The 53617-nt window shown below is 61.3% G+C and carries 52 protein-coding genes and 2 pseudogenes; 36 read left to right on the top strand and 18 right to left on the bottom strand.

Annotated features, from left to right (window positions below; translation table 11 throughout):
• Positions 1-210: 210 nt before the first annotated feature.
• The 6 genes from AC1DRN_RS21835 to AC1DRN_RS21810 all read left to right on the top strand — a co-directional run bounded on the left by AC1DRN_RS21835 (position 211) and on the right by AC1DRN_RS21810 (position 6268).
• The gene (locus tag AC1DRN_RS21835) at positions 211-468 is read left to right on the top strand and encodes a DUF2790 domain-containing protein (protein WP_223463936.1); all 258 of its coding nucleotides are present in this window, start codon (positions 211-213) and stop codon (positions 466-468) included.
• Between the two features lie 84 nt (positions 469-552).
• Complete coding sequence (locus tag AC1DRN_RS21830) at positions 553-1224, top strand: heavy metal response regulator transcription factor (RefSeq protein ID WP_046040381.1); 672 nt, start codon at positions 553-555, stop codon at positions 1222-1224.
• Between the two features lie 8 nt (positions 1225-1232).
• Positions 1233-2663 carry a heavy metal sensor histidine kinase gene (locus AC1DRN_RS21825; protein WP_223463935.1) on the top strand — a complete coding sequence of 477 codons (1431 nt, stop codon included), beginning with the start codon at positions 1233-1235 and terminating at the stop codon, positions 2661-2663.
• 189 nt (positions 2664-2852) lie between these two features.
• Positions 2853-5168, top strand: a complete 2316-nt coding sequence (locus AC1DRN_RS21820; protein ID WP_223463934.1) for a DUF3772 domain-containing protein — start codon at positions 2853-2855, stop codon at positions 5166-5168.
• 113 nt (positions 5169-5281) lie between these two features.
• Positions 5282-5500, top strand: a complete 219-nt coding sequence (locus AC1DRN_RS21815; RefSeq protein ID WP_223463933.1) for a DUF4287 domain-containing protein — start codon at positions 5282-5284, stop codon at positions 5498-5500.
• A gap of 96 nt (positions 5501-5596) precedes the next feature.
• Positions 5597-6268, top strand: coding sequence for a class I SAM-dependent methyltransferase (locus AC1DRN_RS21810; RefSeq protein WP_223463932.1), 672 nt, complete (start codon positions 5597-5599; stop codon positions 6266-6268).
• Between the two features lie 778 nt (positions 6269-7046).
• Here the strand turns inward: AC1DRN_RS21810 and metE are convergent.
• On the bottom strand, positions 7047-9332 hold the full coding sequence (gene metE, locus AC1DRN_RS21805; RefSeq protein ID WP_223463931.1) for a 5-methyltetrahydropteroyltriglutamate--homocysteine S-methyltransferase: 2286 nt from the start codon (positions 9330-9332) through the stop codon (positions 7047-7049).
• A 218-nt stretch (positions 9333-9550) separates the two neighbouring features.
• On the bottom strand, positions 9551-11779 hold the full coding sequence (locus AC1DRN_RS21800) for a TonB-dependent hemoglobin/transferrin/lactoferrin family receptor (RefSeq protein WP_223463930.1): 2229 nt from the start codon (positions 11777-11779) through the stop codon (positions 9551-9553).
• Positions 11780-12023: 244 nt separating this feature from the next.
• Here AC1DRN_RS21800 and AC1DRN_RS21795 point away from each other — a divergent pair, with 244 nt between their 5' ends.
• The 8 genes from AC1DRN_RS21795 to AC1DRN_RS21760 all read left to right on the top strand — a co-directional run bounded on the left by AC1DRN_RS21795 (position 12024) and on the right by AC1DRN_RS21760 (position 18960).
• Entirely contained in the window at positions 12024-12809 is a 786-nt protein-coding gene (locus AC1DRN_RS21795) for an energy transducer TonB (protein WP_457266140.1), read from the top strand.
• Positions 12810-12826: 17 nt separating this feature from the next.
• Positions 12827-13897, top strand: coding sequence for a hemin-degrading factor (locus AC1DRN_RS21790; RefSeq protein ID WP_223463011.1), 1071 nt, complete (start codon positions 12827-12829; stop codon positions 13895-13897).
• Positions 13898-13909: 12 nt separating this feature from the next.
• Positions 13910-14800 carry a heme/hemin ABC transporter substrate-binding protein gene (locus AC1DRN_RS21785; RefSeq protein ID WP_223463012.1) on the top strand — a complete coding sequence of 297 codons (891 nt, stop codon included), beginning with the start codon at positions 13910-13912 and terminating at the stop codon, positions 14798-14800.
• Between the two features lie 50 nt (positions 14801-14850).
• Positions 14851-15834 (top strand): FecCD family ABC transporter permease, encoded by a 984-nt coding sequence (locus AC1DRN_RS21780; protein WP_223463068.1) that lies wholly within the window; start codon positions 14851-14853, stop codon positions 15832-15834.
• Positions 15834-16601, top strand: coding sequence for a heme ABC transporter ATP-binding protein (locus tag AC1DRN_RS21775; protein WP_223463013.1), 768 nt, complete (start codon positions 15834-15836; stop codon positions 16599-16601). The genes AC1DRN_RS21780 and AC1DRN_RS21775 overlap by 1 nt, the downstream gene beginning before the upstream one ends.
• Positions 16602-16652: 51 nt before the next feature.
• On the top strand, positions 16653-17537 hold the full coding sequence (locus AC1DRN_RS21770; protein WP_223463014.1) for a ChaN family lipoprotein: 885 nt from the start codon (positions 16653-16655) through the stop codon (positions 17535-17537).
• Between the two features lie 306 nt (positions 17538-17843).
• Positions 17844-18449 carry an SCO family protein gene (locus tag AC1DRN_RS21765; RefSeq protein WP_223463015.1) on the top strand — a complete coding sequence of 202 codons (606 nt, stop codon included), beginning with the start codon at positions 17844-17846 and terminating at the stop codon, positions 18447-18449.
• A 1-nt stretch (position 18450) separates the two neighbouring features.
• Entirely contained in the window at positions 18451-18960 is a 510-nt protein-coding gene (locus AC1DRN_RS21760; RefSeq protein WP_223463016.1) for a copper chaperone PCu(A)C, read from the top strand.
• Between the two features lie 244 nt (positions 18961-19204).
• Here AC1DRN_RS21760 and AC1DRN_RS21755 read toward each other — a convergent pair whose 3' ends face one another.
• Both AC1DRN_RS21755 and AC1DRN_RS21750 read right to left on the bottom strand, forming a co-directional pair.
• Positions 19205-19621, bottom strand: coding sequence for an organic hydroperoxide resistance protein (locus AC1DRN_RS21755; RefSeq protein ID WP_223463017.1), 417 nt, complete (start codon positions 19619-19621; stop codon positions 19205-19207).
• A 124-nt stretch (positions 19622-19745) separates the two neighbouring features.
• Positions 19746-20075, bottom strand: coding sequence for a hypothetical protein (locus AC1DRN_RS21750; protein ID WP_223463018.1), 330 nt, complete (start codon positions 20073-20075; stop codon positions 19746-19748).
• Between the two features lie 183 nt (positions 20076-20258).
• Between AC1DRN_RS21750 and potE the strand changes: the two genes are divergently transcribed.
• The 7 genes from potE (at position 20259) to AC1DRN_RS21715 (ending at position 28945) form a co-directional block, all read left to right on the top strand.
• Positions 20259-21668, top strand: coding sequence for a putrescine-ornithine antiporter (gene potE, locus AC1DRN_RS21745; protein ID WP_223463019.1), 1410 nt, complete (start codon positions 20259-20261; stop codon positions 21666-21668).
• Complete coding sequence (locus AC1DRN_RS21740) at positions 21665-23950, top strand: Orn/Lys/Arg family decarboxylase (protein WP_223463020.1); 2286 nt, start codon at positions 21665-21667, stop codon at positions 23948-23950. Before potE ends, AC1DRN_RS21740 begins: the two co-directional genes overlap by 4 nt.
• Positions 23951-24129: 179 nt before the next feature.
• A complete protein-coding gene (locus tag AC1DRN_RS21735; protein ID WP_223463021.1) occupies positions 24130-24531 on the top strand; it encodes a hypothetical protein in 402 nt (133 codons plus the stop codon).
• A complete protein-coding gene (locus AC1DRN_RS21730) occupies positions 24531-25070 on the top strand; it encodes an HD domain-containing protein (RefSeq protein WP_223463022.1) in 540 nt (179 codons plus the stop codon). Before AC1DRN_RS21735 ends, AC1DRN_RS21730 begins: the two co-directional genes overlap by 1 nt.
• 199 nt (positions 25071-25269) lie before the next feature.
• Complete coding sequence (locus AC1DRN_RS21725; protein WP_223463023.1) at positions 25270-26883, top strand: arylsulfatase; 1614 nt, start codon at positions 25270-25272, stop codon at positions 26881-26883.
• Positions 26884-26951: 68 nt separating this feature from the next.
• Positions 26952-28220, top strand: coding sequence for an OmpP1/FadL family transporter (locus AC1DRN_RS21720; RefSeq protein WP_223463024.1), 1269 nt, complete (start codon positions 26952-26954; stop codon positions 28218-28220).
• 50 nt (positions 28221-28270) lie between these two features.
• Positions 28271-28945, top strand: coding sequence for a DUF3313 domain-containing protein (locus AC1DRN_RS21715; RefSeq protein WP_223463025.1), 675 nt, complete (start codon positions 28271-28273; stop codon positions 28943-28945).
• Positions 28946-29011: 66 nt separating this feature from the next.
• On the opposite strand, the pseudogene ligD reads toward AC1DRN_RS21715, so the two are convergent.
• Positions 29012-29140: pseudogene (ligD, locus tag AC1DRN_RS21710) on the bottom strand (non-homologous end-joining DNA ligase LigD); the annotation flags it as partial.
• Positions 29141-29424: 284 nt separating this feature from the next.
• Between ligD and pcsA the strand changes: the two are divergent.
• Complete coding sequence (gene pcsA, locus AC1DRN_RS21705; protein WP_223463026.1) at positions 29425-30147, top strand: phosphatidylcholine synthase; 723 nt, start codon at positions 29425-29427, stop codon at positions 30145-30147.
• A gap of 2 nt (positions 30148-30149) precedes the next feature.
• Positions 30150-30536, top strand: a complete 387-nt coding sequence (locus AC1DRN_RS21700; protein ID WP_223463027.1) for a DUF488 domain-containing protein — start codon at positions 30150-30152, stop codon at positions 30534-30536.
• Positions 30537-30606: 70 nt separating this feature from the next.
• On the opposite strand, the pseudogene AC1DRN_RS21695 reads toward AC1DRN_RS21700, so the two are convergent.
• Positions 30607-30740: pseudogene (locus AC1DRN_RS21695) on the bottom strand (SAM-dependent methyltransferase); the annotation flags it as partial.
• A gap of 80 nt (positions 30741-30820) precedes the next feature.
• A complete protein-coding gene (locus AC1DRN_RS21690) occupies positions 30821-31090 on the bottom strand; it encodes a DUF4242 domain-containing protein (RefSeq protein WP_223463028.1) in 270 nt (89 codons plus the stop codon).
• 178 nt (positions 31091-31268) lie between these two features.
• Here AC1DRN_RS21690 and AC1DRN_RS21685 point away from each other — a divergent pair, with 178 nt between their 5' ends.
• Together AC1DRN_RS21685 and AC1DRN_RS21680 are read left to right on the top strand one after the other, a co-directional pair.
• Positions 31269-32246, top strand: coding sequence for an AraC family transcriptional regulator (locus AC1DRN_RS21685; RefSeq protein ID WP_223463029.1), 978 nt, complete (start codon positions 31269-31271; stop codon positions 32244-32246).
• A gap of 76 nt (positions 32247-32322) precedes the next feature.
• Positions 32323-32784: a GNAT family N-acetyltransferase gene (locus AC1DRN_RS21680; protein WP_223463030.1), complete on the top strand. Its 462-nt coding sequence runs from the start codon at positions 32323-32325 to the stop codon at positions 32782-32784.
• A gap of 17 nt (positions 32785-32801) precedes the next feature.
• On the opposite strand, the gene AC1DRN_RS21675 is transcribed toward AC1DRN_RS21680, so the two are convergent.
• The 3 genes from AC1DRN_RS21675 to AC1DRN_RS21665 form a co-directional block, all read right to left on the bottom strand.
• Positions 32802-34019: a cytochrome c biogenesis protein DipZ gene (locus AC1DRN_RS21675; protein ID WP_223463031.1), complete on the bottom strand. Its 1218-nt coding sequence runs from the start codon at positions 34017-34019 to the stop codon at positions 32802-32804.
• Positions 34020-34166: 147 nt separating this feature from the next.
• On the bottom strand, positions 34167-34421 hold the full coding sequence (locus AC1DRN_RS21670; RefSeq protein WP_223463032.1) for a hypothetical protein: 255 nt from the start codon (positions 34419-34421) through the stop codon (positions 34167-34169).
• 48 nt (positions 34422-34469) lie between these two features.
• The gene (locus AC1DRN_RS21665; RefSeq protein ID WP_223463033.1) at positions 34470-34733 is read right to left on the bottom strand and encodes a DUF2790 domain-containing protein; all 264 of its coding nucleotides are present in this window, start codon (positions 34731-34733) and stop codon (positions 34470-34472) included.
• 306 nt (positions 34734-35039) lie between these two features.
• Here AC1DRN_RS21665 and AC1DRN_RS21660 point away from each other — a divergent pair, with 306 nt between their 5' ends.
• Together AC1DRN_RS21660 and AC1DRN_RS21655 are read left to right on the top strand one after the other, a co-directional pair.
• On the top strand, positions 35040-35780 hold the full coding sequence (locus tag AC1DRN_RS21660; RefSeq protein ID WP_223463034.1) for a response regulator: 741 nt from the start codon (positions 35040-35042) through the stop codon (positions 35778-35780).
• Positions 35777-37087: an ATP-binding protein gene (locus AC1DRN_RS21655; protein ID WP_223463035.1), complete on the top strand. Its 1311-nt coding sequence runs from the start codon at positions 35777-35779 to the stop codon at positions 37085-37087. The genes AC1DRN_RS21660 and AC1DRN_RS21655 overlap by 4 nt, the downstream gene beginning before the upstream one ends.
• A gap of 315 nt (positions 37088-37402) precedes the next feature.
• Here the strand turns inward: AC1DRN_RS21655 and AC1DRN_RS21650 are convergent, their stop codons facing one another.
• Entirely contained in the window at positions 37403-38158 is a 756-nt protein-coding gene (locus tag AC1DRN_RS21650; protein WP_223463036.1) for an HvfC family RiPP maturation protein, read from the bottom strand.
• A gap of 3 nt (positions 38159-38161) precedes the next feature.
• A complete protein-coding gene (locus AC1DRN_RS21645) occupies positions 38162-38992 on the bottom strand; it encodes an HvfB family MNIO-type RiPP peptide maturase (RefSeq protein WP_223463037.1) in 831 nt (276 codons plus the stop codon).
• Positions 38993-39454: 462 nt separating this feature from the next.
• On the opposite strand from AC1DRN_RS21645, the gene AC1DRN_RS21640 reads away from it, so the two are divergent.
• Positions 39455-40501: a class I SAM-dependent methyltransferase gene (locus AC1DRN_RS21640; protein ID WP_223463038.1), complete on the top strand. Its 1047-nt coding sequence runs from the start codon at positions 39455-39457 to the stop codon at positions 40499-40501.
• Between the two features lie 122 nt (positions 40502-40623).
• Positions 40624-41466: an NAD-dependent protein deacetylase gene (locus tag AC1DRN_RS21635; protein WP_223463039.1), complete on the top strand. Its 843-nt coding sequence runs from the start codon at positions 40624-40626 to the stop codon at positions 41464-41466.
• Between the two features lie 134 nt (positions 41467-41600).
• On the opposite strand, the gene AC1DRN_RS21630 is transcribed toward AC1DRN_RS21635, so the two are convergent.
• A complete protein-coding gene (locus AC1DRN_RS21630) occupies positions 41601-42503 on the bottom strand; it encodes a LysR family transcriptional regulator (RefSeq protein WP_223463040.1) in 903 nt (300 codons plus the stop codon).
• Between the two features lie 175 nt (positions 42504-42678).
• On the opposite strand from AC1DRN_RS21630, the gene AC1DRN_RS21625 reads away from it, so the two are divergent.
• From AC1DRN_RS21625 to AC1DRN_RS21615, 3 genes are read left to right on the top strand one after another with little or no spacing between them, the layout of a single operon-like run.
• Positions 42679-43377, top strand: a complete 699-nt coding sequence (locus AC1DRN_RS21625) for a CoA transferase subunit A (protein WP_008063052.1) — start codon at positions 42679-42681, stop codon at positions 43375-43377.
• Positions 43378-43413: 36 nt separating this feature from the next.
• On the top strand, positions 43414-44079 hold the full coding sequence (locus AC1DRN_RS21620) for a CoA transferase subunit B (protein WP_074875601.1): 666 nt from the start codon (positions 43414-43416) through the stop codon (positions 44077-44079).
• 11 nt (positions 44080-44090) lie between these two features.
• Positions 44091-45272, top strand: coding sequence for an acetyl-CoA C-acetyltransferase (locus AC1DRN_RS21615; RefSeq protein WP_477786795.1), 1182 nt, complete (start codon positions 44091-44093; stop codon positions 45270-45272).
• Between the two features lie 318 nt (positions 45273-45590).
• Here the strand turns inward: AC1DRN_RS21615 and AC1DRN_RS21610 are convergent, their stop codons facing one another.
• A complete protein-coding gene (locus tag AC1DRN_RS21610) occupies positions 45591-46121 on the bottom strand; it encodes a chalcone isomerase family protein (RefSeq protein ID WP_223463042.1) in 531 nt (176 codons plus the stop codon).
• A gap of 164 nt (positions 46122-46285) precedes the next feature.
• Between AC1DRN_RS21610 and AC1DRN_RS21605 the strand changes: the two genes are divergently transcribed.
• Together AC1DRN_RS21605 and AC1DRN_RS21600 are read left to right on the top strand one after the other, a co-directional pair.
• Positions 46286-47080 (top strand): hypothetical protein, encoded by a 795-nt coding sequence (locus AC1DRN_RS21605; protein ID WP_223463043.1) that lies wholly within the window; start codon positions 46286-46288, stop codon positions 47078-47080.
• Between the two features lie 138 nt (positions 47081-47218).
• Positions 47219-47785: a DcrB/PsbP domain-containing protein gene (locus AC1DRN_RS21600; protein ID WP_223463044.1), complete on the top strand. Its 567-nt coding sequence runs from the start codon at positions 47219-47221 to the stop codon at positions 47783-47785.
• A gap of 3 nt (positions 47786-47788) precedes the next feature.
• Here the strand turns inward: AC1DRN_RS21600 and AC1DRN_RS21595 are convergent, their stop codons facing one another.
• From AC1DRN_RS21595 to AC1DRN_RS21585, 3 genes are all read right to left on the bottom strand, one after another.
• Positions 47789-48505: an alpha/beta hydrolase gene (locus AC1DRN_RS21595; RefSeq protein ID WP_223463045.1), complete on the bottom strand. Its 717-nt coding sequence runs from the start codon at positions 48503-48505 to the stop codon at positions 47789-47791.
• A gap of 182 nt (positions 48506-48687) precedes the next feature.
• Positions 48688-49800, bottom strand: coding sequence for a succinylglutamate desuccinylase/aspartoacylase family protein (locus AC1DRN_RS21590; RefSeq protein ID WP_223463046.1), 1113 nt, complete (start codon positions 49798-49800; stop codon positions 48688-48690).
• Positions 49801-50004: 204 nt separating this feature from the next.
• Positions 50005-50784, bottom strand: coding sequence for an ABC transporter substrate-binding protein (locus AC1DRN_RS21585; RefSeq protein WP_223463047.1), 780 nt, complete (start codon positions 50782-50784; stop codon positions 50005-50007).
• A 330-nt stretch (positions 50785-51114) separates the two neighbouring features.
• On the opposite strand from AC1DRN_RS21585, the gene AC1DRN_RS21580 reads away from it, so the two are divergent.
• Entirely contained in the window at positions 51115-51753 is a 639-nt protein-coding gene (locus tag AC1DRN_RS21580) for a type 1 glutamine amidotransferase (RefSeq protein ID WP_457266139.1), read from the top strand.
• 92 nt (positions 51754-51845) lie between these two features.
• Here the strand turns inward: AC1DRN_RS21580 and AC1DRN_RS21575 are convergent, their stop codons facing one another.
• Complete coding sequence (locus tag AC1DRN_RS21575) at positions 51846-52280, bottom strand: rhodanese-like domain-containing protein (protein ID WP_223463049.1); 435 nt, start codon at positions 52278-52280, stop codon at positions 51846-51848.
• A gap of 101 nt (positions 52281-52381) precedes the next feature.
• On the opposite strand from AC1DRN_RS21575, the gene ftrA reads away from it, so the two are divergent.
• The gene (ftrA, locus tag AC1DRN_RS21570; RefSeq protein ID WP_457266138.1) at positions 52382-53356 is read left to right on the top strand and encodes a transcriptional regulator FtrA; all 975 of its coding nucleotides are present in this window, start codon (positions 52382-52384) and stop codon (positions 53354-53356) included.
• The last annotated feature ends 261 nt before the right edge of the window (positions 53357-53617 follow it).

Genomic DNA, 53617 nt, shown 5'->3' with positions numbered 1-53617 from the left:
ATAGCGGAGTGTCAGTCGACATTTTCGGTGTCTGACACACAGCCATCGCGAGCAAGCTCGCTCCCACAGGGACCTGGGTGCTCCCGCCATCCTTTCATTACAACTTTGTCATCAAGCTGTTGGTCGGCTGTCCGGATCGCCTCGTTAACCTGAACTCACTGTCAGGCCAACCACCGGCAGCCACCCTGCCCTTGTAGAGAGAGACTCGTCATGAAAATGTTGATCGCGGGCTTTGTCGCCCTGCTCGCCACCGGTTCGGCGTTTGCCGCTACCCAGCCCACCTCATCGATCATCCACGACAAAGACGGCTTCTATGTCCCGGTGGATGTGGCCAAGGTCCTGTCGATGACCGACCTCAACGGCAAGTGCGGCATCGTCCCGGCGCAGTTCAACTACCTCGACCATCAGGGTCGCGAGCACCAGTTGGACTACCAGGTCCAGGGCGTTGGCTGCATTGGTGAGAACTGAGCGGATGCCTGCCGTCACCGTCGATCGGGCTACACTTGCGCCACTGATGCGCCCCCGTAGCCCGACCGAAACAGGCAGGTCCCGATGAACATCCTCGTAGTCGAAGACGAACCCAAGGCCGGCAATTACCTGCTCAACGGCCTGCAGGAACTCGGATACACGGTGAGCCTGGCGCGGGACGGCGTCGACGGCTTGCACCTGGCCCTGGAACACGACTTCGATGTGATTGTGCTGGACGTCATGATGCCGAAGATGGATGGCTGGGAAGTCCTGCGCCGCCTGCGCAAGGAAGCCGACACGCCGGTGCTGTTCCTCACCGCCCGGGATGACATCGCCGACCGCATCAAAGGCCTGGAACTGGGCGCCGACGATTACCTGATCAAACCGTTTTCCTTCGCCGAACTGGTGGCACGCCTGCGCACCCTGACCCGGCGCGGCCCTACCCGGGAAGAAGAACACCTGCACGTCGACGACCTGCAGATCGACGTGCTCAAGCGTCGCGTCAGCCGCGCCGGCAACCGCATCACCCTGACCAACAAGGAGTTTGCCCTGCTGCACCTGTTCGCCACGCATCAGGGTGAAGTGCTGTCACGTTCGATGATCGCCTCGCGGGTCTGGGACATGAATTTCGACAGCGACACCAATGTCGTCGATGTCGCCGTGCGCCGCCTGCGCCTGAAAATCGATGATCCGTTCCCGCTCAAGCTGATCCACAGCGTGCGCGGCATCGGCTATCGCTTCGACACTCAACCCTGAATGCAACCATGAATGCCATGACGCCGCTGCAATCCGCCTCCCGTCTCAGCCACTCCCTGACCCTGCGTCTGGCGCTGGTGTTCGCCCTGCTGGCGTTTGTTTCGCTGGCACTGCTAGGCGTAGCACTGTATCGCGACCTGGAGCGCGAGTTGATCCATCGCGACGACATTGCCCTGATCACCCGCATCGACCAGTTGCGCACCTTCCTCAATGACAGCAATACCCTGGACCTGATCAAGGCCAAGCCGGCGCTGTTCCAGAACATGATGGGCAACCGCGAGGCCCTGCTGACCATCGGCACCCCTGGCCAACCGCCCTTGCTGGTGGTCAACCCGGGCAACCTGAAAATGCCGGTGCTGACCCCGGTGGCGATGGATCATCGACTGACCCTGAACGACGTGCAGCATTTGCCCAACGTCAATGGCGTGCCGTTTTCCGCCTTGGCGGCGACCATCGACTCCGGTGATCTGGGCAGCCTGCAAGTGGTGACCGGGCGCCTGATGACCGAACGCACCGCCGTGCTCGCCGACTACCGGCTCAATGTGTACCTGTTCGCCAGCGTCGCGGCGATTCTGCTGGCGCTGTCCGGTTATCTGCTGGTGCATCGCGGCCTGTTGCCCGTGCGGCGCCTGGCCCGCCACACCCAGAGCATCGACGTCGGCAACCTCAACGAACGCCTCGACAGCCAGGGCGCGCCGCTGGAACTGTTGCCCATGATCGACGCCTTCAACGCCATGCTCGACCGGCTGGACAAAGGCTTCATCCAGTTGGGCCAGGTATCGACCGACATGGCCCACGAGCTGCGTACACCGATCAACAATCTGCTGGGCGAAACCCAGGTGGCCTTGCAGCAGAACCGCAGCACTGACGCCTATCAGCAACTGTTGGCCTCGAATGTCGAAGAGCTTGAACGCCTGGCGCGCATGCTCGACAACATGCTGTTCCTGGCCCGCACCGATCCGCGCAGTGCCTTGCGTCAGCGCCAGGAGCTGGATGCCGCCGATGAAATGCAACGCATGGCCGACTATTTCGAAGGCCCGGCGACCGACGTTGGCATCTGCATCGATGCCCAAGGCAGCGGTTTGATCTGGGCCGAGCCCATGTTGCTGCGTCGTGCATTGGCCAACCTGTGCGCCAACGCCATCAAGTACGGCGCCCCGCATTCCGAGCTGTGCATCCACGCCAGGCCGACTGCCGACGGCATCCAGGTGCAAGTGCGCAACCACGGCCCGACCATCCCGGCCCAGCATCTGTCACGGCTGTTCGAACGTTTCTACCGGGTCGATGAGTCCCGTGAACGCTCGGCCCAATCCAATGGCCTGGGCCTGTCGATCGTCGCGACGATCATGCAACTGCACAACGGTGCCTGCCACGTCAGCAGTGCCGACGGCATCACCTGCTTCGAACTGTTTTTCCCGGCGCGGCAACAGCATGAGTAATGTCTGGGCAAGAACCAGCCGGGGCACTACCGACAAAACAATGCTCAAGGGTGCGTGTCATGACCTAACCTCATTGGCTAAGTGACTAACAACCCGTCGAGCTCGCCGATGTGCAATGTCTTGAAGTCAATGATCTGCGTCGCCTTCGCGCTTCTGGCGGCCAGCCCGGGATGGCTGTTGGCGGGGGACATGGCCGACGCTCCTGCCCTTGCCCCAGCTCCCGCCCCCGCAGCCCCGATCATCAGCATCGCCGACAGCGAATTGCTGGGGGTGCAAAACCAGCTCAACAGCCTCAAGCAGCAGGTTTCCCAGGCCAGCAATTACACCCAGCTGGAAAGCTCACAGGATCTGGTGCAAGTACTGATTCAGGACATTGAACGCCTGTCCACATCGCTGCTGCCCGGACAGGCGCAGTTGCAGGCGCAACTCAACGTGTTGGGGCCGGTGCCGCTCGACGAGAACGCACTGGTGACGTCTGCCATTACCACCCAGCGAGACGCCCTCGGCGAGCAAAAAAACAAGCTCGATAGCCAGCTCAAAACCCTGGCCGCTCTGAAAACAAGTGCCGCCGAACTGATCACCCAGATTGGCAGTATCCGGCGCAGCCTGCTGGAAGCGGAAGTGACCCAGCAAACCAGCAGTATCCTGAACCCGGGATTCTGGTCGCCATTGTTCGCTCTTCCGATCGAGGACCGCCAGCGTTTCAGCGCCCTCATCGAGCAACTCGAGGCCACGCACCGGGCCGCCTGGCAACCCGGACAACGCGGGATGACCGCCGCCCTGCTGATCCTGGCCCTGGCCATCTGGACCGTGGGACGAAAGCTCGCCGGCCGGGCTCTGGCATGGTTGTGCATCCATCGAATGCCTGAAGGCCGGTTGCGGCGCAGCTCCCTTGCGCTGGCATCGGTAGTGGCGACGGTGCTGACCGCCGGCATCGCCCTGCAACTGCTGCATTTTGCCGGGACCCGCCAACTGCCCTACACCCCACTGCTGGCCGATCTGGCGCAGTACCTGGAAAAGCTGGCCTATACCTGCGTGCTGATCACCGGGTTGAGTCGCGCATTGCTATCGACCAAACATCCTTCATGGCGCCTGCCCGATATCGCCGATCCGGTGGCGCTGGCGATGGAACCCTATCCAAGGTTGCTGGCAAGCCTGCTGCTGGTGCTGGTGACCCTGGTACAAATGAGCAATGTCACCGGCATGAGCGCCGAAGTGGTGTTGTTCGGTCGGGGCATCGTGGCGTTGGTCGCGGCACTGGTGATCGGCGCGCTGCTATTGCGCGTCAGCAAGACGCGCCGAGACCTGATGGTGGCCGGAGAAGCTCCCGAAGGCGTCACCACCTTCGCCGGCCTGATTTATGCGTTTACCGGCTTTGCCGTGGTGGTGTCCCTGTTCGCCCTGGTGATCGGCTACGTGACGATGGCCCGGTTCATCACCTATGAATTGGTCTGGATATTCATCATCTTCGCCGGTTTCTACCTGCTCACACAGGTTTACCAGGACATCTGCGACTACGTTTTTTCGCCCCGGCAACCCGCCGGCAAGGCCATCAAACAGCTGCTGGGCATCGGCAATCCGCGCCTGGAGCAGATCTGCACCGTGTTTTCCGGCGCAGGCCGCGCCATCCTGATACTGATCGGCGTCATCGCGTTGTTTGTCGGTGGGGTCGGTACGACGCTCGGGCAACTGGTCACTGGCACTGTGGCCATACTCGGCGGTGAAGGGCTGCGCAAGCTGAACATCGTCCCGGACAATTTGATGCATGCCCTCCTGACACTGATGATCGGTGTCTACCTGATACGCACGCTGCGCCGCTGGCTGGATAGCGAGTTCCTGCCGAAAACCGAGATGGACCCAGGCATGTGCGCCTCGCTGAGCACCCTGTTCGCCAACATCGGCTACGTGTCCGTCGTCCTGCTCACGCTGGCGTCGCTGGGGATCAAGTGGACCAACCTGGCCTGGATCGTCAGTGCCCTTTCAGTGGGCATCGGCTTCGGCCTTCAGGAGATCGTGAAGAATTTCATCTCCGGCCTGATCCTGCTGACCGAGCGCCCGGTGAAGGTCGGCGACCTGATCAGCATCAGTGGCGTCGAAGGCGATATACGACGGATCAACGTGCGGGCGACGGAAATACAACTGGCCGACCGCTCGATCATGATCGTACCCAACTCCCACCTGATTTCGCAGAACCTGCGCAACGTCACCCTCGGCGGCAGCGCCCAGGGCGTGGTGATACTCGAACTGATGTTCCCGCTGGACATCGACCCTGAGCAAGTGCAAAACCTGCTGCACGACACCTTCACCGAACACGAATCCATTCTCGATAAACCGGTGCCATTTTTGCGTTTCAGTCAGCTGAAACCTGAGGGCATCACCTTGACCATCACCGGTTACGTCGGCAGCCCACGCACCGTCGGCGCGATCAAAAGCGAGCTGCTGTTTGAAATTCTCAAGCGGCTGGGTGCCGCTGGCATTGAACTGGCGAAACCGCCTGCTGCGTGATGCGAGATCACACGGCAGGCAGTTGCTGGATCATGATGGACTCGTTGACGGCAAATAAGTAACGTAACCGGCGCTGCTTTCGAACCTGGAAAATCGAAAAGGGAGTTTGCATCGTGACCGAAGAGACAAAAACCAAAGGACCGGCTTCGTACTTCCCGTCAATCGAAAAAAAGTACGGTCAGCCGATCACCCATTGGCTGGATCTGCTTAAAACCGTCAGCGACAAGAAACACATGGAGATGGTGACTTGGCTCAAAGCCGAACACGGCATGGGTCATGGCCACGCAAACGCGTTGGTTGCCTATCATTTGGCTGCCACCAAAAGCGCCTAGCCACGCGCAGTCGGTGGAGCCGGGTAAAAACCGGCTCCACCGTTAATATTCTGTTGCCCTATCCTTTCATCCAAGCCATCACGCCGGACATCGACCATGTCAGCCCCCGAATCCACCCTCCTCGACAGTTGGCACCACAACGCCCAGGCCTGGATTGACGCCATCCGCAGCGGCACCATCGAAAGCCGCCTCAAGGTCACCGACCAGGCCATTCTGCTGGCGGTGCTGGGTCGTCAGCCCGAGCGTGTACTCGACCTGGGTTGCGGCGAAGGCTGGTTGTTGCGCGCGCTGGCTGAACGGGCCATTGACGCGGTGGGTGTGGATGGCGACGTGACGCTGGTGGAGGCGGCGCGAGCGGCGGGTTCGTCGAAAGTGCATGTGGCGAGTTATGAAGCGTTGGCCGAAGCGAAAGTCGATATCGGCCGCGACTACGACCTGATCTGCGCCAATTTTGCCCTGCTGCATCAGGACATCATCCCCCTGCTCGCCGCCATGAACCTCTTGCTCGCCCCGGGTGGCGCGCTGGTGATCCAGACGTTGCATCCATGGGCAGCTGCGGCAGGCGATTATCAGGATGGCTGGCGGGAAGAGACCTTCGCCGGCTTCAAGGGGCAGTGGCAGCCCATGCCGTGGTATTTCCGTACTCTGTCCAGTTGGTTCAATGCGCTGGACATGGCCGGTTTTACGCTGGTCGGCTTGCAGGAGCCGCAGCACCCGCAAAGCCCTGTGCCGCAGTCGTTGCTGTTGGTGGCCGAGCCGCGGTGCTGAGTGATGCAAATCCTTTGGAAGCTTGCTCGCGATAGCGGTCTGGCTGTCACTTCATCGGCGGCTGTCGAGCCGTCATCGCGAGCAAGCTCGCTCCCACAGGTTTCAGTGGCTGTGCGCAACATCTGAGAACTAACCAAATCATTGTGGGAGCGAGCTTGCTCGCGATGAGGCCGGCACATTCGACATCGATGTCGCCTGACACACCGTCTTCGCGGGCAAGCCCGCTCCCACAGGTTCAGTGGTTGTACGCAAAATCTGCGAACTACCCCAATCATTGTGGGAGCGAGCTTGCTCGCGATGAGGCCGGCACATTCGACATCGATGTCGCCTGACACACCGCCTTCGCGGGCAAGCCCGCTCCCACAGGTTCAGTGGTTGTACGCAAAATCTGGGAACTACCCCAAATCATTGTGGGAGCGAGCTTGCTCGCGATGAGGCCGGCACATTCGACATCGATGTCGCCTGACACACCGCCTTCGCGGGCAAGCCCGCTCCCACAGGTTCAGTGGCTGTGCGCAACATCTGCGAACTAACCAAATCATTGTGGGAGCGAGCTTGCTCGCGATGAGGCCGGCACATTCAGCATGTTCGTTGACTGACACACCGCTTTCGCGAGCAGGTTCAGCGGCTGCACACAAAATCTGCGAGCGACCCAAATCACCTGTGGGAGCGAGCTTGCTCGCGATGAGGCCGGCACATTCAAGATCAATGTCGCCTGACACTCCGTCATCGCGAGCAGGCTCGCTCCTACAGGTTCCGTGGTGCACCTAATACAGCGTCAGGCCCATTCTTTACGCAGTTGACGCGCCGCATTGACCATGTGCACCAGCGCCGCTTCGGTTTCCGGCCAGCCGCGGGTTTTCAGGCCGCAGTCCGGGTTGACCCACAGGCGATCGGCGGGAATGCGCTTGGCAGCCTTGCGCAGCAGGTTGGCCATTTCCGCGGAGTCCGGCACCCGTGGCGAGTGGATGTCGTACACGCCCGGGCCGATTTCGTTGGGGTAAGCGAAGGCTTCGAACGCATCCAGCAGTTCCATGTCCGAGCGCGAGGTTTCGATGGTGATCACGTCCGCATCCATCGCCGCGATGGACTCGATCACATCATTGAATTCGCTGTAGCACATGTGGGTGTGGATCTGGGTTTCGTCACGTACGCCGCAGGCGCACAGGCGGAACACTTCGGTCGCCCAGTCCAGGTAGTGCTGCCACTGCGCCCGACGCAACGGCAAGCCTTCGCGGAACGCGGCTTCGTCGATCTGCACGATCTTGATCCCGGCGGCTTCCAGGTCCACCACTTCGTCGCGAATCGCCAGGGCCAGTTGGCGGGCCTGCACTTCGCGGCTCACGTCTTCACGCGGGAACGACCACATCAGCATGGTCACGGGACCGGTCAGCATGCCCTTCATCACTTTGTCGGTGAGGCCTTGGGCATAGCGGATCCACTCCACGGTCATGGCGTTCGGACGGCTCAGGTCGCCGAAGATCACCGCCGGTTTCACACAGCGCGAACCGTAGCTCTGGACCCAGCCGAAACGGGTGAACACGTAGCCGTCGAGTTGCTCGGCGAAGTACTCGACCATGTCGTTGCGCTCGGCTTCACCGTGCACCAGCACGTCCAGGCCCAGGTGTTCCTGCACTTGCACGGCGTGACGGATCTCGCTGTGCATCGCTTCGGTGTATTCGGCTTCGGTCAGCTTGCCTTGCTTGAACGACTGGCGAGCCAGGCGGATCGACGCGGTTTGCGGGAACGAACCGATGGTGGTGGTCGGGAACAGCGGCAGGTTCAGACCGGCGCGTTGCTTGGCGATACGCTGGGCAAACGGCGAATGACGCTGGCTGTCCTTGGCGGTGATCGCGGCAACACGTGCCTGCACGGCCGGTTTGTGGATGCGCGGCGACGCAGCACGGCTGGCCTGCACGGCACGGCTTCGATTCAGCGCTTCAAGCACTTTCGGCGCTTCCGACTGGTTGACCGCCTGAGCCAGTACCGCCACTTCTTCGCACTTCTGCACGGCAAACGCCAGCCAGCTTTTCAGTTCGGCATCGAGCTTGTCTTCACGCCCCAGGTCAACCGGGCTGTGCAGCAGCGAGCAGGATGGCGCAACCCACAGGCGATCCCCCAGACGCTCGTGAGCATACTGCAACGTGGCCAGGGCGTTTTCCAGGTCGCAGCGCCAGACGTTGCGGCCGTTGACCACGCCCAGCGACAGCACTTTGTAGGCCGGCAGGCGGTCGAGGATGGTCGGGAACTGCTCAGGTGCGCGCACCAGATCGATGTGCAGACCGTCCACCGGCAGGTTGGCGGCCAGGCCCAGGTTCTCTTCCAGACCGCCGAAGTAAGTGGCAACCAGCTTCTTCAGCGGGTCACGCTGAATCAGGTTGTAGGCGCGTTCAAAGGCGTTTTTCCAGTCTTGCGGCAGGTCGAGGACCAGGATCGGCTCGTCGATTTGTACCCACTCGACGCCTTGTGCCGCCAGGCGCTGGAAGATCTGGCCGTACAGCGGCAACAGGCGATCCAGCAGCTCCAGCTTGTCGAATTCGGCGCCCTTGGCCTTGCCCAGCCACAGGTAAGTCAACGGGCCGATGATGACGGGCTTGACGTTGTGCCCCAGTGCGCGGGCTTCTTCGACTTCTTCGAACAGCTGATCCCAACCGAGCTGGAATTGTTGATCGGCGCTGAATTCAGGGACGAGGTAGTGATAGTTGGTATCGAACCACTTGGTCATTTCCTGGGCGTGCGCGCCGCGGCAGTTGTCGCTCACACCGCGCGCCATGCCGAACAGGGTATGCAGGCTGGCCTTGCCGTCGTGCGGGCGGAAACGCTCGGGGATTACACCGAACATCAACGAGTGGGTCAGGACCTGGTCGTACCAGGCGAAGTCGCCGACCGGCAACAGCTCGATCCCGGCCTTTTTCTGCAAATTCCAGTGGGTCTTGCGCAGGTCGCGGCCCACGGCGCGCAGACCGGCTTCGTCGAGCTCGCCCTTCCAGAACGCCTCTTGAGCCTTTTTCAGTTCGCGGTCGCGACCAATGCGCGGAAATCCAAGGGAATGGGCCAATGCCATGACAATAAAAACTCCATCTGGTTAATGGAGCCATTGTCGGTAGTTGGGCCCTGGTGAGACAAACTCATTTTTATCGTGATGATCACGAGTTTCATTCATGGAGATGAGAAAAAGTTTTACACCGCAAAAATATGTGGCGAGGGAACTTGCTCCCTCGCCACGGATCACGCCAGCTTATGAACAACTGCTACCGGCTGTTGCAGATCAGCTCCCGCCCATCAGATTTCCCAGATCAGGTTGACCGCCGCATAACGCCCTGGCTGAGTCAGACGATCAAGCCCTGCCGCGTTCTCGTCGCGGCCCTGCACGTCACCCCAGTTCCAGTACTTTTTGTCGGTCACGTTGAACAGACCGCCATTGACCGACACTTCCTGGGTCACCTGCCACCAGGCCGTCAGGTCGAGCGTGCCGTAGCCCGGGGTTTCGAACTGACGGTTGATCAGAAGGTCGGCATCGCCGCTGTGGTCGACGCGGTCCTTGGCCTGAACCAGAGTCCACATGACCTGGCCGCCGTACACGCCGCTCGGTGCATCGTAGGCCAGGCCCATGACGGCCTTGAGCGGGTCGACACTGTTGAGCGCCTCGCCGGTGTCTTCGTCCTTGCCACGGGCATAGGCAATCGAGCCCAGCGCGCGGGTGCCGGCCGGCATGAAGGCATCCAGCTTGACGTCACCCTTGGCTTCGGCACCACGAATGGTGACCTTGCTCAGGTTGCGCGACTGGAAGGTCAGCGGGATGTCGCTGGTCGGATCAACAAAACTGACAGTGTCGATGAAGTCCTTGTACTTGTTGTAGAACAGCGCAATACCAAAGCTTCCCAGGTCGTAGCGACCACGCAGACCGGTCTCGAAGCTGTCGCTGGTTTCCGCCTTGAGGTTCGGGTTGCCGATTTGCTTGTAGCCGACCTGCGGGTTGCTGAACTCACCGAACATGTTGACCGGGTTAGGTGCGCGGAAACCGGCGGCGTACTGGCCGTACAGGCTTTCGTGCTCGGTCAGCTGATAGGTCACGCCGAATTTCGGCGAGATGTGATCGTCGGTGATGCGCGACGGATCGGTTTCCGACGGCAGGCCATTCAGGAACTCCTGAGTGACGTGCGGGGTCTGGCGGTAGTAGTCGTAGCGCAGGCCCGGCAACAGGGTCCAGCGGCCGATCTCGATGCTGTCCTGCACGAACAGGCCCAGGGATTCGCTGGTCGGATCCGGGAAGTCGCTGACCGGGAAATTCTCCGAGGCCGGTACGGTGGCGCCGGTGTCCAGGCGAACCTCTTTACCGGTACGCAGGTTGCTCGAGTCGATGCGCTTGACTTCACCACCGTAGATCAAATGGTGCCTGGTGTCGGCAATCGCGAACTGTTTGTCGAGCTGGGCATTCAGGCTCCACAAGCGTTCATCGTAAGACGACTGGCGGGTGCGCACGCGGTTGACCCCCGAGGCGGTCTGACGCTGCTGGAAGGTATCCTGGTCGTTGCTGCTTTCCTGATAGTTCAACTGCCATTGCAGTTTGTCGGCCATCGCGCTGTCCAGGCTCAGGGTGTGCGCCAGGCTGTAGCGGGTACGGTCGATGCTGTCTTTGGAAGTGGAGCCGAGAATCGCCGGGCTCATGCCCGTGGCGCGGGGAACGATGTCGCTCAGCAGGTTGCTGTCGGCGTCGTCCTGATAACGCTCGTAAGTGAATTGCAGGCGGTCGCCTTCAGCGTAGTCCCAGCCCAGTTTGGCCAGCACGTTTTCAGTGGTGTAGTCGAGCGGATTGGCTTCTTCACGGTTGACGCCGACACCACCGACGCTGCCAGCGGTATCCGTGGACTGACCGTCACGACGACCCAGGTGCAACAGGCCATCGACAGTCCCGGTACGGCCGGCGAAGGTGGCGCTGCGCTGCCAACTGTCATCGCTGCCGTCATAACCGGTCTTGAAGCGTGCGTAGGCGTCGTCGCCGTCTTCGAGGTAGTCAGCGGCGTCCTTGGTCAGGTAGCTGACCGCACCACCGATGGCGTCGCTGCCGTACAGCGAAGACGCCGGGCCGCGGATGATTTCCACCTGCTTGATGGTATCGAGGTCGACGTAGTTGCTGCGCACGTCCTGGAACGGGCTGAAAGCGTTGCTCTGCGGCACGCGCACGCCGTCGACCTGGGTCAGGACCCGATTGCCGTCGATACCGCGGATGTTCGCCCCGGACAGACCGAAACGGCTACCGGTGCCGCTCACCGAAACACCCGGCTCATAACGCACCAGATCCTTGAGGTCCTTGTCGTTCTGCTGATCGATTTCACGCTCGCTGTGCACCGACACGGTACTCGGCACCTGCAGCAGGGTCTGCTCGGTGCGGGTGGCGGTCACGCTGACGGTATCGAACTGAGTAACGGGTTCGGCGGCAAAAACCAGCGAAGGTGAGAGCAGCAGCAAGGCGAGCCAGGGACGCATGGCGAATGGCGGGCGGATCGACATCTGACTTTTACTCCTGAGAGTCTGACAGCGGTCACGTGCATGCAGGGTGCTGAAGGGGATCTGCATGGGTGACGGCAACTGCCCGGCGTGTGTTTGATTTTTTTGTGAACAAAGCGCTCGGCCCTTTCTCTTGAAGGGATGTATACAAAACGCTTTTCGGCAGCGGCGGCGAAGATAACCAGCTTGACTTGTAAATGCAAATTATTATCATGTGCATTATATTTTAAAGCTGGAACGAGTGTGCATGAAGCACTTCTGGGGTTGTCTGGGGTTATCGATTGCGCTGCATTTGAGCGCCGGATGGCTCGTTCGCGAGATTCAGGCCGCGCCAGAACCTTTGGCCTTTCAGCCGCCGATGGCCATTCAAGTGGTCACCCTGGCGCCGATTGCGGTGCCCGCCCCTGCCCCACCGCAGCCCGTCCGCGCGCCAACGTCAACATCAGCGCCAGCACCAACGCCGGTGAAGGAACCGGCGACAACAAAGGCTGAACCCGCAACGCCCGCGCCAACACCGGTCAAGCCACTGCCGGTCAGCACCCAGCCGTCCATCGTCAAGGCTGCGAGCAAACCGCAACCGGCTCCCAAATCCCAGGCCGATCCACGTCGCGCCGAACCGCTTGAGTTGCCGTTCACCGTGGCGAAAAACCCACCGGCACCGGCAGCGCCCCCCGCCGCCGTACCCGCACAGAACACCCACCCGGCCACGCCGGTCGCTGCTGCCCCGGCCCCCATGCTCTCTCCGGTGGTCAGCCTGCGCCCGACCTTCGTCACCCCGCCCCCCGCGCCTCGCTACCCCACCACTGCACGTCGCCGAAACCAGCAGGGCGTGGTGCGGGTCGAGGTGCGCCTGGATGAACGCGGCCAGCAACTCAAGCTGACGCTGGTGCGTTCTTCCGGGGTGGAAAGCCTTGACCAGGCTGCACTCGAAGCCGTCACCACCTGGCGTTTTCGCCCCGAAATTGTCGACGGCCGGGCCGTGCCCAGCCGCGTAGAGATACCAATAGAATTCGCCCTCACGGCGAACCGTTGACCCTGAAGGAGCTTCACATGACTGCACAAACGTCCGCCCTGCCAACCAGCCCGGCCCTGTACCAGACCTGGCAACAGCTACGCGCCGAACAACCGGGCCTGCGCGCCCGCGACGCCGCCGCCAGACTGGGCGTCAGCGAGGCCGAGCTGACCGCCAGCCGCCTGGGCACCGACACCGTGCGCCTGCGCCCGGAGTGGAAAGAGCTGCTGCCAGCCCTCGGCGAACTGGGCACCATCATGGCCCTGACCCGCAACGAACATTGCGTACACGAACGCAAGGGCGTGTACAGCGAAGTGACGGTGATGGGCAGCGGTCAGATGGGCATGGTGCTGTCGCCGGACATCGACCTGCGCCTGTTCCTCAGCGGTTGGGCCAGCGTGTTCGCCGTCGATGAGACCACCGCGCGCGGTCCGCAGCGCAGCATCCAGGTGTTCGACCGTCAGGGCCTGGCCGTGCACAAGGTCTACCTGACCGCCACCAGCTTCGATGCCGTCTGGGCGCCGTTGGTCCAGCGTTTCCGTGCTGAAGAACAAACGGCCGAACTGAACCTGCAACCGCTGCCGCAAGCCAAGGCACCGCGTGCCGATGACGAAGTCGATGTAGACACCCTGCGTAGCGAATGGTCGCAGCTCAAGGACACCCACGACTTCTTCTTGCTGCTCAAGCGCAATGACGTGGCGCGCACCCAGGCCTTGCGCCTGGCCGGTCACGAGTGGGCCGAACCTCTGGCCACCGTCGAGCTGACCCGCGTCATTGAAGAAGCGGGCAAGCGTGAAGTGCCGATCATGGTGTTCGTGGGCAACAAGCACTGCATCCAGATCCACTCCGGCCCCGTCAGCAACCTGCGCTGGATGGACACCTGGTTCAACGTGCTCGACCCGATGTTCAACCTGCACCTGAAAACCACTGGCGTGACCGAACTGTGGCGTGTGCGCAAGCCAAGCGTCGATGGCATCATCACCAGTTACGAAGGTTTCGATGCCGAAGGAGAGCTGGTCATCCAGTTGTTCGGCGTGCGCAAGCCGGGCATCCCTGAGCGTGACGACTGGCGTGCCCTGGCTGAAACCGCCACCCCTCTGATCGGCTAAGGAATAGTTCCGATGCGTATGAAAACACTGCTGGCCTGTGCCAGCGTGCTCGTCAGCCAGATGGCCGTCGCCGATGCCCTGCCCCAGCGCTGGGTCAGTGCCGGTGGTGCGTTCAGCGAATGGGTGGTTGCCCTGGGCGGCGAAAGCAAACTGGTGGGTGTCGACAGCACCAGCCTGTACCCGCAATCGCTGCGCAGCCTGCCGGGCGTCGGCTACCAGCGTGCGCTGGCGGCCGAAGGGATCCTGGCCCTGAAGCCGGACATTCTGGTGGGCAGCAACGAAATGGGCCCGCCACCGGTACTGGAGCAACTCAAGGCGGCCGGCGTGCGCATTGAATTGCTGTCGGCCAAGGCCGACGTGCCGGCCCTGCAACACAACCTGACCGAGCTGGGGCAACTGCTGGGTAAGGAAACTGAGGCGCAAGCGCTGATGGGCGGTTACCTCAAGCGCCTGCAAACCCAGGCCGATTGGGTCAAGCTGGCGCAGCAACAGCAACAGCAACCGGCTCCCCGGGTGCTGATGCTGCTCAGCCACTCCGGTGGCAACCTGCAAATGGCGGGCAAAAACACCCTGGCCGCCTGGATGATTCAACAGGCCGGAGGCAAAAGCCTGGGTGAGCACAACGGCTACAAACCGGTCTCCAGTGAAGCCATGCTGAGCCTGGACCCGCAAGTAATCATCTTTGCCGGTGGTCGTCTGGAGGGTGATGCGGCGCGTAAAGCCTTGCTGGAACAGAACCCGATCCTGGCGCAAACCCAGGCCGGTCGAAATGGCCGGGTGGTGGTGATCGACCCGACGCTTCTGGTCGGAGGCCTTGGCCCGCGTGTACCGGATGCACTGACGCGTCTTTCCACGGCGTTCTACCCGGACGCCAAAGCGCAGACTGCCGGGACCAACCCATGACGGCCATTTTTCGGCCGCGTCCGACGTTGATCTTTTTGCTGCTGTTGCTGGTGCTGGTGTTCTGGTTGTCCCTGGCCCTCGGGCCGGTCAGCCTGCCCCTGGGCGATACCTTGCTGGCCGGGATGCGCCTGCTGGGGTTGCCGCTTGACGGTGGCGACACGCAGCAGGCGGAGTTGATCCTCGGTCAGATTCGTTTGCCGCGCAGTCTGCTCGGCATCGCCGTCGGTTCAGTACTGGCGCTGTCCGGCGTGGCGATGCAGGGGTTGTTCCGCAACCCCTTGGCGGACCCGGGTCTGGTCGGTGTTTCCGGTGGCGCGGCACTCGGTGCCGCCCTCGCCATCGTCGGCGGCAGTCTGCTCGGTGGCATGCCAGCGGCCATCGAACCTTATCTGCTGTCGGTCAGCGCCTTCGCCGGTGGCTTGATCGTCACGGCGGTGGTGTATCGCTTTGGTCGCCGCAACGGGCAAACCGACGTTGCCACCATGCTCCTGGCGGGTGTGGCAATGACGGCCATGGCCGGTGCCGGGGTTGGTCTGTTCACCTACCTGGCTGATGATGCGACCTTGCGTACCCTGACCTTCTGGAACCTGGGCAGCCTCAATGGCGCCAGCTACCCGCGCTTGTGGCCGTTGCTGATCGTCACCGTGGGCGTGGCATTGTGGTTGCCACGTCGCGCGGCAGCACTCAATGCCATGTTGCTGGGTGAGTCGGAGGCCCGTCACCTTGGCTTCGACATCGAGCGGATCAAGCTGGAGCTGGTGTTGTGCACCGCCCTTGGCGTCGGTGCCGCTGTAGCGGCGGCCGGCCTGATCGGTTTTATCGGTCTGGTGGTGCCGCACCTGATGCGCCTGCTGGTCGGCCCGGATCACCGGGTGTTGCTGCCCGCCTCGTTGCTGGCCGGTGCCAGCCTGCTGTTGCTGGCTGATCTGGCGGCGCGCCTGCTGTTGGCGCCAGCCGAATTGCCCATCGGCATCGTGACCGCACTGATCGGCGCTCCGTTCTTTCTATATCTGTTGGTGCGAGGGCGTTCCTGATGCTGCAGGCAAACAACTTGCTGGTACGTCGTGGCAACCGCACGGTACTGGCAAACATCGATATCGAGTTGCGCCCTGGTGAAGTACTGGGTGTGCTGGGACCGAATGGCGCCGGCAAAAGCACCCTGCTCGCTGCCTTGTGTGGTGAGCTGGCGTCCAGTGAAGGCAGGGTCAGCCTCGACGAGCGTCCGCTCGCCGACTGGCCGGGTCAGGAACGGGCCAAACGCCTGGCGGTGCTGCCGCAGAGTTCGAGCCTGAACTTTGCGTTCTCGGTCAATCAAGTCGTCGGCATGGGTCGCTTGCCTCACGCCAGCGGCCGCGTGCGCGATGACGAAATCGTCGCCGAGGCGCTCAAAGCCGCCGACGCCCTTCATCTTGCCGGACGCAGCTACCTGGCCCTGTCCGGCGGTGAACGCCAGCGCGTGCATCTGGCGCGGGTGCTCGCTCAGCTCTGGCCGGGTGCCGAAGGGCAGACCCTGCTGCTCGATGAGCCGACGTCGATGCTCGATCCGCTGCATCAGCACACCATTTTGCAAGCCGTGCGCGACTTCGCCGAGCGCGGCGCTGCCGTGCTGGTGATCCTGCACGACCTCAACCTGGCCGCACGTTACTGCGATCAACTACTGTTGTTGCAACAGGGTCTGCCCCACGCCTATGGTCCACCGGCAGAGGTGCTGACCGCCGAGGCGCTGGCAGCGGTGTATGGGCTGGAAGTGCTGATTCACCAGCATCCGGAACGCGGTCACCCTTTGATCATCGCGCGCTGATACCACCCCTCCTCCGTCATCGAGGGGGCACCTGTCCAATAAGGAAAACCGATGCGCTTTCTGTTGCTCTGTGCATTCAGCCTGTTGGCTGCCTGCCAAACCCATCAGGCCACACCACTGCCGGCGCCGATCGCTCCGCAAGGGCGTGATCACGCCGACCTCGGGGTCATCCGTGAACTCGCCACGGGCCGTACGCTGACGCCGCAAGAACTGGTCGAACGCCTGGCCCGTGTGCCTCGGGTATTGGTCGGCGAACAGCACGACAACCCTGACCACCACGCCCTGCAATTGTGGCTGCTGCGCGAACTGGCGGCGCAACGTCCGCAAGGTAGTTTGTTGATGGAGATGCTCAATCCCGATCAACAGGCCAGGGTCGATGCCGCGCAAGCCGCGACCCGCGCGGGCCAGCCACCGGCCGATGCGTTCACGACGCTGGCCTGGCAGGCCAATTGGGACTGGAGCGTCTATGGCGCACTGGTCACCTACGCGCTAAGGCAACCGTATCCACTGCTGGCGGCGAACCTGGACCGCGCGCAGATCATGCAGATCTACAAACAGCGCCCGGTACTCACGGGGGCAGCCTCCACCACCAAACAGGTACAGGCGACCTTGCTCGAAGACATCCGCGAATCCCATTGTGGCCTGCTGCCCGAAGCACAGATGCCGGCGATGCTCGCCGTGCAGCAGCAGCGTGACCGGCACATGGCAGAGCGCCTGATGGCTGCACCGACGCCTGCGTTGCTGCTGGCCGGTGCCTTCCACGTACGCAAGGATCTGGGGGTGCCGCTGCACCTGAAGGACCTGGGGGCCGGTGAAGGGAATGCGGTGCTGATCCTGGCCGAAGCGGGCAAGACCGTGACCGCCGAAAGTGCGGATTTTGTGTGGTACACCGCCGCGCAACCGGAAAAGGATCATTGCGCGCAGCTGCGTCGTTAACCCCCCTGTAGGAGCAAGCTTGCTCGCGATGGTCGTTAACGATAACGCGTATTTACTGGCTAAACGCGGCTCTCTTGAGTCCATCGTCGGAACGCCGCCAGGAGCAAGCTCGCTCCTACAGAGGACTACATTCGCTTAAGTGAACAGCATTGCACTCCGGCGCGACACTATGTCACGCCTCTTCGTCGGTCCAATGGTCGTATCCGCCCCTCCGGCACCGGCACAGTTTGTTAACATCCCCACGATTTTTTCGTCTGTACAGTCATCACGCTGTCATTTCAGCCTGTTCAACAGGATGCTTTTTCAATGAGTACTGTGTATACCCGCCGAACGGTCCTGCAAGGCATGGGCCTGTTGAGCCTGGGCCTGCTCGCCGGTTGCGACGACAGCAGCAAGCTGTCGTTCAAGTACGGCAAAGACCTCAGCGACAAGATCATGGGGCGCAACTTCAAGCTCAAGAACGCTCAGGGCGAAACCCGGATGCTGGGCAGCTATCGCGGCTTGATGCCAATGGTGTTCTTCGGTTTCACCCAGTGCCCGGCTGTGTGCCCCACTACGCTGGCCCGCGCGGCACAGGCCAAGAAACTGATGGGGCGCGATGGCGAAAGGCTGCAGGTGGTCTTCATCACCCTGGACCCTGAGCGCGACACGCCAGAGATGATCGATAAATACGTAAAAGCCTTCGACCCGAGTTTCGAGGCGCTGTACGGCACCCTGGAAGAAACCGCCGCCACCGCCAAGGAATTCGGCGTGTTCTTTGAAAAGGTCCCGAGCGGCGATACCTATACCCTCTCCCATACCGCGACCAGCTATGTCTTCGACTCCCGGGGCACTCTGCGCCTGGGACTGTCCACATCCCTGACGGCCCAAGAGTGCGCAGAAGACCTGCTCACCGTGATGGAGATTTGCTGAAATGAATGCCCCGCAGGCTAAAAACCGTTTCGCACAACGTTGCAGGCAACTGGCGCTGGGATTGTCCCTGGTTGGCCTGGCCTTTCAGGCATCGGCACAAACCGAGGTCAATGACGCCTGGGTCCGCGCCACCGTGGCCGGCCAACCGTCGAGCGGTGCCTTCATGACCGTCACCGCGAGCAGCGACAGCAAACTGCTGAGCGTGCAAACGCCGATTGCCGGGCTGGTGCAGATCCATGAAATGAGCATGAAAGACGACGTGATGAAAATGCAGCAGGTGGGCGCCGTCGCGCTGCCCGCCGGTAAAGCGGTGAGCTTCGACCCGCACGGTTACCACATCATGCTCATGAACCTGACGGCCCAGATCAAGGAAGGCGACAGAGTGCCGCTGACCCTGACCGTGGAAGACGCCAAGGGCGAGAAAGAGTCGATTCAGGTTGAAGCCGTTGCCAAGGCGATTGGCACCATGGATCACGGCTCGATGATGCATGATCACAGCAAGATGAACTGATTGCTCCGTCAGTTAAAACACAGAACCTGTGGGAGCGAGCTTGCTCCGGGCGGCGATCCGACGAAGGGGCCGGCACATCCAACAGAGATATTGCTTGACCCACCGCTATCGCGAGCAAGCTCGCTCCCACAGTTTGGATCTTCAGTGAATATGAGTCCCGCGGCCGGCCACAATATTTGTGGCGACGAGCAATTCAGGTCTTGGCGACAACCCATGTCATTCGCCAAGACCTTTTCATGTCAACTCAAACCAGCTTGAGCACGACGTTGATGTTGTTGCGCGTGGCTTTCGAGTACGGGCAGTACTGGTGCCCGGTGTCGACGATTTTTTGTGCGGTTTCACGGTCCAGCCCTGGCAGGCTGACATTGAGCCGCGCCTGGAGCAGGTAGCCGCCTTCATTGGTGCCCAGGTCGATTTCGGCATCGACGGCCACATCCTTGGGCAACGCCACTTTCATTTCCCTGGCCGCAACCTGCATGGCGCCGATAAAACAGGCTGACCATCCGGCAGAGAACAGTTGCTCGGGGTTAGTACCGCCACCGCCCGCACCCGGGGACGACAGCTTCACATCGAGGATTCCGTCGGAGCTGCGGGAGGCGCCGTCACGCCCGCCGGTGGTGTGGGTTTTGGCGGTGTACAACACTTTATCGATCTGGTTCATGGTGACCTCCTGATTGAGTTGTAAGAATCCGGCTTTAACACCCCATCCGGACGCAGGGATGGTCAATCAATATAGACGTCACACGCCCACACCGTGGTCGATCCGACCAGCGCCCGTTTCTTCTTTATTTACGTGCCAACTTGTACCTGACGCAGTCCTCATAAAAGCTCTGCCGTACAGCAGTCGGTTTGAATCGCGACGGACTGTCATAAGTTTGCTCTGTAATGCCAAGTGCCATCATGCGCATCCAGGTTTTGGCGAACTTGTAGACCTGGATTTTCTGGCGCGCGGCATACAGCGAAACGCCCGAGAGCTTGAGTTCCTGTGCCCTTGCAGCGGTGCCCGCACCCCAACTGCACATGTATTTATCATTGCTGGCCAGTTCTTTGGCTTGAGCCGAATTGGCTACACCCGCAACTATCAGCGGGATTAACGCGATCCATATCTTGCGCATCTTGACCTATTTAACTGGCTGAAAATGAACTAATTTTGCTGAGGATTTTTAAACTTGGGGGCCAGCATCGTGCCTTTTTTGCAAATTAAAGCGAAAACGAGATGGGCGATGTCATTTCTTGCGAGTTTTCAATCCTTTGCTATAGCTAAGACTCTCAATCGCCAACTTAAGTGAGGCAACGGAATGTCAGTCGCAAAGAAAATGAGTGTGGGACAACTGACAATGTTGACCGCCGTCAACATGTTGGGCTCAGGCATTGTGCTGCTACCGACGAAACTCGCGGAAGTCGGTGCAATTTCGATCCTCTCCTGGCTGGTGACGGCCACCGGCTCCCTCGCTCTGGCCTACGCGTTTGCGCGATGCGGGATGCTCAGCCGCAAGACCGGCGGCATGGGCGGTTATGCCGAATACACCTTCGGTAAAGCGGGTAACTACATCACCAACTACACCTACGGTCTCTCGCTGTTGATTGCCAACGTGGCGATCAGTATTACTGCAGTTGGTTATATCCAGGTGTTGTTCGGGATAAAACTGGATTCCCTGCAAGTAGGTCTGGCGACCATTGCCTTGTTATGGATCACCACTTTCGCCAACTTTGGCGGCGCGAGCATTACCGGCCGGATCGGTGCGATCACGGTCTGGGGTGTGATTGCTCCGGTGGTGCTGGTCTCCACGGTGGGCTGGTTCTGGTTCGACAGCAGCGTTTACGCCGCTGGCTGGAACCCCCACGACAAGGGCTGGTTCGAAGCGGCCGGCGCCTCGGTGGCGATCACCCTGTGGGCCTTCCTCGGTCTGGAATCGGCTTGCGCCAACACCGACGCGGTGGAAAACCCTGAGCGCAACGTACCGATTGCCGTGCTGGGCGGCACCCTGGGTGCGGCGGTGATCTACATCGTCTCCACCAACGTCATCTTCGGTATCGTCGGCAACGAAGAACTGGTCGCGTCCACCGCACCGTTCGGCCTGGTGTTCGCCAAGATGTTCACCCCGATGGTCGGGGACATCGTGATGGCGGCCATGGTACTCGCCTGCATCGGTTCGCTGCTGGGTTGGCAGTTCACCATCGCCCAGGTGTACAAAAGCTCGGCGGACACCGGTTACTTCCTGTCGATCTTCGCCAAGGCCAACAAGGCGGGAACGCCGATTGTCGGCATGCTGGTACTGCTCGCCGCACAGACCGCGCTGGCCCTGCTCACCATCAGTCCAGACCTGAGCAAGCAGTTCGACACCCTGGTCAATCTTGCGGTGGTGACCAACCTGGTACCGTACATCCTGTCCATGGCCGCGCTGATGACCATGCAGAAAGTCTCCAACGTGCCGGAAGGCAAGGCGCTGGCGACCAACATCATTGCCCTGATCGCGGCGGCCTACAGCTACCTGGCGCTGTACAGCTCCGGCGAGCAGGCCCTGATGCTGGGCGGTGTTGCCACCATCTTCGGTTACACCCTGTTCGGCTTCGTCAACAACCGCCTGATCCGCCTCGAAGCTCTCAACAATAGCGTGCCGACGCAAACCGTCAGCGCGCAGCACCTCACTGCCGAGCCAGTGCCGGTGAATAATCTGAATACAGCCACTATGGAGGTTCAAGCATGACGGAATATAAACACTCGCTGGGCATGCTGGCGCTACTGGTCAGCAGTCCGCCGGACAAACGAACGGTGTTTGGCCGCGCCCTGGATCAACTGGTCCACGACGTAGAGGGACGTGGTGTCAGTGTTCTGGCCTCGGAAAGCCTCACCGATGCTGCATCGATCCTGCGTTCGGACCCGGCCATTCAATGCGTGCTCATCCGATGGGAAATGGACACCAGTGAAGGCCACGCCGACTGCACCAAATTGTTGGTCAAGCTGCGCGAGCGCAACACCCGGGTGCCGGTGTTCCTGATCAGCGACCGTACCACCGCATCGACCATTCCGTTATTGGTCATGCAACACGCCGACGACTTCATCTGGCTGCCCGAGGACACCTCCCGTTTCCTCAGCGGGCGTATCCTGGCGGCCATCGAACGCTATCGCCAGGCCGCCCTGCCGCCGATGTTCGGTGCGCTGGTGAAGTTTGCCCGCAACTATGAATACTCGTGGCACACCCCCGGCCATGCCGGCGGCACCGCGTTTCTGAAGAGCACCGCAGGCCGGGCCTTCTACGAGTTCTTCGGCGAGAACCTGCTGCGCTCCGACCTATCGATCTCGGTTGGCGAACTCGGTTCGCTGCTCGATCACAGCGGCCCTATCGGCCAGGGCGAACGCTATGCCGCCAAGGTCTTCGGCGCGCACCGCACGTATTACGTGACCAACGGCTCGTCTATGTCCAACCGTGTCATCCTCATGGCCAGCGTCACGCGCAACCAGATCGCCCTGTGCGACCGCAATTGCCACAAGTCCGCCGAGCATGCGATGACCCTGTCCGGGGCGATTCCGACCTATTTGGTGCCGACCCGCAACCGCTACGGCATCATCGGCCCGATCCTGCCGCAGACCCTGAGCGCCGAAGGCGTGAAAACCGCCATCGCCAACAACCCGCTGGTCAAGCCAGGCATCGACCCGACGCCGGTGCACGCGATTGTCACCAACTCCACCTACGACGGCCTGACCTACAACGTCACCCGCGTCGAAGAGCTGCTGGGCGAAAGTGTCGACCGTCTGCACTTCGACGAAGCCTGGTACGGTTATGCGCGCTTCAACCCGCTGTACAGCGGACGCCATGCCATGCACGGCAACCCGGCCGATCACGACAAGTCCAAGCCGACCGTGTTCGCCACCCAGTCGACCCACAAGTTGCTGGCCGCCCTGTCCCAGGCCTCGATGATCCATGTGCGCGACGGCCGTAACCCGATCGAACATGCGCGCTTCAACGAGTCGTACATGATGCACGCCTCGACCTCACCGAACTACGCGATCATGGCGTCCTGTGACGTCAGCTCGGCAATGATGGAAGCACCGAGCGGGCAGATCCTCACCACCGAATCAATCGAAGAAGCGATCAGCTTCCGCCAGGTTCTCTCGCGCATGCACAACGAGATGCTGAGCAAGGACGACTGGTTCTTCACCTGCTGGCAGCCGCCGACCGTACAGGTGGGCGCAGCGACCGTGCCGTTCCATGAAGTCGACCCGGCTACGCTTAAAACCGACCCGAACTGCTGGGTCCTGCACCCGAACGCGGTATGGCACGGCTTCGGCGACATCGAAGACGGCTACTGCATGCTCGACCCGATCAAGGTTTCGGTACTTGCCCCGGGCATGGGCGACGACGGCAACCTGCTCGCCAACGGCATCCCCGCCTGCGTAGTCACGGCGTACCTGGGTCGTCAGGGTATCGTGGTCGAGAAAACCACCGATTTCACCATCCTGTTCCTGTTCTCCATCGGCATCACCAAAGGCAAGTGGGGCACGCTGCTCAACGCCCTGCTCGACTTCAAGCGTGACTACGACGACAACGCCGAGCTCGAGCTGTGCCTGCCCGATCTGTACAACGCCAACCAGCATCGCTATGCCGGCATGGGCCTGAAGGATCTGGCCGACGAAATCTTCGCCGCCATGAAGAAACACAAGACCACCGCCAACATGTCCCAGGCCTTCGGCACCCTGCCAAAAGCCGAGTTCAGCCCGGTGGAGGCCTACGAAAAACTGGTGCGCAACGACATCGAACTGGTGACCCTCGACGAAGCTGCCGGGCGCCTTGCCGCGACCGGTATCGTGCCGTACCCACCAGGCATCCCGCTGCTCATGCCGGGTGAGAACGCAGGGCCTGCGGACGGTCCGTTGCTGGCGTATCTCAAGGCACTGGAAGCCTTCGACAAATCCTTCCCCGGCTTCACCCATGACACCCACGGGATCGAAGTCGAAGACGGGGTTTATCGGATGCTGGTACTGAAATAGGTCCAACCGATTCACCGCAACACCTGTGGGAGCGAGCCTGCTCGCGATAGCGTTTTTGCAGCCAACATCTCTGTGGCCTGACACTCCGCCATCGCGAGCAGGCTCGCTCCTACATTGCTTCGCATACCCATCAAATCCCTATGGGCAAACTCGATCACAGCGCTCTATGATTGATCCCCATGACCACCACCGCTGCGATCCGCTCACCCTGCCCGCCCGGCGCCTGCGACTGCGGGCGTGACCCGCTGCTGGAAACTCCGGGGGCGGACCTGCGCATTCTGTTTCTGACCCGCAACGAAGAAAAACGCCTGATCGAACGCCTGGAAAACCTGCAGAGCCTGAGCGATCTTGAGCACGTGAAACGGCGCATGTTCGAACAGTTGGGTATCCGCGTGGACATCGCCCCCGGCTTCAATGAAGTGCGCACCATGCGCGGCATCGGCATCCAGATTGGCGAACTGCCGGGGCTGTGCCGCAAGACCCGCGCCAACATACCCGCCGCCATTCGCCGAGCCATGGAAAAGCGCCCGGAGATTGCCTACGAACTGCTCAATGCCAACGACCTGTTGCGTGACGCCTGATGAAACCTCTTCTCGAATTCCCCCTCACCGACAAGATTCTCACCACGTACGCCCTGGCCATCGGTGCCGACCTGCAGGGCTACCGCAACCACATTTACCGGGTGCTGAATTTCCATGGTGCTCTCAGCGCTGCCGATGGCCTGCCCCCGGATGCCGTACAAATCGCGGCGGCGTTTCATGACCTGGGTATCTGGACCGATGACACCCTCGACTACCTGCCCCCGTCCATTGCTCTGGCCATCGAGTACCTCGACAGCCAGCAACGACCGGAACTGAAGGATGAAGTCAGCGCGTTGATACTTGAGCATCACAAGCTGCGCCGGTATCGCGGCGCTTACGCCGACAGTGTCGAACCCTTCCGCCAGGCCGATCTGGTGGATGTGTCCCTGGGACTGGTGCGTTTCGGCTTGCCCCGAAGCTTCATCAAAACCGTGCAGGCGACCTTTCCCGATCATGGCTTTCACTCGATGCTAATGAAGCTTTGCGCACGACAATTACTCCGCTCGCCGCTGCGGCCGTTGCCCATGTTTCGCTGGTGACACCCGTGTCCGTCCCTCTCTCTGACGGTGCCTTTAGCGCAAAGCCATTTCGCTGAAAAGCGCCTGAAACACTAACTTTCTGACCATCCATTACTGGATATTTCGTAATTCAAACCTACGCTCTCCGCGGGGGATACGAATTTCAACGACGGTTGGGGGCTCGTCTCGATGTACTCACGCTTGTACGCAGGAGCTCCACATGAATCGGACAACCTCATCCTCGATTTTCGCTATCCCCCTGTTGTTGTCTGCCATGGCGCTTCCCGGCCAGACCCTGGCCGCTGACAAGTCCCCCAACATTCTGGTGATCATGGGCGACGATGTCGGCTGGTCGAATATCGGCGTCTACAACCAGGGCATGATGGCCGGCAGAACCCCCAACCTTGATCAGCTGGCGAACGAAGGCATGCGTTTCACCGACTATTACGCCGAGGCCAGTTGCACCGCCGGGCGCGCCAACTTCATCACCGGCGAACTGCCGATTCGTACGGGAATGACCACCGTCGGCCAGGCCGGCTCGCCCGTGGGCATTCCCGCCGAAGCCGTCACCATCGCGACCACCCTCAAGGCCATGGGTTATGCCACCGGCCAGTTCGGCAAGAACCACTTGGGCGACCTCAACCAGTTCCTGCCCACCGTCCACGGTTTCGATGAATTCTTCGGCTACCTCTATCACCTCGACGCCATGGAAGACCCGGCGCACCCCAATTATCCGAAGGAACTGCTGGACTCGGTTGGCCCACGCAACATGGTCCACAGCTGGGCCTCCACTACCGATGACACGACCGTGATGCCGCGCTGGGGCAAGGTGGGCAAGCAGAAAATCGAGGACGCCGGCACGCTCTATCCGGAGCGGATGAAAACCGTCGACGAGGAGATTCGCGACAAGGCCTTCTCTTTCATCGACAAGGCCAAGCAGGACGACAAACCGTTCTTCGTCTGGCTCAACCCGACCCGCATGCACATCGTCACGCACCTGTCCGACAAGTACGAAGCCATGCGCAACTCGCAGAATGGCTGGTCAGAACAGGAAGCCGGCATGGCGCAGCTCGATGACATCGTTGGCGACGTCCTGGCGAAGCTGAAAAAAGACGGCATGGACGACAACACCATCGTGATTTTCACCACCGACAACGGTGCGGAAAACTTCACCTGGCCCGATGGCGGCACGACGCCGTTCGCCATGGGTAAAGGCACGGTCATGGAAGGTGGCTTCCGGGCGCCGGCGATCATTCGCTGGCCGGGCAAGGTGCCGGCCAACCAGATCGCCAACGGCATCATGTCCGGCATGGACTGGTTCCCGACTCTGGTCGCGGCGGCGGGTAACCCGAACATCGCGGCGGAGCTGCTCAAGGGCAAAAAATTGGGCGACACCACCTACAAAGTTCACCTGGACGGCTATGATCAAACTCCAATGATCACCGGAAAAGGTCCGTCGAACCGGCATGAAGTCTTCTACTTTGGAGAGAGCGCCTTGGGTGCAGTGCGCATAGACGACTACAAATATCGCTTCATTGACCAACCGGGTGGCTGGTTGGGGGCTAAAGTTGCTGTGGACGTGCCGATCCTGACCAATCTTCGACTCGACCCGTTCGAGCGCATGGGCTGGCCGGAAAATCAGGCCGCGCAGGGTTCGCAACAATACTTCGACTGGTTCAAGTTCCAATTCTGGCGTTTCGTGTTCGTCCAGCAGCAGGTGGCCAAACTGGCAGAAACAGCGATCGAGTTCCCGCCGATGCAAAAAGGCGCGAGTTTCAACCTCGACTCTGTTAAAGCCAAGATCGCCGCGGCCAGGGCAGAGATGGCCAAGTAACAGCCGAATCCACGGGTGGCTGGTGCAGTCCACCCGTATTCGAAAAGGACAATTGCTGAGGGATTTCAATGCCGACAAAAACCGCTACCCTGCCCGCCTCTGCGCTACTTGTCCTGTGCTGCCAACAAGCCTGGGCCGGCGGCATCATGCTCTATGAAATCGGCACTGATAACGCCGGCCTGGCCAACGCCGGTGCCGCCGCCCGTGCACAAGGCCCCTCGACCATCGCCAGCAACCCCGCGGGCATGAGCTACCTGCCGGGCACGCAAATCACCGCCGGCTTGCAGGTTCTGTATGGCGACCTGAGCTTCGACCGCGACTCCGGCACCAACACCCCGGGCAGCGGCAGTGGCAATGCCCTCGATCCGATTCCCGGTGGCAGCTTCTTCATCAGCCATGAACTGGACGAGCACTGGAGCGTCGGTTTCGGCCAGTACGGTGACTTCGGGCTGGCGGTCAACTACGACAACGATTGGTCCGGCCGCTACTTCGCACAGAACTCCAGCCTGCTCGGCCTGTCGCTGGTACCGAGCGTGGCTTATCGCTTCAACGAGCAGTGGTCGGTCGGCCTGGGCATCAAGGCCATGTACGGCATGTTGAAGGCAGACACCGCCATCGACCGCTCCCCTTTCGGCTTCACTGACCGCTCTGACGGCCAATTCAAGTACCGGGACAACACCTGGGGCTATGGCGCCAACGTCGGCGTGATCTACGCCCCGCAACCCGGCACGCGCATCGGCCTGACCTACACCAGCCAGGTCGACCTGGACTTCGAGGACCGGCTCGATGTGAAGGGCGACGGACGTCTGCTCGAGCGCGTCAACAACACCAACACCGAACTCGACATGAAGGTGCCGCAAACCGTCACCCTGAGCCTGTTCCAGCAACTGGACCGGCAATGGGCGCTGCTGGCCTCGGCCAACTGGCAGGACTGGTCCGAGTTCGGCGACATCGCCGTAGAGGTCGACACCACGGCCTTTGGTGCGCAATCGACAACGGTCGACGCCGGCTTCAAGGACACCTGGCACCTTTCCCTTGGCGCGCAATACCAGGCCACCGAGCAGTGGTTGTGGAACTTCGGCGTGGCCTACGACAGCAGTGCCGTCTCGGACAGCAACCGTAGCGTGGTCGTGCCGATGAGCGAATCCTGGCGCATTGCCACAGGAGCCACCTATGCCCTGAACAAGGACACCGATGTCAACGTCAGCTGGGCCATGGTCTGGATCGGCGACATGCCGGTGGACCAGGCCAAATCCGTATCGGGCAATCGAGTTTCCGGTGAATTCGACAATGCCTGGATTCAAGCCTTGACCGGGAATATGACCTGGCGATTCTGATGTTTTGTAAACGAAAGAACGACGATTTCACCCAAGGAGTAAACACCACTATGAATCTGTCCCGAAACCTGCTTGTCGGCGCCGCGCTGGCCAGTCTGTTGCTAGGCGGTTGCACCTCGAAAGTGACGGAGAAGGAGCAATACTCTGGCTTCCTGTCCAACTACAACAACCTGCAGGAAGTCCAAACGCAGAGCGGCGGAACCGCGATGCGCTGGGTCAGCCCTTCGTGGAACCCGAATGCTTATGACACTGTGGTGTTCAACAAACTGGAGCTTTACCCGGCCCCCAAACCCAATGAGCGGGTCAACCAGCAGACGCTGACCGACATTCAGAACTACATGACCAGCAAGGCCAAGGCCTCGCTGGGTCAGAAGTACCGTGTAGTACCCACTTCCTCATCCGCCCCGGCGGGTTCCCGGCCCCTGATCATGCGGGCGGCGATTACCGGGGTGAACGCCGAAAACGAAGGCATGAAGTGGTATGAAGTGGTACCCGTTGCGGCCGTTGTCGGGGCAACTCAGGCCGCCACCGGTCACCGCGACCAGGACACCACCCTGTTCATCGAAGCCGAGTTCGTTGACGCCAAGAGCAACCAGACCGTGGCCAAAGTGGTGCGCAAGGTGTTTGGCACCGCCCTGGAAAACGAAAGCCAGAAGATTACCGCCAAGGACTTCAAGGCAGCGATCGACAAACTGGGTACCGACTTCCAGGCGTTCCTCAAGTAACACCCGCCCAGGTGGCAAGGGAGCTTGCTCCCTCGCGACCTGGGGGTCCCTCCCTGACCGAACCCTTCACTTTCTCTTCCCGACTCGCCGACGCCTTGCGACGGTGATTGCCAGTTGCTCGGCATTCTTCTGGAAAAACAGCTCGTCAGCGATACCATCCGGCGCGCGGACCAGGGCCACCGGACGACCCAGGAGGCTGCGGGGTGACGCCCGATTTCAGTGCTGATCAGACGCTAGTCCTCTTTAGCAGGGGGGTTATCCAGTCAGGCAACGATAGACCTCGCAGGTGAATGTGCCAGCACCGTTGGGCTGACGCGCCTTCGCGAGCGCGGATTTGTCCGGTGTGTTTAGCTAAGATTCATGGGTGGTGAACCTTATTCCCGGATACCCGGTCGATACCTGCAACCCGACCCGGTTTGCCACCGCCCCCGTACGCGAGGTGACAACTGGCTTGCTTCATTCACTGGAGAACGCCCCCCGTGATTTCAACCCTGTACATCGCCAGACTCAAAGCATGGGGTGCCCATGGTTTTACGGCCACTGGCGTGGTCACCGCTTTCCTGGCCACCCTGTCCCTGCTGGACAACCAACCGACCCATTGCCTGCTGTGGCTGGGTGTCGCCCTGATCGTCGACGGGCTGGACGGTGCGCTGGCACGCAAGGTCAACGTGCAGTCAGTGCTGCCGAGCTTCGATGGCTCGATCCTCGACCTGGTGATCGATTACCTGACCTATGTGTTTATCCCGGCGCTGTTCATCTATCGCTACATCCCGTTGCCGGACTACACCTTGTTGTTGACCGTGTCGCTGATTCTGGTGTCGTCGCTGTTCTGTTTCTGCAACGTCAACATGAAGAGCAAGGACAACTACTTCCAGGGCTTCCCCGCCGCCTGGAACGTGGTTGCCCTGTGCCTGTACATCATCGCCCCGTCACCGTGGATCACCTTCGTTACAGTCATTGGCCTGGCCCTGCTGACCGTGAGCCGGATGAAATTCCTGCACCCGTTTCGCGTGCGCCGCTTCATGCCTATCAACATTGCGGTGACGGCCATCTGGTTGCTGTGCAGTTTGTCGCTGGTGCTCAACCATCCACTGATCAACCCGTTGGTGATGGGGCTGTGGCTGCTGATGTCGGCGTACTTCCTGGGCATCTGCCTGTGGCGCACGGCGCTGGAGTGGTTCGATGAATCGAGGCACAAGTAGCCATGGCGGTCCATATCGTTCAACTCGGATCACCGCGCCGCCCCGACGAAGGTTTGCGCCTGGGCACGGTACGCCGCCCTCCCCGTGGCGTACCGAAAGCGGATTTCGCCCGTCGGGATTTTTATGATGTCTGGCAGCCGTTGCTGTCACCCAGCGCGGAGCTGGTGGCCGAGGCCAAGGCTGCGCAAGACGCCAAGGCCTGGGAGGTGTTCAGACGCAAGTTCAAGACCGAGATGAGCCAGCCCGCTGCCAGTCAGATGCTTGATCTGCTGGCCGCGCTGTCCCACCGGACGTCCCTGGCCGTGGGCTGTTATTGCGAGGATGAAGCCCATTGTCATCGGTCGGTGTTGCGCGAGTTGCTGGAGGCGCGTGGTGCCGTAGTGATTTAGATACCATTGACCACCACAGCCCCCCCTGTGGGAGCGAGCTTGCTCCCACAGGGTTTTGCATTGCTTTCGCTCACCGCCGCGTGATCACCACTTCCAGGTATTCACTCGCACCACCAGCGACTTGTCGCCTGCCCGGTTCATCCGGTTGATCAACTCGGTCAGGTCCGTTTCCAGAGCCACGGCGCCGTCCGGTGGCAGCGCCGACGATTTGCAGGCAGTCAGATCAATAGGTGTACTCATGGAAACGGTCTCTGGGGTGAAACACGAATCGGGTCCGGCCGCGGTTACTCCGCCGTTGTCGGGTCGATAATGTTCATGACCTGGGAAATGCGATTGGCGGGAAACCCGCTCACCCGGGCGTGCTCCCTGATCTGCTCCTCGCTCGGCGAGATGTACACGCAATAGAGCTTGTCACCGGTGACATAACTCTGCAGCCACTGCACCTCTGGCAACTCACGCAACGCCCGGCAGGACTTTTGCGAAGCGGCTTTCAAATCCCTTTCCGATAATGCTCCAGCGCCCTGGATCTCGCGTTCAATGACGAACTTCGGCATGGCAACCTCTCTTTTCTTGTTCTGGATGGCAGGGCGGCACTCACCCTGTGGGCAAACTATCGCCCTCACCGGCGTTGGCGTCCTGTCCGATCGTCGCCCAACCCTACCCGATCGTCCGGAGATTCCACGTTGCGCGCAGGCGCGTTCACAATCAGGAACCTCCCACGGGGAAACCCCAATGGACGCTCTGTCACAGACCCTGCGCGTCGTGCACCTGGTCGGCGCGATCTTTATCAACGCCCGGTTCACCGCGCCCTGGTGCTACCAGTCGCCCAGCGCCGACACCGCCGCGCCGTTTCTGGAGCCCGATGCGGAACGGGTGGTGATCTTTCACCTGATCACCGAGGGCGAGTGCTACGTGGAGTTGGGCGATGACCCGCCGCTGCTGCTGAGTGCGGGCGACGTGGTGATCTTCCCCCAGGGCGATGCCCATCGCATGTGCTCACATCCCGGATTGCCCCCGGCCACGGGTGCGCGACTGGATGCGGTGCTGGCGCGCCGCCCTCGCCAATTGAGCTATGGCGGGGGTGGCGCGGTCACCCGGTTGGTGTGCGGTTACCTGGCCTGCGACACACGCCTGGCGGGCATGTTGCTCAAAGGCTTGCCGGCCGTGGTGCAAGTCAATGTGCGCGGTTCGAATGCCGGTATCTGGCTGGAATCCTCGGTGCGCTATGCCCTCGCCGAAGCCCGCTCGCCTCGCCCCGGCGGCGAAGGGGTATTGGCCAAACTGGCCGAAGTGCTGTTCATCGAAGTGCTGCGCCTGTACATGAACGAACAGGGTGAAGGTCGCACCGGCTGGCTGGCCGGCGTGCGCGACCGCATCGTCGGCGCCGCCCTCAACGCCTTGCACAAAAAACCCTGCCACGCCTGGACCCTGGACGAACTGGCGCGCACCGCCAGCACCTCAAGATCGGTGTTGGCCGAGCGCTTCCAGCAACTGGTGGGGGTATCGCCGATGCAATACCTGACGCAATGGCGCATGTTGCTGGCCGCCAATCTGTTGCGCAGCAGCAACAGCTCCTTGACGCGGATCGCCGAAGAAGTCGGCTACCAGACCGATACCGCCTTCAGCCGCGCCTTTCGTCGCGAGTATGGTGCGCCGCCGGCGGCGTGGCGGCGCGGTCAGGCGGCCTCGAATCACTTGAGCGGTCGCTGAGCCAGCGGGGGCGACAGCACCGCCCAGGCCCGCTACTCTCGCTACCCAGCGACTGACCTCTGAAAGGACTCACAACATGGCACCCCGCCTGGACTGGCTTGCTCGACATATGCAGCACAGCAACACATTCGCTTCGTGGATCCACCAGCAGTTCCACTACGAATACACCGGACAGTCCCTGTCCGATTGGCAACGAGAGTTCGCCGAAGGCCAAAACAACGGCGACTGGAAATGTCTGGTCGCCCTCGACCACAACGAGCTGTTGGGCGGCGCAGCACTGGCCAGGGCTGACCTGGACCATCGCCCGGATCTGGGGCCGTGGCTCGCTTGTGTGTTCATCACCCCCGAGGCACGCGGTAAGGGCCTGGCGGAGCGGTTGATCGAAGGGATTTGCGCGCAAGCCAAAGCCAGCGGCGAGAAGAGGATCTACCTGCACACTCAGGACCAGAGCGTTTATTACGCCAAGCGCGGCTGGGTGGTGCAAGAGCGTTTTGAAGCGTGGGAAAAAGAACAATGGCTCATGGCGCGAGACCTGTGAGCCATTGATCAAGCGGATTACGCCGCTGGAGCGCCGGCCTTGGCCTCCTCCAGCAACTGCTGAATCATCTTCTCCTGCGTGTCGTAGCTGCCTTCACCGAAGTGGGTGTAACGCACCTGCCCCTTGGCATCGATCAGGTAGTGCGCCGGCCAGTACTGGTTGTCGAAGTTGCGCCAGATCGCGTAGTTGTTGTCGATCGCCACCGGGTAGGTGATGCCGTATTCCTTCACCTTGGCCCTGACGTTGTCGATGATGCGTTCAAAGCCGTATTCGGGTGTGTGCACGCCGATCACCACCAGTCCGTCCTTTTCGTATTTCTTCGCCCAGTCCTTCACGTACGGCAGGGTGTGCCTGCAGTTGATGCAGTCGAAGGTCCAGAAGTCCACCAGCACCACTTTGCCTTTCAGGGCTTCGTTGGTCAGTGCGGGCGAGTTGAGCCAGTCCACCGCACCGGACAGCGACGGCATGACGCCTTGGGCGTTGTCCATGGTGCTGTCGGCCTTGACCTTGCTGACCAGGTAATCGACGACTTTCGGCACGGTTTCCAGCACACCTTTCTCTACGCCGCTGACACCTTCCGATGAAGTGTTGGCCAGCAACAGGTCGTTGGCCCCTGTTGCAATCACCGCTGCTCCGGCCAGCACCGCAACCCCGGCGCCTCGGCGCAACCAGCCCGTAACCGGAATCGACGGTTTCAAGCGATTGACCAGGCCGCGACCGGCAAAGATCAGGGTGCCCAGGGACAGCGCACTGCCGGCACCATAGGCCACCAACAACAGACTGGTGCCGGCGTTCGCGCCCTGCAGCATGGCGCTGGTCAGAATCACCCCGAGGATCGGCCCGGCGCACGGTGCCCAGAGCAGCCCGGTAGCGACACCGATCATGATCGAAGCCAGCGGACCGGACATTTTGCGCGAGTTCGGGTCGATGCGATTACCCAGCAACACGAAGGGACGGGCCAGCCAGTCGCCGACCCGCGCGGAAATCAGCGACAGGGCGAACAGCACCATCACCACCAGCGCTACGTGGCGGCCGGTGTTGCTGGCCTGAATCACCCACTCACTGCTGACCACGGCCAGGCTGGAGACCAGGGCAAAGGTCAGGACCATGCCGCCGAGGGTAAGCAGGATCGAGGAGCGTGTGCGGTCGGCCCCGGCAAACAGGAATGGCACGACCGGCAGGATGCACGGGCTGAGGACGGTCAATATGCCGCCCAGGAAAGCGATGAGTAACATGGGATCACCTAATTCAGGTTAGAGGGCGACACATCACCACTGTAGGAGCGAGCCTGCTCGCGATAGCGTCCGGTCAGGCGACACATCGTTGACTGAACCATCGCCATCGCGAGCAAGCTCGCTCCCACAGTGGATTGGGGGGTGTTCTCAAGCCGTCTGCTCATCCAGCAACTGCCCCTGAGGCGTGCGGCTGGCACCGTTCTCGGCGAGCATCTGCCCTTGCGGCGTACGGCTGGAGCCGTCCTGCGCAAGGAAGCCATGGGTGCCCTTCTCTGCCACCGGCGTGAGTTGGAAGCAGGTGTTGCTGGCGCAGGTGCTTTGCTCGACAGCGGCGTTGGCATGGGCTGCCGCGCCGGCGACGGAAAAGGCGATGGCGGTCAAAAAGCGGGAAACGTTGTTCATGATGTCCTTCCTGTTTCAAATGGTTTGGGCGATCGTTGGTCGCAACACTCAGTTTTGCGAGTTGCAGTTGTCGGCGAATTTTCGGTAATCCAGCACCTGGGATTTCGACTGAGCGTCGAGGTAGGTCAGCCGCGCATTTACCACCCCGCAGGAAGGCGTAGCGTCTTCGGTCAGCGACACCACTTTCCTGATGTCAAGTTGGGTGCCGTAGGTGTAGGTTTTCGGAGCGACATCGGCTTCGGCACGGGCCGACAGGGTGCAGATGTTCAGGGCGGCAAACAGGCAGGCGGCGTAGATGGCCTTGGTGTTCATGGCGAGTTCCTCAGGGTTTCAACAGGTCGATCGTTGGTTGATCCGAGGCGGTCTGGTTTGCCTCGATGGAACCTATTAAAAGCTTGCGAGGTATCTCGTCTGTGTCGGGAATCGGCGTGAATCAATCGCTGCGTATCAGAACCGGGCGCAGATACAGAGCCATACAAAACCGCTGAAAATCGGCTTTTTTGCCTTCGTGTGTATCCTCAGGCAAGCCAGATACACTGCAATACAAAGGGCGGCAGGCGAGCCCGCCCAGGCTCGATAGACTGTGTGGCATTCCCCATTTATCAGAGGTTTGGCCCAATGGATCACGTTGATCACATCCTCATCGTTGACGATGACCGCGAAATCCGCGAGCTGGTAGGCAACTACCTGAAGAAGAACGGCCTGCGCACCACGGTCGTGGCGGATGGACGGCAGATGCGCGCCTTTCTGGAAACCACCCCGGTGGACCTGATCGTGCTCGACATCATGATGCCGGGGGACGATGGCCTGTTGCTCTGCCGCGAATTGCGCGCCGGCAAACACAAGGCCACGCCGGTGCTGATGCTCACCGCCCGCAACGATGAAACCGATCGCATCCTCGGCCTGGAAATGGGCGCCGACGACTACCTGGTCAAGCCATTCGCCGCCCGTGAACTGCTGGCGCGGATCAACGCGGTGCTGCGGCGCACCCGCATGCTGCCGCCGAACCTGGTGGTGACCGAAGCCGGCCGCCTGCTGGCCTTTGGGCGATGGCGCCTGGACACCTCGGCCCGTCACCTGCTCGACGAAGACGGCACCATGGTCGCCCTGAGCGGTGCCGAATATCGATTGCTGCGGGTGTTTCTCGACCATCCGCAACGAGTGCTCAACCGTGATCAGTTGCTGAACCTGACCCAAGGCCGCGACGCCGACCTGTTCGACCGCTCCATCGATCTGCTGGTCAGTCGCCTGCGCCAGCGCCTGCTCGACGACGCCCGCGAACCGGCCTACATCAAGACCGTGCGCAGCGAAGGCTATGTGTTTTCCCTGCCGGTGGAAATCCTGGGCGATCAATCATGACGCAGGCGCTGCATTGGCCGCGGTCCCTGGCCTCGCGGCTGTCGCTGATTTTCCTGATCGGCCTGATCCTCGCCCAGGCGTTGTCCTTTGGCGCGCAGTATTACGAGCGCTACGAGTCCTCGAAAAACACCATGCTCGGCAACCTGGAAACCGACGTATCCACCTCCGTTGCCATTCTCGACCGCTTGCCCGCCGATGAGCGAGCCGCTTGGCTCAAACAACTGGAACGGCGCAATTACAGTTACATGCTCAATGAGGGTTCGCCGGGCACGCCCATACGCACCGACATGCCCGATGCGCCCATTGCCATCGCCTCGATCAAGGACGCCATCGGCCATGACTACCCGATGACCTTTACCGACATCCCCGGCCCGAGCAAACACTTTCAAGTGCACCTGAAACTCGCCGATGGCAGCCCGCTGACCATCGACGTCCGCCCGGCGATGGTCCCGTTGTCGCCCTGGCTGCCCATCGTGCTGCTCGGGCAACTGGCGCTGATGCTTGCCTGTTCCTGGCTGGCGGTCAGGATCGCCATCCGCCCCCTCACCCGCCTCGCCGGTGCCGTCGAAACCCTGGACCCCAACGCACACCCAGTACTCCTGGACGAAAAAGGCCCGACCGAAGTCGCCCACGCCGCCAAGGCCTTCAACTCGATGCAGGCACGCATCGCGGCCTATCTGAAGGAACGCATGCAGTTGCTCGCGGCGATCTCCCACGACCTGCAAACCCCGATCACCCGCATGAAACTGCGCGCCGAGTTCATGGACGACTCTAGCGAAAAAGACAAACTGTTGAACGACCTGGGCGAGATGGAACACCTGGTCCGCGAAGGCGTCGCCTACGCCCGCAGCATCCACGGTGCCACCGAAGAAAGCCGCCGCACCGATCTCGACTCGTTCCTCGACAGCCTGGTGTTCGACTACCAGGACATGGGCAAGGACGTGCAGCTCGAAGGCAAAAGCGCCACCATCATCGACACCCGCCCCCACGCCTTGCGCCGGGTGCTGGTCAACCTCACGGACAACGCATTGAAGTTTGCCGGTGCTGCCGAGTTGCAAGTGGAAAAACAGGCCGATGGCAACCTGTCGATCAAGATCCTCGACCGCGGTCCGGGCATCGCTGAAGAAGAACTCAAGCAAGTGATGGAACCGTTCTATCGCGTGGAAAATTCCCGCAACCGCAGCACCGGCGGCACCGGGCTGGGGCTGGCGATCGCCCAGCAATTGGCGGTCGCGATTGGAGGGTCGTTGACCTTGAGCAATCGTGAGGGTGGCGGGTTGTGTGCGGAGTTGAGATTGCCGGTGTAGACATTTTCGGTTCGGAGCGAGGAATGCCAGAGCAGCTGTATAGAATGGTCGGCTGGCAGGCCGCTATCGTCGGAACACCGCCCGGACCAAGCTCGCTCACAGGTACTAAGTACATCAGCAAGATTTCGACCGGCTGGCAGGCCGTCTCGCGAGCAAGCTCGCTCCTACAATTGATCCGGGTATACCTGCAAGAGATTGGGCTGCTATCAGGGCGCCGTCAGGGCGAAATCGCCAGCCGCCGTTAACGCAGCAACGGATATGTACCCAGTCTGCCAAGAACCTGGTCGGCCTGAAGGCCGCCAAGGTCAAAGAAGATCAAACAACCCCGACAACCCCTTCCCCATGCATCTGCCGCAACAACCTCAGACCACCCTCGAAAAACTCCGATGAACCAACCTGCCCCGCCTCGACCGCCAATCCTTGCAACTGTTCACGCCCGGTCACTTCGGGAAACTCGTCAATTCTCTGCAACAACCGCCACGCCAACGGACTCAGTTCGGAAAACCTCACACTCCAGTCCTCCGCTCGCCGCACCAGCAGCAATGTCGGCTGATCAGGCAAAGCGTCCGGCTGATGATCCGGCCCCACCTGTTGCACCGGCCAGGCATACGCCAACGGCCAGGCCAGCGCCGACACCTGCAACGGCCGCTCCAGCAGCAACGCAGCATCACCGGCAACCAGAGGCTCGGCGTCGGACTGTTGCAAGGCCATTTCCACCCACTCGTAATGCGCCAGCTCCACCATGAACGGTGGCCACGGCCCATCGCTCAACGCTTGAGGCTCAGTCGCGAGAAATTCGACAAACTCCTGGGCGATCTCGCCAAACTTCGGCGTGCGGGCGCGATAGTCCCGCAAAAAAATCCGCACCAGTGAACGCCAGTGCTCATCGCCCAAAATTTTCAGCAATACCGGAAAGGTGCCACTGAGCAATGACGACAGATTGGCAAACACCAGGTCGCAATACACCTGCGCCCGGGCAGGGTCCATTTCGGCCGGTGGCGAGAAATGCCCGGGATCACGCAGGTACCGGCCCATGGCGCTTTGCTGGTGATGCAACGATTGTTTATCCACGGTTCAAACCTCCTGTTGCAGGTGGCGAATGGTCTGCAACTCCGCCACCAGTTCGGCGAATGCCGGAAAATTGAAATCGCGCTCCAGCAAGGTTGGCCGAGCACCGAACCGGGCGTAGGCCTGGGCCAGCAACGACCACACCGCCGGCTTCACCGAAGCGCCATGGGTGTCGATTTTCAAGGTATCGGACTCGTCGAAATGCCCGGCGATATGCATCGCCACCACCCGGCCCGCATCGATGCCCGCGAGAAACGCCTGCGGATCGAAACCGTGGTTGATCGAGTTGACGTAGACATTGTTGACGTCCAGCAGCAGGTCGCAATCAGCCTCGCGCAACACCGCATTGGTGAACGTCACCTCGTCCATGTCCTGTTGGGGCGCGGCGTAGTAGGAGACGTTTTCCACCGCCAGACGCCGGCCAAGGATGTCCTGGGCCTGACGAATACGCGCGGCGACGTGGTGCACCGCCTCTTCGGTAAACGGCAGCGGCAACAGGTCGTACAGGTGGCCGTCATCGCTGCAATAGCTCAAATGTTCGCTGTACAGCGGCACGTTGTAGTGATCGAGAAAACCCCGGACTTCCTGCAAAAACCCGACGTCCAGCGGCGACGGCCCGCCCAGGGACAGGGACAGGCCGTGACAGGACAACGGATAACGCTCGGCCAGCGCCCGCAGCGCCGCACCATGGGCACCGCCGATGCCGATCCAGTTCTCCGGCGCGACTTCCAGAAAGTCGAAATGTCCGGCCGGGGCCGCTTGCAGTTCTTTGAGCAAACCGCGACGCAGGCCAAGCCCTGCGCTGGCCCTGGCTACGGGGGCAATGGATGTCTGCATGGTGTCGATCTCGCGCGTGTCCAGGATTGCGGGCAGGTGCCCGCCTTGAGACACAGTTAATCGAAGGGGTGTATCGGGACTGTGTTCGGCTGGAGCCTGAAGTTGCGCGGGACTGTATCGAAAGGCGGGTGAGATACAGTGAGATACATGCGATACCGACGGCCACCGCTGAATACTGTGGGAGCGGGCTTGCCCGCGATGGCGGTGTGCCGGTCACCAAAGATGTTGGATCTGCCGGCCTCATCGCGGGCAAGCCCGCTCCCACAGGGTTCGGTGTCGAAACAGAAAATCCAGCCACAAGGGGCTTTCGTCGCGCCAGACCCCGCAGTACAAGGCCCGAACTAGACTCAACGCACACAGGACCCGCTTGGTGCCCTGCACATTCCCACGACCACCGCCCAGCGGCGAACACCTCGCCAGACACTGCCCCTGGACCGTGATCCTGTTGAAGGAGCACAGATGATGGACGAGGCCAGACTCAACGATTTCATGGGCAAACTGGTAAATGACATGGGCGGCGCGGCGATGCTCGCCAACGTCATCCTCGGCGAAGAGCTCGGCCTGTACCGGGCGATGGCCGACTGCCAGCCGATCACCCCCGAAACCCTTGCCGGGAAAACCGGCTGCAACACCCGCCTGCTGCGCGAATGGCTCAGCGCCCACGCCGCCTCCGGCTACATGGAACACCATGACGGCCAGTTCCGCCTGCCCGAAGAGCAAGCCATGGCTTTGGCAAACGAAGACTCACCGGTCTATGTGGCGGGCGGGATCAGCGTGGTCGCGTCGTTTTTCCACGACAAGGACAAGCTGGTCAACGCCATGCGCGGCAACGGTGCCCTGCCCTGGGGCGATCACCATCCGTGCATGTTCAGCGGCACCGAACGCTTCTTCCGCCCCGGCTACAAAGCCCATTTGGTCGCCGAATGGTTGCCGGCCCTCGACGGTGTGGTGGCCAAACTGGAAGCCGGGGCCAAAGTGGCGGACATCGGCTGCGGCCATGGCGCCTCCACGGTGATCATGGCCCAGGCCTTTCCTGATTCGCGCTTCGTCGGTTTCGACTACCACGCGCCCTCCGTTACCGTCGCCACCCAACGCGCCGAAGAAGGCGGTGTGTCCGGTCGTGCCCGGTTCTTCCAGGGCACGGCCAAAAGCTACCCCGGCAGTGACTATGACCTGATCTGCTACTTCGACTGCCTGCACGACATGGGCGACCCGGTGGGTGCGGCCAAACATGCCTATGAGTCATTGAAGGACGACGGCACCGTGTTGCTGGTCGAGCCCTACGCCAACGATCTGCTCGACGACAACGTCAACCCGGTCGGACGCCTGTTCTACGCGGCCTCGACCTTCATCTGCACGCCCAACTCGCTGTCCCAGGAAGTCGGCCTCGGCCTCGGCGCCCAGGCCGGTGAAGCACGGTTGCGCAAGGTGTTCAGCGAGGCTGGATTCACCCGTTTTCGCCGCGCCACGGAAACGCCGTTCAACCTGATACTGGAGGCGCGTAAATAGTCCCCGCCGCCATCTGTAGGAGCGAGCTTGCTCCGGGCGGCGTTCCGATGAGGGTGTGTCAGCTATATTGATGTCGACTGACACTCCATCGCGAGCAGGCTCACTCCTACAGGTTTCCCGACATGCTTGACCGCCGGATCCATGAACAGCTCGATCGCCTCCATCAGCTCATGGCCGACGCGCCGTTTGCCGTGCTGACCGGGGCCGGTATCAGCACGCCATCGGGCATTCCGGATTATCGCGACAACCAGGGCGTGCGGCGTGGCAGGCAGCCGATGATGTATCAGGAATTTCTCTCGGCCCCGGAGTCCCGGCGACGCTATTGGGCGCGGGCGATGCTCGGCTGGCCACGGGTGCATCTGGCGCAGCCGAACGTGGCCCACGACACCCTGGCCCGTTTGCAAGGCATGGGGCAGATCAGCGGGTTGATCACCCAGAACGTCGACACCTTGCACGACCAGGCCGGCAGCCATGACGTGATCGAGCTCCACGGCAGTCTGCACCGGGTTTTGTGCCTGGATTGCGGTCGGCGCAGCGAGCGCGATTCGATCCAGCACCTGATGGAAACACAGAACCCGTACCTGGCCGGTGTCGACGCGGTACAGGCGCCGGACGGCGACACCTTGCTCGACCCGGCCTTCGAGGCACGCTTCCAGGTCCCCCGCTGCCCGCATTGCGCCGGGGAACGGATGAAGCCGGATGTGGTGTTCTTTGGCGAGAACGTCGCGCAGGCCACGGCGGCCAAGGCGATGGCAGCCGTTGAACAGGCTGCCGGGTTGTTGGTACTCGGGTCTTCGTTGATGGCCTATTCGGCATTTCGTTTGTGCCGGGCGGTGGCGGATCAGGGCAAGCCGTTGATCGCGATCAACCTGGGCAAGACCCGGGCGGATGAGATGCTGGATTTGAAGATCGAGGGGGCGTGCGAGCGGTTGTTGCCATTGCTGGCCGAACGCTTTGCCCCCTGAAGAAAACACCATCCCTGTGGGAGCGGGCTTGCCCGCGATGGCGGTGGATCTGTCGATAAATATGCTGGATGTGCCGGCCCTATCGCGGGCAAGCCCGCTCCCACAGGGACTGTGATCAGTACAGAGGATTGTGATCAGCTCATGGCAACTCGTTGCCCAAGGTTTTCCTCTTTGAGCACATCAAACAACGCCTGCGCCGCCGCCGACAGCTCTCCCCCGGGCAACGTCAACACCCCAAGCGCCCGCTCCACCACCGGATCGCGCAAGGTAATGCAACGCGCGCCCAGCTCACGCATCTGCCCGGCACACAAGGCCGGCACCGCGCTCACGCCCAGGCCACTGGCAACCATGCGCCCGACCGTCGCCAGTTGATGGCTTTCAAACTCCACCGGCAGTTTCATGCCCCGGGCCTGCAAATGCTCTTCAAGCATGACCCGCACCGTGGACGGTCGCTGCAAGGTAATGAACGGTTCCTTGAGCAGGGTTTGCCAGTCGATGTCATCGAGTTCGGCCAGTGTCGAATCCCGGGGCACCACTGCAACGAATCGGTCGATGTACAACGGCGTGAATTGCAGCGACGAACTCATGGTCGGCTCGAACGCCACCCCCAGTTCAACCTGGCGGTCACGGACCATTTCCAGCACCTGCTCGTTGATCACGTCATTGACCGTCACGTTGACGTTCGGATAACGGGCGCGGAACGTCTTGAGGATCGGCGGCAGCAGGTTGCCGGCGAACGATGGCATCGCCGCCAGGGTCACGCGACCGCGCTGCAGGGTGAAGCGTTGGCGCATTTCATCCTCGACATTGTCCCAGTCGGCGATCAACCGGCGCGCGAGCGGCAGCAGGGATTCGCCTTCGGCGGTGAGTGCCACGTTACGCGTGTTGCGGGTGAACAAGCGCCCGCCCAGGCCTTCCTCCAGCGCCTTGATGGTCAGGCTCAGGGCCGATTGCGACAAGTGCAGGCGCTCGCAGGCCACGGCAAAGCTCAGGCTCTGGGCCACCGCCAGAAAGGCGCGGATCTGCTTGACGGTCATGGGGCAATGCTCCAGTTGTAAGCTACAGGTTCTAAGCTGAAAAGGACGGGGCAGCACATTATTGAGCTTTATCAATCAATCCGCTCTAAAAAACAACTTAACAAATGAATCTTGCAGCGAGACACTCCCTCCCATTCGGCTAGCCAGCCGCCCACAAAGAATAAAAGAGGTGCATATGGCAGGTTTCGACAAGCGCGTGAGTTCCTACGAGGAAGCCCTGGCAGGTCTTGAAGACGGCATGACCGTGATCGCTGGCGGCTTCGGCCTGTGCGGCATCCCGGAAAACCTGATCAACGAGATCAAGCGCAAAGGTACTCGCGACCTCACCGTGGTTTCCAACAACTGCGGCGTCGACGGTTTCGGCCTCGGCGTACTGCTGACCGACCGCCAGATCAGCAAAGTGGTGGCGTCCTACGTCGGCGAAAACAAGCTGTTCGAAGAGCAACTGCTCAAAGGCGAAATCGAAGTCATCCTGACCCCGCAAGGCACCCTCGCTGAAAAAATGCGCGCAGGCGGTGCCGGCATTCCGGCCTTCTTCACCGCTACCGGCGTTGGCACGCCTGTCGCCGATGGCAAGGAAGTCCGCGAATTCCATGGCCGCAAGTACCTGATGGAAGAATCCATCACCGGCGACTTCGCCATCGTCAAAGGCTGGAAAGCCGACCATTTCGGTAACGTGATCTATCGCCACACGGCCCAGAACTTCAACCCGCTGGCCGCCACTGCCGGCAAGATCACCGTGGTCGAAGTCGAAGAAATCGTCGAACCCGGCGAGCTGGACCCGGCGCAGATCCACACCCCTGGCATCTACGTCGACCGGATCATCTGCGGCACGTTCGAGAAGCGCATCGAACAGCGCACCGTGCGTAAGTGATCCCCTGCCCCCGGACCGAATGAAGGAATAACGACAATGGCACTTTCCCGCGAACAAATGGCTCAACGCGTCGCCCGCGAAATGCAGGACGGCTTCTACGTGAACCTGGGCATCGGCATTCCGACCCTGGTCGCCAACTACATCCCCGAAGGCATGGAAGTCATGCTGCAATCGGAAAACGGCCTGCTGGGCATGGGTCCGTTTCCTACTGAAGACACCATCGATGCCGACATGATCAACGCCGGCAAGCAGACCGTGACCGCCCGTATCGGTGCTTCGATCTTTTCCTCGGCCGAGTCCTTCGCGATGATCCGCGGTGGCCATGTCGACCTGACCGTATTGGGCGCGTTCGAAGTGGACGTCGAAGGCAACATCGCTTCGTGGATGATCCCCGGCAAACTGGTCAAGGGCATGGGCGGCGCCATGGACCTGGTTGCCGGCGCAGACAACATCATCGTCATCATGACCCACGCCTCCAAGGATGGTGAGTCCAAGCTGTTGTCCAAATGCAGCCTGCCGCTGACCGGCGCCGGGTGTATCAAGCGCGTACTGACTGACCTGGCTTACCTGGAAATCGAAAACGGCGCGTTCATTTTGAAAGAGCGCGCACCGGGTGTCAGCGTCGAAGAGATCGTTGCCAAGACTGCCGGTAAACTGATCGTGCCGGACCACGTTCCGGAAATGCAGTTCGCTGCCCAGTGAGGAATCATTCCATGCAAGAAGTCGTCATTGTTGCCGCCACGCGCACCGCGATCGGCAGCTTCCAGGGATCCCTGGCCAATGTGTCCGCGGTTGACCTGGGCGCTGCGGTGATCCGCCAGTTGCTGGCGCAAACCGGACTGGATCCTGCGCAAGTCGATGAAGTGATCATGGGCCAGGTGCTGACCGCCGGCGCCGGGCAAAACCCTGCGCGCCAGGCCGCGATCAAGGCCGGCCTGCCCTTCGCCGTGCCGGCCATGACCCTGAACAAGGTCTGCGGTTCGGGCCTCAAGGCCTTGCACCTGGGTGCTCAGGCGATTCGCTGCGGCGATGCCGAAGTGATCATTGCTGGCGGTCAGGAAAACATGAGCCTGGCCAACTACGTCATGCCCGGTGCCCGCACCGGCCTGCGCATGGGTAACGGGCAAATCGTCGACACCATGATCAGCGATGGCCTGTGGGATGCATTCAACGATTACCACATGGGCATCACTGCCGAGAACCTGGCCGAGAAGTACAGCCTGAGCCGCGAGCAGCAGGACGCGTTCGCCGCTGCCTCGCAGCAGAAAGCCGTGGCCGCTATCGAGGCCGGGCGCTTCGTCGATGAAATCACCCCGATCCTGATCCCGCAGCGCAAGGGCGATCCGCTGTCCTTCGCCACCGACGAGCAGCCACGGGCCGGCACCACCGCCGAATCCCTGGGCAAGCTCAAGCCAGCCTTCAAGAAGGACGGTTCGGTGACCGCCGGTAACGCTTCGTCGCTGAACGACGGTGCCGCGGCCGTGATCCTGATGAGCGCCGAAAAGGCCAAAGCCCTCGGCCTGCCGGTACTGGCGAAAATCGCCGCCTACGCCAACGCAGKCGTCGATCCGGCGATCATGGGCATCGGCCCGGTGTCGGCCACCCGCCGCTGCCTGGACAAGGCCGGCTGGAACATCAACCAGCTTGAGCTGGTTGAGGCCAACGAAGCCTTCGCCGCGCAATCCCTGGCGGTGGCCAAGGACCTGGAATGGGACTTGAACAAGGTCAACGTCAACGGCGGCGCCATTGCGCTCGGTCACCCGATCGGGGCCTCGGGTTGCCGCGTGCTGGTGACCCTGCTGCATGAAATGCTCAAGCGTGACGCCAAGAAAGGCCTCGCCACCCTGTGTATCGGTGGTGGTCAGGGCGTGGCGCTGGCGCTCGAGCGGACGTAAGCCAACAGCGTTCAACAGACGGCGCGGGGACCCACGAAGATCCGTGACCGCCTGGAAAAACACCCGGTGCGATGCAAGTCGCACCGGGTTCTTTTTTGCCTGCGTTTTTTCAGTTGGACCGCGTTATCGTTCATCGCGAGCAAGCTCGCTCCCACAGGGGATTTGTGGCCACAGAAAGTTTACTGTGGGAGCGAGCTTGCTCCGGGCGGCGTTCCGACGATGAGGCCCGATCTGTCACCCCAGAAACTGCAGAATCAACCAACTGTTCGCCCCACTGATCACCACAAACCTCGGGCCAGGTCCGGCAAAACGCAAAGTCTACGGGGCCGCGCCCAGCAACTGCTGACGCAACTCTGGGTTATTGGTACGCGGATCGAGCCAGATGGCAAAAAACGCCTGGGCGAATTGCAGGTCCTTCACTTCACGCAGTAACTGCTGACCGAGAAAAAACCGCGCGCCCTGCCCCGGCAGATACACCCCGGTCAGCCGCGTGCCGGCCTGCACATCGACGAACGACTGCTGCATCTGCGCCTGCCAGGACGCCAGTTGCTCAGCACTGACCGAAGTGCCGGCGAGTCGCTTGATTTCCCTGACGCTGGCATTCACCAGGTCATCACGGGAAATGCTGCGCTGGTAGATCAGCTCCAGGGCGAACGGCTGATCGCTCGCCAGGGGCCGCGAAGTACTCCAGAGCCGTGCGCTGTAGACATCGAAGCCGTACTTGCGAAACTCGCCGCTGCCGAGGATTTGCGCACCAGGCAGCGAATCCTGCCAATTGGCCAGGGCCTGGCAGCTCAGCAAAACCAGCAGCCACAGACTATGGCGCAGCGGTGATCGTTGACGGTTCATGGCGGGTTGGCCTCATTGCGGGATGCCCAAAAAACGTATGCGCAAAAGACCTTTCGCACAATTTCCAAAGGCTTGAATTTTGTATACAAAATTTACATACACATAAAGCAATCTACCCGATGCAATGTTACCGTTGCCACCTCACACAGGTCGGAGACGTGCGCGTGTTGATCCTTAAACTGCTGGTGATTCCAGGCTTTCTGCTACTGATTTCCCTGGCTGGCAAACGCTGGGGGCCGAGCGTGGCCGGTTGGTTGTCGGGGTTGCCGGTGGTGGTCGGGCCGATTCTGTTGTTCCTCGCCCTTGAACAAGGCGAGGCGTTCGCTGCGCAATCGGCCACCGCTGCGCTGTCGGCGATGTTCGCGATGATTGCGTTTTGCGTGACCTACGCCCAGATCGCGCAACGGGCCGGGTGGCCGCTGGCGTTGCTGATCTCGCTGTCGGTCTGGGCGCTGGTGGCGATTGCCCTGTCGCTGATCCCGGCATCCCTGGTGTTTTCGGTGTGCGCCGCCGCCACCGCGCTGCTCGCCGCACCGTACCTGTTCCCCGCCGTGCAACCGGTGCTCAATGGCCCGGCGCCGAAATCCGACAAGCTCCTGCTGCGCATGCTGGCCGGTGCATTGCTCACGCTAGTCGTGACCCTGCTGGCCAGCACTATCGGCGACCGCTGGAGCGGCCTGCTGGCGGTGTTCCCGGTATTGGGTAGCGTGATGGCGGTGTTCTCCCAGCAAACCCGTGGCCCGGCCTTTACCGCCGCGTTGCTGCGCGCCACCGCCACCGGCATGTACTCGTTCGCCGCCTTTTGCCTGGTGTTGGCGCTGGCCCTGCCGACGATGGGAATGAACGCTTTTGTGCTGGGCATCGCGGTGTCGGTGGCCATGCTGGGTGTGACCAAACGCCTGCTGGCGCGGCCGGCCGGTCCGACGACACACACTGAAGGCGCTGCCATCAAACGCTAGGCTGCATCGGGTCATCGGGATGTCCTCAGTATAGGTGGGTGCCCGGCCAAGGTGACCGCTCGGTAGAGCACGCTGGAATGCATCACAACCTCCATGGGATGATCGCGCCCCACCGCGCGCCCATCCCTGGAGATTCCGATGTCATTGTTGAGTAAAAAAGCCCTTGTCCTGCTGCTGGCAGCCGCTACCGGCCTGGGGGCTTTGAATGCGCAGGCCGCCAAGGCCGCTTCCAGCGATGCGCCCGCCCAGAAAGTCTCGATGCTCGGCGGCAAGTTCACCTTCAACCTGCCCAAGGGTTTCATCGCCAACCCGCTGCCGGCCAGCCCGGAGGGTGCGAGCGGCACCCTGTACAGCAATGAAACCACCAAGACCGTGGTGATCGCCGCTGAAAACACCCTGCCCAACAGCATCAGTGTCAAGGACAACGACGGCGCGTTCCTCGACGGCACCGTGGCCGACTTCGATTCGGCGCAACACAAGTCCCTGCCCGACTACAACAAACTGAGCGAGAAAAGCCTGACCCGGAAAACCGGGCTGGGCCTGCGCCAGGTCGACGGCACTGCCACACAAGGCGGTGGCATGACCCTCACCACCACGCTGATGGCGGCATCCGGCACCCGCATGGCGGTGATCCAGGTGATTTCCCGTCCCGGCGACATGGCGGCCCACGAAACCCTGATCAAACAGATCGTCAGCGCAAAATAAGGCTCAGGGGTTGAGACGCTGCAACCAGGCGCTCAAATCCTGGATCTCGTCGGCGCTGATGTTGTGGCCGACACCGGGATAGCCGTGAAACTCGGGCTCGAGCGACACGCTCTGCAGCAGGCTGTTGGCTTCAGTGCCGTCGCTGTAGGGAAGGCGTTTGTCCTGCTCGCCATGACCGATGAAAATCGCCAGCGACTGGCGTTTTTCATCCGGCACAAGCTCGGACTTGAGCACCGGCAGAATCCGCCCGCTCAACGCAGCGATGCCACCGAACGCCTCGGGATACCGCAGGCCCACTTCGTAGGACATGATCGCGCCCTGGCTGAAGCCGACCAGGAACACCTTCTCGGGTTCGGTGTGATATTTCTTCGTGGCCTGTGCGACGAATTCCAGCAGCAACTGGCCGCTGGATTTCAGATCATCGGTCTCGCCGTTGTAGGCCCCTTCACCCTTCTTGCGAAACCACTGGTAACTGCCCTCCTGCATCACAATCGGCGCTCGTACCGACAGGTAGGTGTAGGACTCGGGCAAGTCATCCTTGATGCCGAACAGGTCCTGCTCGTTACTGCCGTAACCGTGGAGGAAAATCACCAGGGGTTGATGGTTCGAATCGGCGTTGGCCTGTTCCAGGTATTTGAGCGGCAAGTCGGTTTGCAGCGGGGTTTGGGCGTGGACGACAGTAGATGCCAGGAGCGTAAGCAGCGCGAGAATCTTCAACATGGGTCTTCCTTCACGGAATGCAGGATTCGGGGAAGAGCCTAACACTGGTCAGTAGGCAGAGGCATCTCTAGCGTGGCGGGTGCCGTCATCGCGAGCAGGCTCACTCCTACATATGAAATGCATTCCACTGTAGGAGYGAGCCTGCTCGCGATGAGGCCAGGACAGACACCGAAGTACCTGGCTCAGTCGTTAATCAACTTCCCCACCCGAATCGGCTCGCGCCCCGCCACTTTCGCCTGCCAAGTGCCAGGCTGGGTGTAGCGCCCACGGTCGATGGCAAACAGCACGCCGCTGGTGCCGGCCTGCACGGTGGTGACCTTGTCGTTCAACGGGTCGACCACCTCGAACAGCGCATCGCCCTTTTCCACCCATTCCCCGGCCTCACGCAGGAAGCTCACCACACCGTGATGCGGAGCGAACAGGTATTGGGTGCCTTCGAATGGCATGCCTTCACAGCATTCGGCCGGTGCCGCCGGCCAGGTGCCGGAGATGAAACCCTGCTCGGCGAGGAACCCGAGAATGGCCTCGCAATTGGCCCGGGCCTGGTCGACGCGGGTGTCTCCCATGCTGCCCAGCTCCAGCGTGGTCGCCAGGTTGGCCGGTGGAATCGCCGCCGTCGGGAACGCCCTGGCCAGACGCAACCATGGCGCAGAACAGGATTCGTCGAACGAGCTGCCGCCAGAGTCTTCGCACAACAGCGCCACGCCGGCCTTCAAACGCGCCGCCAGGGACTGCCATTGTGGCCAGTGCTGCGGCAAGGCGTAGAGGTGGATCGCCGCATCGAAATCGCAATGCAGGTCGAGGGTGATGTCGGCGTCGCAGGCATGGCGCAGCAACAGGCGGTGCATAGCCTCCAACTGCGATGTCGCGGCTGGCAAGTCGTCGAGGACCTGGCCCATGGCCTGGCGAATCAGCGCGATGTTGGCCTGGGCATCGCTGCCGAGGCGATCACCGACCAACCCGGCCACCGGCGCACTGAGTTCGACGAACGAGCGGTTGAAGTTCTTGCCGCTGCCGAGCTCGAAACGCCCCATGTGGCTGCCTTGCAAGTGCTGATCGAGGCCAATGGGATTGGCCACCGGCACCAGTTCGATCACACCGTTCAATTGTCCCTGTTGTTCAAGTTCGGCCAGGCGCTTCTTCAACTCCCAGGCCGTGCGCATGCCCGGCAATTCGTCGGCGTGCAGGCTGGCCTGGATGTACACCTTGCGCGTACCCGCGCCATAACGAAACACGCTGAGGGTGCGCTCGGTGCCCAGGTGGCTCCAGGGCAGTATGTGATCGATGCGTTGCATGGGGGAACTCCTGATGTCGGAACGGCGAGATCACCTGTGGGAGCGAGCTTGCTCGCGATAAGGCCAGACCAGCCACCATCATTGTCGACTGTTCGACCGCTATCGCGAGCAAGCTCGCTCCCACAGGTATCTCGTTTCAATAGAAAGAAAGCACAAAAAAAATGGCAACCGCGCCAACGGTTGCCACTTTTTCAACCCGCTCGCTTACTCGCCGTAAACGTCAAACTTGAAGTACTTGTCCTGCACTTGCTTGTACTTGCCGTTGGCACGGATGTCGGTGATCGCTGTGTTGAATTTCTCGGCCAGGGCGGTATCACCCTTGCGCACGGCAATCCCGGCGCCGCCACCGAAGTATTTCGGATCGTTGTACTCAGGGCCGACAAAGGCAAAACCTTTACCGGCGTCGGTTTTCAGGAAACCGTCGTCCAGGTTGACCGAGTCGGCCAGCAACGCGTCAATGCGGCCGGAGACCATGTCCAGGTTGGCTTCCTGCTGGGAGCCGTAACGCACCAGGACAATCCCTGCCGGTTGCAATACTTCAGTGGCGAAGCGGTCGTGGGTACTGGCACGCAGGACACCGACTTTCTTGCCCTTGAGCTCGGTCAGCGGGTCCTTGACGTCGCTGCCTTCCTTCATCACGAAACGCGCCGGGGTGTGGTAGTACTTGATGGTGAAATCGACGTTCTTCTTGCGATCATCAGTGATGGTCATGGACGACAGGATGGCGTCGATTTTCTTGACCTTCAGTGCCGGGATCAGGCCATCGAACTCTTGCTCGACCCAGGTGCACTTGACCTTCATCTGCTCGCACAGGGCGTCGCCGATGTCCACGTCGAAACCGGCGAGTTTGCCGTCAGGGGTTTTCATCGAGAATGGCGGGTAGCCGGCTTCGATGCCGATGCGGATCGGCTTGGCGTCATCAGCCACGGCGGTCAGGGACAACATCGACAGTGCCAGGGCACCGAACATCACTAGCTTCTTCATTTATAACTCCTGTGCGCGGAGGCTTTTATTGGCAGCTTCGATTGGCAGCGTTCGGTTATCGCTTTGTGAGCGGGAACCGAAGTGGCCGGCAGTCTAGAGTGGCTACCGGAGGGCAAATTACGCCGAGGCGACAAATATTTACAGAAAAGTGGCGGCAGGATGGAGGTATTGAGGTGCACGCGCCATGACGGGGCAAAGTCTGTCAGACAAGCCGCGTTTTCAGCACAAACCTGCAGCGTTTGCGGCTGCATCCGACGGAATGAGCCGACTGGCGATGCTGGATGTTTTACGGCACATTGAGTGCCCTTGCGTCCCATCGAGACTAGCGTAATGCCCACGTTGAACCTGATCCAGCACCACCGCGCCGAGGGCCCGGGAGCCATCGCCATCTGGGCCGAATCCCGAGGGCTGGCGCTGAACGTGTTTCGCGCCGACCTGGGTCAATTGCCGCCCGTCAGCGCCGACCCCGTGATCCTGTTGGGCGGCCCTTATGAATCCAATGCCGGTCCGGCCTGGCTGGAAGCCGAACGGCAATGGCTCGCAGGCACTCTGGGTCTGGGTGGGGCCGTATTCGCGATATGCCTGGGGGCACAGTTGCTGGCACTGGGTCTCGGAGGGAATGTACGGCGGATGGACCGGACCGAAACCGGATGGACCCGCGTGAGCTTTATCGATGGGCAAACGCTGAAGGTGCTGGAGTGGCACGAAGACGCCATCGATCTGCCGCCTGCTGCGCAACTGCTGGCCAGCAGCGCGTTATGCGCACAGCAGATGTACCGCGCCGGGCCGACGCGGCTGGGGTTGCAGTTTCATCCAGAGTGGAATGCCGAATCGGTGGCCTTGCTCAATGCACATTTTGGCGATGAGTCGCCGTTGCCACGGGGTTCGGAGGAGACTGAGGCTTACGCAGCAGTGGCCAAGTGGTTGGAAGCGACACTGGATAAGTGGTGGGCGGCCGTAAATGAATAAAAAAGATCAAAAGATCGCAGGCTGCGCCAGCTCCTACAGGCACCGCAATCCAATGTAGGAGCTGGCGCAGCCTGCGATCTTTTACGGTTACATCAACACTCGCAACCGACCACGCTGCTGGCTTGCCGCTGTACCCCGACACCCAACTCAAACCCTTCATCCAGCCACCCGGTTACGCCACCGATCATTTCCTTGACCGGATAACCCAAGGCCGCCAGTTTCACTGCAGCCTTGTTGGCGCCATTGCAATGAGGCCCGGCGCAATAGACCACAAACAGGCTGTTTTTCGGATACCCCGCCAAACCTTCGGCGGTCAGCAAGCGACCGGGAATGTTGATCGCTCCCGGAACATGCCCACGTTCGAACGCCAGCGGGCCACGAACATCCACCAGAACGAAATCGACTTCACCGCCCTGCTGGCTGGCGTGGACGTCGGAACAATCGGTTTCGAACGTCAGACGGTTGCTGAAATGCATCAGGGCGATGGCCGATGGAGCGGCGGGAATTTCGCGTACCAGACTGGTCATGTTGTGTACTCCAAGGTATCGGTGGGTGTAGGAAGACTTTATCCGCCAGCCACTTGCAGCTACAGTGGCGCAAAAGACACTCACCGGGAACTTTCCGCCAAATGCACCCCAGCCCAGGAATGGTTGCGATTCTGGCCTACGACGGCCTCTGCACGTTCGAGTTCGGCATTGCCGTGGAGATCTTCGGCCTGCCACGCCCTGAATTCGATTTCCCGTGGTACGAGTATCGTATCGTCGCCGTCGATCATGGCCCGATGCGTGCCATGGGCGGCATCCAGGTCCTGGCCGATGGCGGCATGGAAATGCTCGCCGACGCACGGACCATCATCATCCCCGGCTGGCGCGACCGCAGCGCTGCAGTACCCGCCCAACTGGTCGCCGCCCTACGCCAGGCCCATGCGCGGGGCGCGCGGTTACTGTCGATCTGCTCCGGTGTTTTCGTCCTCGCCGCCACCGGCTTGCTCGACGGGCGCAGCGCGACCACGCACTGGCGCTATACCTCGGAACTGGCCGAGCGGTTTCCCGGCATCCTGGTGGACCCGGACGTGCTGTATGTCGATTCCGGTCAATTGATAACCTCCGCCGGCAGCGCGGCAGGCATCGATGCCTGCTTGCATCTGGTGGCGCGGGATTTCGGTACGCAGGTGGCCAACTCCGTGGCCCGACGCCTGGTCATGTCGCCGCAACGCAGTGGTGGTCAGGCGCAATTCATTCCGACGCCGGTCAGCCCTACACCGCGCAGCGATCTTTCCCGCGTCATGCAGTGGGCACGTGAGCGTTTGCACGAGCCGCTGGAGGTGCGCGACCTGGCCAGCGAAGCCGCCATGAGCGAACGCACCTTCCTGCGCCGCTTCACCGAAGCCAGCGGCCAGTCACCGAAAACCTGGTTGCAGCACGAACGTCTGGGCCGCGCCCGCGAACTGCTGGAAAGCAGTGACCAGAACACCGAGCAGATCGCCGAACGTTGTGGTTATCGCTCGGTGGAAAGCTTCCGGGTGGCCTTTCGCACGGTGGTGGGCGTGCCTCCGTCGGTGTATCGGGAGCGGTTTGGGCGTGGGGGCAATGCTGGTTTTTGAGGTGTTCTCAAGGGCCTCTTCGCGGGCAAGCCCGCTCCCACATCTATGGTTACCCCCTTTTCTGCAATACTGTTGTTGATGTCGTGTTTGGCTTGCTTTCATCTATCCGGCGTCTGAGTTGGGGTTGTGGCCCCCGCGCCTCGATGAGAATCGATGCCCAACGACCCTAATTAGGGGAACGGCCTTGCAGCCGTGTGAGAGCCCAGGGTTGTCGTCAGGCCGGTTGGCCGTTCATGTCATCAGTTATCCAGCATCGCAAAA

The sequence above is a fragment of the Pseudomonas sp. P5_B3 genome (genome assembly GCF_056400405.1).
This window is presented reverse-complemented; position numbering and strand designations above follow the sequence as displayed.

What these genes read in the sequence shown, in the direction of transcription:
- metE (WP_223463931.1), bottom strand. Translation starts at nt 9,332, where the DNA reads ATGGCATTGGCCCATTCCCTTGGATTTCCGCGCATTGGTCGCGACCGC.
- AC1DRN_RS21765 (WP_223463015.1), top strand. Translation starts at nt 17,844, where the DNA reads ATGAGTACTGTGTATACCCGCCGAACGGTCCTGCAAGGCATGGGCCTG.
- AC1DRN_RS21755 (WP_223463017.1), bottom strand. Translation starts at nt 19,621, where the DNA reads ATGAACCAGATCGATAAAGTGTTGTACACCGCCAAAACCCACACCACC.
- AC1DRN_RS21590 (WP_223463046.1), bottom strand. Translation starts at nt 49,800, where the DNA reads ATGCAACGCATCGATCACATACTGCCCTGGAGCCACCTGGGCACCGAG.
- AC1DRN_RS21785 (WP_223463012.1), top strand. Translation starts at nt 13,910, where the DNA reads ATGCGTATGAAAACACTGCTGGCCTGTGCCAGCGTGCTCGTCAGCCAG.
- AC1DRN_RS21835 (WP_223463936.1), top strand. Translation starts at nt 211, where the DNA reads ATGAAAATGTTGATCGCGGGCTTTGTCGCCCTGCTCGCCACCGGTTCG.
- AC1DRN_RS21735 (WP_223463021.1), top strand. Translation starts at nt 24,130, where the DNA reads ATGACCACCACCGCTGCGATCCGCTCACCCTGCCCGCCCGGCGCCTGC.
- AC1DRN_RS21580 (WP_457266139.1), top strand. Translation starts at nt 51,115, where the DNA reads ATGCCCACGTTGAACCTGATCCAGCACCACCGCGCCGAGGGCCCGGGA.
- AC1DRN_RS21685 (WP_223463029.1), top strand. Translation starts at nt 31,269, where the DNA reads ATGGACGCTCTGTCACAGACCCTGCGCGTCGTGCACCTGGTCGGCGCG.
- AC1DRN_RS21690 (WP_223463028.1), bottom strand. Translation starts at nt 31,090, where the DNA reads ATGCCGAAGTTCGTCATTGAACGCGAGATCCAGGGCGCTGGAGCATTA.
- AC1DRN_RS21625 (WP_008063052.1), top strand. Translation starts at nt 42,679, where the DNA reads ATGGCAGGTTTCGACAAGCGCGTGAGTTCCTACGAGGAAGCCCTGGCA.
- AC1DRN_RS21795 (WP_457266140.1), top strand. Translation starts at nt 12,024, where the DNA reads ATGAAGCACTTCTGGGGTTGTCTGGGGTTATCGATTGCGCTGCATTTG.
- AC1DRN_RS21620 (WP_074875601.1), top strand. Translation starts at nt 43,414, where the DNA reads ATGGCACTTTCCCGCGAACAAATGGCTCAACGCGTCGCCCGCGAAATG.
- AC1DRN_RS21660 (WP_223463034.1), top strand. Translation starts at nt 35,040, where the DNA reads ATGGATCACGTTGATCACATCCTCATCGTTGACGATGACCGCGAAATC.
- AC1DRN_RS21790 (WP_223463011.1), top strand. Translation starts at nt 12,827, where the DNA reads ATGACTGCACAAACGTCCGCCCTGCCAACCAGCCCGGCCCTGTACCAG.
- AC1DRN_RS21810 (WP_223463932.1), top strand. Translation starts at nt 5,597, where the DNA reads ATGTCAGCCCCCGAATCCACCCTCCTCGACAGTTGGCACCACAACGCC.
- ftrA (WP_457266138.1), top strand. Translation starts at nt 52,382, where the DNA reads ATGCACCCCAGCCCAGGAATGGTTGCGATTCTGGCCTACGACGGCCTC.
- AC1DRN_RS21645 (WP_223463037.1), bottom strand. Translation starts at nt 38,992, where the DNA reads ATGCAGACATCCATTGCCCCCGTAGCCAGGGCCAGCGCAGGGCTTGGC.
- AC1DRN_RS21750 (WP_223463018.1), bottom strand. Translation starts at nt 20,075, where the DNA reads ATGCGCAAGATATGGATCGCGTTAATCCCGCTGATAGTTGCGGGTGTA.
- potE (WP_223463019.1), top strand. Translation starts at nt 20,259, where the DNA reads ATGTCAGTCGCAAAGAAAATGAGTGTGGGACAACTGACAATGTTGACC.
- AC1DRN_RS21800 (WP_223463930.1), bottom strand. Translation starts at nt 11,779, where the DNA reads ATGTCGATCCGCCCGCCATTCGCCATGCGTCCCTGGCTCGCCTTGCTG.
- AC1DRN_RS21680 (WP_223463030.1), top strand. Translation starts at nt 32,323, where the DNA reads ATGGCACCCCGCCTGGACTGGCTTGCTCGACATATGCAGCACAGCAAC.
- AC1DRN_RS21675 (WP_223463031.1), bottom strand. Translation starts at nt 34,019, where the DNA reads ATGTTACTCATCGCTTTCCTGGGCGGCATATTGACCGTCCTCAGCCCG.
- AC1DRN_RS21770 (WP_223463014.1), top strand. Translation starts at nt 16,653, where the DNA reads ATGCGCTTTCTGTTGCTCTGTGCATTCAGCCTGTTGGCTGCCTGCCAA.
- AC1DRN_RS21740 (WP_223463020.1), top strand. Translation starts at nt 21,665, where the DNA reads ATGACGGAATATAAACACTCGCTGGGCATGCTGGCGCTACTGGTCAGC.
- AC1DRN_RS21635 (WP_223463039.1), top strand. Translation starts at nt 40,624, where the DNA reads ATGCTTGACCGCCGGATCCATGAACAGCTCGATCGCCTCCATCAGCTC.
- AC1DRN_RS21715 (WP_223463025.1), top strand. Translation starts at nt 28,271, where the DNA reads ATGAATCTGTCCCGAAACCTGCTTGTCGGCGCCGCGCTGGCCAGTCTG.
- AC1DRN_RS21775 (WP_223463013.1), top strand. Translation starts at nt 15,834, where the DNA reads ATGCTGCAGGCAAACAACTTGCTGGTACGTCGTGGCAACCGCACGGTA.
- AC1DRN_RS21595 (WP_223463045.1), bottom strand. Translation starts at nt 48,505, where the DNA reads ATGTTGAAGATTCTCGCGCTGCTTACGCTCCTGGCATCTACTGTCGTC.
- AC1DRN_RS21575 (WP_223463049.1), bottom strand. Translation starts at nt 52,280, where the DNA reads ATGACCAGTCTGGTACGCGAAATTCCCGCCGCTCCATCGGCCATCGCC.
- AC1DRN_RS21655 (WP_223463035.1), top strand. Translation starts at nt 35,777, where the DNA reads ATGACGCAGGCGCTGCATTGGCCGCGGTCCCTGGCCTCGCGGCTGTCG.
- AC1DRN_RS21610 (WP_223463042.1), bottom strand. Translation starts at nt 46,121, where the DNA reads ATGAACCGTCAACGATCACCGCTGCGCCATAGTCTGTGGCTGCTGGTT.
- AC1DRN_RS21640 (WP_223463038.1), top strand. Translation starts at nt 39,455, where the DNA reads ATGGACGAGGCCAGACTCAACGATTTCATGGGCAAACTGGTAAATGAC.
- AC1DRN_RS21600 (WP_223463044.1), top strand. Translation starts at nt 47,219, where the DNA reads ATGTCATTGTTGAGTAAAAAAGCCCTTGTCCTGCTGCTGGCAGCCGCT.
- AC1DRN_RS21720 (WP_223463024.1), top strand. Translation starts at nt 26,952, where the DNA reads ATGCCGACAAAAACCGCTACCCTGCCCGCCTCTGCGCTACTTGTCCTG.
- AC1DRN_RS21585 (WP_223463047.1), bottom strand. Translation starts at nt 50,784, where the DNA reads ATGAAGAAGCTAGTGATGTTCGGTGCCCTGGCACTGTCGATGTTGTCC.
- AC1DRN_RS21730 (WP_223463022.1), top strand. Translation starts at nt 24,531, where the DNA reads ATGAAACCTCTTCTCGAATTCCCCCTCACCGACAAGATTCTCACCACG.
- AC1DRN_RS21630 (WP_223463040.1), bottom strand. Translation starts at nt 42,503, where the DNA reads ATGACCGTCAAGCAGATCCGCGCCTTTCTGGCGGTGGCCCAGAGCCTG.
- AC1DRN_RS21670 (WP_223463032.1), bottom strand. Translation starts at nt 34,421, where the DNA reads ATGAACAACGTTTCCCGCTTTTTGACCGCCATCGCCTTTTCCGTCGCC.
- AC1DRN_RS21825 (WP_223463935.1), top strand. Translation starts at nt 1,233, where the DNA reads ATGAATGCCATGACGCCGCTGCAATCCGCCTCCCGTCTCAGCCACTCC.
- AC1DRN_RS21665 (WP_223463033.1), bottom strand. Translation starts at nt 34,733, where the DNA reads ATGAACACCAAGGCCATCTACGCCGCCTGCCTGTTTGCCGCCCTGAAC.
- AC1DRN_RS21760 (WP_223463016.1), top strand. Translation starts at nt 18,451, where the DNA reads ATGAATGCCCCGCAGGCTAAAAACCGTTTCGCACAACGTTGCAGGCAA.
- AC1DRN_RS21830 (WP_046040381.1), top strand. Translation starts at nt 553, where the DNA reads ATGAACATCCTCGTAGTCGAAGACGAACCCAAGGCCGGCAATTACCTG.
- AC1DRN_RS21700 (WP_223463027.1), top strand. Translation starts at nt 30,150, where the DNA reads ATGGCGGTCCATATCGTTCAACTCGGATCACCGCGCCGCCCCGACGAA.
- AC1DRN_RS21820 (WP_223463934.1), top strand. Translation starts at nt 2,853, where the DNA reads ATGGCCGACGCTCCTGCCCTTGCCCCAGCTCCCGCCCCCGCAGCCCCG.
- AC1DRN_RS21725 (WP_223463023.1), top strand. Translation starts at nt 25,270, where the DNA reads ATGAATCGGACAACCTCATCCTCGATTTTCGCTATCCCCCTGTTGTTG.